Source organism: Crenothrix polyspora (assembly GCF_900163755.1).
Taxonomy (GTDB): domain Bacteria; phylum Pseudomonadota; class Gammaproteobacteria; order Methylococcales; family Methylomonadaceae; genus Crenothrix; species Crenothrix polyspora.
In genome coordinates, this window is record NZ_FUKI01000123.1 from 1 (window position 1) to 57671 (window position 57671).

48 protein-coding genes and 1 tRNA gene (1 of these 49 running past the window's edge) are annotated in these 57671 nt (G+C 43.3%); 20 read left to right on the plus strand and 29 right to left on the minus strand.

All coding sequences use genetic code 11. The features are described from left to right. Positions 1-229: 229 nt before the first annotated feature. From rfaD to CRENPOLYSF2_RS10865, 12 genes are all read right to left on the minus strand, one after another. Entirely contained in the window at positions 230-1183 is a 954-nt protein-coding gene (gene rfaD / locus CRENPOLYSF2_RS10810) for an ADP-glyceromanno-heptose 6-epimerase (RefSeq protein WP_087143961.1), read from the minus strand. Next, positions 1180-2604 carry a bifunctional D-glycero-beta-D-manno-heptose-7-phosphate kinase/D-glycero-beta-D-manno-heptose 1-phosphate adenylyltransferase HldE gene (hldE, locus tag CRENPOLYSF2_RS10815; protein WP_087143962.1) on the minus strand — a complete coding sequence of 475 codons (1425 nt, stop codon included), beginning with the start codon at positions 2602-2604 and terminating at the stop codon, positions 1180-1182. Before hldE ends, rfaD begins: the two co-directional genes overlap by 4 nt. Further along, positions 2585-3169: a D-sedoheptulose-7-phosphate isomerase gene (locus tag CRENPOLYSF2_RS10820; RefSeq protein ID WP_087143963.1), complete on the minus strand. Its 585-nt coding sequence runs from the start codon at positions 3167-3169 to the stop codon at positions 2585-2587. The genes hldE and CRENPOLYSF2_RS10820 overlap by 20 nt, the downstream gene beginning before the upstream one ends. Further along, complete coding sequence (gene msbA / locus CRENPOLYSF2_RS10825; protein ID WP_087143964.1) at positions 3147-4949, minus strand: lipid A export permease/ATP-binding protein MsbA; 1803 nt, start codon at positions 4947-4949, stop codon at positions 3147-3149. Before msbA ends, CRENPOLYSF2_RS10820 begins: the two co-directional genes overlap by 23 nt. A 45-nt stretch (positions 4950-4994) precedes the next feature. After that, the gene (locus CRENPOLYSF2_RS10830; protein ID WP_087143965.1) at positions 4995-5810 is read right to left on the minus strand and encodes a glycosyltransferase family 2 protein; all 816 of its coding nucleotides are present in this window, start codon (positions 5808-5810) and stop codon (positions 4995-4997) included. A gap of 4 nt (positions 5811-5814) precedes the next feature. Next, complete coding sequence (locus tag CRENPOLYSF2_RS10835) at positions 5815-7101, minus strand: O-antigen ligase family protein (RefSeq protein WP_140396848.1); 1287 nt, start codon at positions 7099-7101, stop codon at positions 5815-5817. Between the two features lie 44 nt (positions 7102-7145). Beyond that, complete coding sequence (gene rfaQ, locus CRENPOLYSF2_RS10840; protein ID WP_087143967.1) at positions 7146-8237, minus strand: putative lipopolysaccharide heptosyltransferase III; 1092 nt, start codon at positions 8235-8237, stop codon at positions 7146-7148. 76 nt (positions 8238-8313) lie between these two features. Next, positions 8314-8739, minus strand: a complete 426-nt coding sequence (locus tag CRENPOLYSF2_RS10845; protein WP_087143968.1) for a desulfoferrodoxin family protein — start codon at positions 8737-8739, stop codon at positions 8314-8316. Positions 8740-8894: 155 nt separating this feature from the next. Then, positions 8895-9674, minus strand: a complete 780-nt coding sequence (locus CRENPOLYSF2_RS10850) for a hypothetical protein (RefSeq protein WP_087143969.1) — start codon at positions 9672-9674, stop codon at positions 8895-8897. A gap of 37 nt (positions 9675-9711) precedes the next feature. After that, positions 9712-10137 (minus strand): YqaA family protein, encoded by a 426-nt coding sequence (locus CRENPOLYSF2_RS10855; protein WP_087143970.1) that lies wholly within the window; start codon positions 10135-10137, stop codon positions 9712-9714. Between the two features lie 62 nt (positions 10138-10199). After that, entirely contained in the window at positions 10200-11132 is a 933-nt protein-coding gene (locus CRENPOLYSF2_RS10860; protein WP_087143971.1) for a cupredoxin domain-containing protein, read from the minus strand. A 194-nt stretch (positions 11133-11326) separates the two neighbouring features. Then, positions 11327-11917: a hypothetical protein gene (locus tag CRENPOLYSF2_RS10865; protein WP_087144009.1), complete on the minus strand. Its 591-nt coding sequence runs from the start codon at positions 11915-11917 to the stop codon at positions 11327-11329. A 265-nt stretch (positions 11918-12182) separates the two neighbouring features. Here CRENPOLYSF2_RS10865 and pgi point away from each other — a divergent pair, with 265 nt between their 5' ends. From pgi to tadA, 5 genes are all read left to right on the plus strand, one after another. Then, on the plus strand, positions 12183-13820 hold the full coding sequence (gene pgi, locus CRENPOLYSF2_RS10870) for a glucose-6-phosphate isomerase (protein WP_087143972.1): 1638 nt from the start codon (positions 12183-12185) through the stop codon (positions 13818-13820). Further along, positions 13817-15274 (plus strand): membrane-bound lytic murein transglycosylase MltF, encoded by a 1458-nt coding sequence (mltF, locus tag CRENPOLYSF2_RS10875; RefSeq protein WP_087143973.1) that lies wholly within the window; start codon positions 13817-13819, stop codon positions 15272-15274. The genes pgi and mltF overlap by 4 nt, the downstream gene beginning before the upstream one ends. Positions 15275-15515: 241 nt before the next feature. Beyond that, the gene (gene guaB, locus CRENPOLYSF2_RS10880) at positions 15516-16982 is read left to right on the plus strand and encodes an IMP dehydrogenase (RefSeq protein ID WP_087143974.1); all 1467 of its coding nucleotides are present in this window, start codon (positions 15516-15518) and stop codon (positions 16980-16982) included. Between the two features lie 58 nt (positions 16983-17040). Continuing rightward, on the plus strand, positions 17041-18627 hold the full coding sequence (gene guaA, locus CRENPOLYSF2_RS10885) for a glutamine-hydrolyzing GMP synthase (RefSeq protein WP_087143975.1): 1587 nt from the start codon (positions 17041-17043) through the stop codon (positions 18625-18627). Beyond that, positions 18618-19079 carry a tRNA adenosine(34) deaminase TadA gene (gene tadA, locus CRENPOLYSF2_RS10890; RefSeq protein ID WP_087143976.1) on the plus strand — a complete coding sequence of 154 codons (462 nt, stop codon included), beginning with the start codon at positions 18618-18620 and terminating at the stop codon, positions 19077-19079. Before guaA ends, tadA begins: the two co-directional genes overlap by 10 nt. 138 nt (positions 19080-19217) lie before the next feature. On the opposite strand, the gene CRENPOLYSF2_RS10895 is transcribed toward tadA, so the two are convergent. Then, positions 19218-19430, minus strand: a complete 213-nt coding sequence (locus tag CRENPOLYSF2_RS10895; protein WP_087143977.1) for a hypothetical protein — start codon at positions 19428-19430, stop codon at positions 19218-19220. Positions 19431-19644: 214 nt separating this feature from the next. On the opposite strand from CRENPOLYSF2_RS10895, the gene cmoA reads away from it, so the two are divergent. Beyond that, positions 19645-20385, plus strand: a complete 741-nt coding sequence (cmoA, locus tag CRENPOLYSF2_RS10900; protein WP_087143978.1) for a carboxy-S-adenosyl-L-methionine synthase CmoA — start codon at positions 19645-19647, stop codon at positions 20383-20385. Between the two features lie 13 nt (positions 20386-20398). On the opposite strand, the gene CRENPOLYSF2_RS10905 is transcribed toward cmoA, so the two are convergent. The 6 genes from CRENPOLYSF2_RS10905 to yiaA all read right to left on the minus strand — a co-directional run bounded on the left by CRENPOLYSF2_RS10905 (position 20399) and on the right by yiaA (position 25397). Beyond that, a tRNA-Arg gene (locus CRENPOLYSF2_RS10905) sits at positions 20399-20475 on the minus strand. An 87-nt stretch (positions 20476-20562) separates the two neighbouring features. Further along, on the minus strand, positions 20563-20787 hold the full coding sequence (locus tag CRENPOLYSF2_RS10910; protein ID WP_087143979.1) for a PA3496 family putative envelope integrity protein: 225 nt from the start codon (positions 20785-20787) through the stop codon (positions 20563-20565). Between the two features lie 103 nt (positions 20788-20890). Further along, positions 20891-21838: a prolyl aminopeptidase gene (gene pip / locus CRENPOLYSF2_RS10915; RefSeq protein ID WP_087143980.1), complete on the minus strand. Its 948-nt coding sequence runs from the start codon at positions 21836-21838 to the stop codon at positions 20891-20893. 653 nt (positions 21839-22491) lie between these two features. Beyond that, positions 22492-23433, minus strand: a complete 942-nt coding sequence (locus CRENPOLYSF2_RS10920) for a C-type lectin domain-containing protein (RefSeq protein ID WP_087143981.1) — start codon at positions 23431-23433, stop codon at positions 22492-22494. Between the two features lie 456 nt (positions 23434-23889). After that, a complete protein-coding gene (gene rpoH, locus CRENPOLYSF2_RS10925) occupies positions 23890-24747 on the minus strand; it encodes an RNA polymerase sigma factor RpoH (RefSeq protein ID WP_087144010.1) in 858 nt (285 codons plus the stop codon). 191 nt (positions 24748-24938) lie between these two features. Then, positions 24939-25397 (minus strand): inner membrane protein YiaA, encoded by a 459-nt coding sequence (yiaA, locus tag CRENPOLYSF2_RS10930; protein ID WP_087143982.1) that lies wholly within the window; start codon positions 25395-25397, stop codon positions 24939-24941. Between the two features lie 262 nt (positions 25398-25659). Here yiaA and CRENPOLYSF2_RS10935 point away from each other — a divergent pair, with 262 nt between their 5' ends. Continuing rightward, positions 25660-26241, plus strand: a complete 582-nt coding sequence (locus CRENPOLYSF2_RS10935) for a pyridoxamine 5'-phosphate oxidase family protein (RefSeq protein WP_087143983.1) — start codon at positions 25660-25662, stop codon at positions 26239-26241. 111 nt (positions 26242-26352) lie between these two features. On the opposite strand, the gene lolD is transcribed toward CRENPOLYSF2_RS10935, so the two are convergent. From lolD to fur, 3 genes are read right to left on the minus strand one after another with little or no spacing between them, the layout of a single operon-like run. Then, on the minus strand, positions 26353-27033 hold the full coding sequence (gene lolD / locus CRENPOLYSF2_RS10940; RefSeq protein ID WP_087143984.1) for a lipoprotein-releasing ABC transporter ATP-binding protein LolD: 681 nt from the start codon (positions 27031-27033) through the stop codon (positions 26353-26355). Further along, positions 27026-28273: a lipoprotein-releasing ABC transporter permease subunit gene (locus tag CRENPOLYSF2_RS10945; RefSeq protein WP_087143985.1), complete on the minus strand. Its 1248-nt coding sequence runs from the start codon at positions 28271-28273 to the stop codon at positions 27026-27028. Before CRENPOLYSF2_RS10945 ends, lolD begins: the two co-directional genes overlap by 8 nt. Before the next feature lie 24 nt (positions 28274-28297). Beyond that, positions 28298-28714, minus strand: coding sequence for a ferric iron uptake transcriptional regulator (fur, locus tag CRENPOLYSF2_RS10950; protein WP_087143986.1), 417 nt, complete (start codon positions 28712-28714; stop codon positions 28298-28300). 303 nt (positions 28715-29017) lie between these two features. Here fur and CRENPOLYSF2_RS10955 point away from each other — a divergent pair, with 303 nt between their 5' ends. Beyond that, positions 29018-29524 (plus strand): outer membrane protein assembly factor BamE, encoded by a 507-nt coding sequence (locus CRENPOLYSF2_RS10955; protein ID WP_087143987.1) that lies wholly within the window; start codon positions 29018-29020, stop codon positions 29522-29524. Positions 29525-29803: 279 nt separating this feature from the next. Beyond that, positions 29804-31957 (plus strand): zeta toxin family protein, encoded by a 2154-nt coding sequence (locus tag CRENPOLYSF2_RS10960; RefSeq protein WP_087143988.1) that lies wholly within the window; start codon positions 29804-29806, stop codon positions 31955-31957. Between the two features lie 32 nt (positions 31958-31989). On the opposite strand, the gene CRENPOLYSF2_RS18845 is transcribed toward CRENPOLYSF2_RS10960, so the two are convergent. Further along, positions 31990-32613: a hypothetical protein gene (locus CRENPOLYSF2_RS18845; protein WP_176371105.1), complete on the minus strand. Its 624-nt coding sequence runs from the start codon at positions 32611-32613 to the stop codon at positions 31990-31992. Positions 32614-32933: 320 nt separating this feature from the next. Further along, the gene (locus tag CRENPOLYSF2_RS10970) at positions 32934-33926 is read right to left on the minus strand and encodes a hydrolase (RefSeq protein WP_087143989.1); all 993 of its coding nucleotides are present in this window, start codon (positions 33924-33926) and stop codon (positions 32934-32936) included. Positions 33927-34235: 309 nt separating this feature from the next. On the opposite strand from CRENPOLYSF2_RS10970, the gene CRENPOLYSF2_RS10975 reads away from it, so the two are divergent. The 4 genes from CRENPOLYSF2_RS10975 to CRENPOLYSF2_RS10990 all read left to right on the plus strand — a co-directional run bounded on the left by CRENPOLYSF2_RS10975 (position 34236) and on the right by CRENPOLYSF2_RS10990 (position 39284). After that, positions 34236-35996, plus strand: coding sequence for a cytochrome c oxidase subunit II (locus tag CRENPOLYSF2_RS10975; RefSeq protein ID WP_087143990.1), 1761 nt, complete (start codon positions 34236-34238; stop codon positions 35994-35996). A 47-nt stretch (positions 35997-36043) separates the two neighbouring features. Further along, a complete protein-coding gene (gene ctaD, locus CRENPOLYSF2_RS10980) occupies positions 36044-37726 on the plus strand; it encodes a cytochrome c oxidase subunit I (protein WP_087143991.1) in 1683 nt (560 codons plus the stop codon). An 89-nt stretch (positions 37727-37815) separates the two neighbouring features. After that, positions 37816-38379, plus strand: a complete 564-nt coding sequence (locus CRENPOLYSF2_RS10985; protein WP_087143992.1) for a cytochrome c oxidase assembly protein — start codon at positions 37816-37818, stop codon at positions 38377-38379. An 8-nt stretch (positions 38380-38387) separates the two neighbouring features. Further along, a complete protein-coding gene (locus CRENPOLYSF2_RS10990) occupies positions 38388-39284 on the plus strand; it encodes a cytochrome c oxidase subunit 3 (protein WP_087143993.1) in 897 nt (298 codons plus the stop codon). A gap of 247 nt (positions 39285-39531) precedes the next feature. Here CRENPOLYSF2_RS10990 and CRENPOLYSF2_RS10995 read toward each other — a convergent pair whose 3' ends face one another. Continuing rightward, positions 39532-39783: a DUF2909 family protein gene (locus CRENPOLYSF2_RS10995; RefSeq protein WP_087143994.1), complete on the minus strand. Its 252-nt coding sequence runs from the start codon at positions 39781-39783 to the stop codon at positions 39532-39534. 150 nt (positions 39784-39933) lie between these two features. Between CRENPOLYSF2_RS10995 and CRENPOLYSF2_RS11005 the strand changes: the two genes are divergently transcribed. The 5 genes from CRENPOLYSF2_RS11005 to ftsX are packed head-to-tail and all read left to right on the plus strand — an operon-like array spanning position 39934 to position 44979. Then, positions 39934-40641, plus strand: a complete 708-nt coding sequence (locus CRENPOLYSF2_RS11005) for an SURF1 family protein (RefSeq protein ID WP_336469728.1) — start codon at positions 39934-39936, stop codon at positions 40639-40641. Further along, positions 40641-41402, plus strand: coding sequence for a hypothetical protein (locus tag CRENPOLYSF2_RS11010; protein WP_087143996.1), 762 nt, complete (start codon positions 40641-40643; stop codon positions 41400-41402). Before CRENPOLYSF2_RS11005 ends, CRENPOLYSF2_RS11010 begins: the two co-directional genes overlap by 1 nt. 9 nt (positions 41403-41411) lie before the next feature. Then, positions 41412-43310: a signal recognition particle-docking protein FtsY gene (gene ftsY / locus CRENPOLYSF2_RS11015; protein ID WP_087143997.1), complete on the plus strand. Its 1899-nt coding sequence runs from the start codon at positions 41412-41414 to the stop codon at positions 43308-43310. A 4-nt stretch (positions 43311-43314) separates the two neighbouring features. Beyond that, on the plus strand, positions 43315-43971 hold the full coding sequence (ftsE, locus tag CRENPOLYSF2_RS11020; protein WP_087143998.1) for a cell division ATP-binding protein FtsE: 657 nt from the start codon (positions 43315-43317) through the stop codon (positions 43969-43971). 3 nt (positions 43972-43974) lie between these two features. Further along, complete coding sequence (gene ftsX / locus CRENPOLYSF2_RS11025; protein WP_087143999.1) at positions 43975-44979, plus strand: permease-like cell division protein FtsX; 1005 nt, start codon at positions 43975-43977, stop codon at positions 44977-44979. Positions 44980-45148: 169 nt separating this feature from the next. Here the strand turns inward: ftsX and CRENPOLYSF2_RS11030 are convergent, their stop codons facing one another. Next, a complete protein-coding gene (locus CRENPOLYSF2_RS11030; protein WP_087144000.1) occupies positions 45149-49444 on the minus strand; it encodes a hypothetical protein in 4296 nt (1431 codons plus the stop codon). 190 nt (positions 49445-49634) lie between these two features. On the opposite strand from CRENPOLYSF2_RS11030, the gene CRENPOLYSF2_RS11035 reads away from it, so the two are divergent. Beyond that, positions 49635-50756, plus strand: a complete 1122-nt coding sequence (locus CRENPOLYSF2_RS11035) for an inorganic phosphate transporter (protein ID WP_087144001.1) — start codon at positions 49635-49637, stop codon at positions 50754-50756. Positions 50757-50773: 17 nt separating this feature from the next. Here the strand turns inward: CRENPOLYSF2_RS11035 and CRENPOLYSF2_RS11040 are convergent, their stop codons facing one another. Further along, positions 50774-53608: a bifunctional diguanylate cyclase/phosphodiesterase gene (locus CRENPOLYSF2_RS11040; RefSeq protein ID WP_245807977.1), complete on the minus strand. Its 2835-nt coding sequence runs from the start codon at positions 53606-53608 to the stop codon at positions 50774-50776. A 543-nt stretch (positions 53609-54151) separates the two neighbouring features. Here CRENPOLYSF2_RS11040 and CRENPOLYSF2_RS11045 point away from each other — a divergent pair. Then, positions 54152-55867: a proline--tRNA ligase gene (locus CRENPOLYSF2_RS11045; RefSeq protein WP_087144002.1), complete on the plus strand. Its 1716-nt coding sequence runs from the start codon at positions 54152-54154 to the stop codon at positions 55865-55867. A gap of 466 nt (positions 55868-56333) precedes the next feature. Here CRENPOLYSF2_RS11045 and CRENPOLYSF2_RS11050 read toward each other — a convergent pair whose 3' ends face one another. After that, on the minus strand, positions 56334-57605 hold the full coding sequence (locus CRENPOLYSF2_RS11050; RefSeq protein WP_087144003.1) for a hypothetical protein: 1272 nt from the start codon (positions 57603-57605) through the stop codon (positions 56334-56336). Between the two features lie 18 nt (positions 57606-57623). Next, positions 57624-57671, minus strand: partial view of a polysaccharide biosynthesis tyrosine autokinase gene (locus tag CRENPOLYSF2_RS11055; RefSeq protein ID WP_087144004.1) — the 3' end only. 2223 nt of this gene lie beyond the right edge of the window; 48 of the gene's 2271 nt are visible here — the last part of the coding sequence; its start codon lies off the right edge, out of view; the stop codon is at positions 57624-57626.

Consider the following 57671-nt stretch of genomic DNA (forward strand, 5'->3'; position numbering starts at 1 on the left):
TCGACAGATACAACAAATGAATTAACATGAGTTGATCTTGTGTCGAATGTAATATAACATCACTGACATTCATCACAAGTACCCACACACATTATTTTGATCTAGGTTTTTAAAGAGCTTAACAAGACATCTAATCCGCCTTATTGTTTTGCAGTGAAGATGTTATGTCGTCGCTGCAAAGAAGGTCTATTATAACCAGCCCACAGATTAAGTCAACACTATTTTAAATTTATTTAACACCTTCATTTAAATGATCCAAATAACGACTTACACCATCCTTCACATCTGAGAACTTTTTCTCATAACCAACGTGCCTTAGCCTAGATATATCAGCCTGCGTATAGCTTTGATAGCTGCCTTTAAGATGCTCTGGAAAAGGAATGTATTGAATGCTACCATGTCCGTGCCAATCAATCACAGCTTGCGCAACAACGTTGAACGTTTCAGCCTTACCAGTACCTACATTGTAAATACCACATTGTTCAGGATGCTCTAAAAACCACAAATTAACATCAACCACGTCATCCACATAGACAAAATCACGTTGCTGCTCACCATCGCCGAAGCCATCACAACCCTCAAACAACCTAACTTGCCCACTGTTTATAATTTGTTGATTGAAATGAAAGATAGTACTGCTCATAGCGCCTTTATGCTGCTCTCTAGCGCCATAAACATTGAAATAGCGAAGACCTACAACGGGACTTTTAATCTCACCACCCACTCGGCGAACATATTGATCGAACTGAAATTTTGAATACGCATACATATTTATAGGTTGCTCACAGCCCCGATCGACTTGAAAACCAGATTGGCCTGCCCCATAAACCGATGCCGACGAAGCATACAAAAATGCACTGTTATTTGCCACGCACGCATGTAATAATCGCTTGGAATAGTCATAATTATTTATCATGACATAATGACCGTTCCATTCTGTCGTTGCCGAACACGCGCCTTGATGCAACACGGCACGAACATCCTTAAAAAAACCTGGCGCTTCAATTTTAGCGATAAACTCGGCTTTATCCATGTAATCGGCAATGTCAAGATCAGCCAAATTATGCATTTTTTGGCCATTGGTCAAATTATCCACCACCAATATATTGGTTTCGCCACGTTGATTTAAGCCACGAATCAGATTACTGCCAATAAAACCAGCCCCGCCTGTCACAATAATCATACTCGCTCCTTTGCGCGATTAATCATCGCTGTGGTTGATTGCCCATCGACAAACGACAAAATACGCACTTCTCCACCTGCTTTTATCACACAATCGCCTCCCGCTACTTGTTCTGGCGTATAATCGCCGCCTTTTACCAAAATATTCGGCAGCATTCGACAATACAGTCGTTCTGGAGTTTCTTCCTCAAAAGCGACCACCCAATCCACACATGCTAGCGCCGCCAAAACCGCCATACGTTCGGGTAATTTATTGATAGGTCGCGACTCACCTTTAAGCCGCTTCACCGACGCATCCGCATTGACCGCTACAATCAAGCGATCGCCCAGCGCTTTAGCTTGCTCTAAATAAGTGACATGACCTGCATGTAATAAATCAAAACAGCCATTGGTCATCACGATACGCTCGCCATTAGCTTTAGAGCTGACAAGCAAGCTGAGCAATTCATCCTCAGAAACTACACCATACAGAAAATCACGATCACCGTGCATAGCGCGGGTTAATTCATGAATAGACACAGTAGACGTACCCAACTTACCTACAACGATACCGCCGGCCAAATTTGCCAAATACATAGCATCGTATAAAGACATGCCCAATGCGATGCTCAATGCCATCACCGCTATGACTGTATCGCCGGCACCGGTAACATCAAACACATCTTTGGCTTGTGCGGGTAATGAATGCGTATCATACGCTTGAATCAAGGTCATGCCCGCTTCACCGCGTGTTAGTAATAATGATTCAATATGATGACGCTGAAGCAGACTCCGGCCTTTTTCGATCAATTCGGCCGCATCTTTACAGCACCCAACAACTGCCTCCAGTTCAACCACATTCGGTGTCAGGATGCTAGCGTTTAAATATCGTGTGTAATCATGTCCTTTAGGATCGACCAGCACCTTAAGTCCTGCCTGTTTTGCTGCGTTTATATACCGCGCCACATCTACCAACGTGCCTTTACCGTAATCTGAAAATACGATAGCTGTATTACTGGTCAAATGCGTTTGTAATGTGGTAAACAACAGCTCTTGATCAAATAGCAACGGTATTGTTTCAAAATCAACGCGAATAAGCTGCTGATGTTGCGCCATAATCCGCAATTTACAAATACTGCCGGTATTTTTAGCAACCACAAAGTCACACACCACACCTGCCGCTTCTAGCAATTTCTTAATGCTATCGCCCTCAGGATCATCACCAATGACCGCTAACAAAGTGACTTTACCGCCTAATTTAGCAATATTAAGTGCAACATTACCCGCGCCGCCCACACGGTCTTCTATGTTATTAACCTGAACCACAGGTACCGGTGCTTCTGGGGAAATGCGTGCGGCCTTGCCAGACCAATAACGATCCAACATCACATCGCCCACCACTATTATATGGGCAGCGCTAAACTCAGGCGTGGTTGCTAACATTAAACACCTCCTCTACCGCACCGCACCACCAATGGGCTATCACAATATGCGCTTCCTGAATTCTTGCCGTTACCGCTGAAGGCACAACAATTGACACAGTCGCTTGTTTTTTCAACTCACCACCTTCACACCCCGTTAAGGCGATGACAGACAAACCCTGTAATCGCGCAGTCTGCACGGCTTTCACTATATTCTTGCTGTTCCCAGACGTGGAAATAGCAATCAAGCAATCTTTCTCATTGCCGAGCGCTTCAATCTGCCGAGCAAATACGGTATCAAAATCATAATCATTGGCATGCGCTGTTAAAATAGAACTGTCTGTCGTTAAAGCGATAGCCGCCAAAGCGCGGCGTTTTTTTTCATAGCGCACCACAAACTCAGCAGCAATATGCTGGCAATCTGCCGCGCTACCGCCATTACCGCATAATAATATTTTTCCGCCTTGATTTAAGGTGCTAATTAACAATTGCACCGCCGCATTAATGTCATCAAGACAGCTTGTTAGCTGCGCCATCACAGCATTATGCTCTGTTAATACCGCTTCAAAAGTCTTCAATTTTTTCATCCCTAATCTGTATCGACTCGTTTACATCAGCCAATTTTTGCGATTTATCTTTAAATTGCAATGTGTGTAATCTGGCATACGTACCGTTTTTAGCCAGCAATACCTCATGAGAACCTTGCTCAACAATACGCCCTTGCTCCATCACTAAAATAACATCCGCATTTTCAATAGTCGATAAGCGATGGGCAATAACCAAGGTTGTCCGATTACTCATCACATTTTGCAAGGCAGCCTGTATGTAACGCTCAGATTCGGTATCAAGTGCCGAAGTGGCCTCATCTAAGACCAGTATCGGCGCATTTTTTAATAGTGCTCTGGCCAATGCCAAGCGCTGTCGTTGGCCACCGGATAATTTAACACCATTCTCACCAATTTCAGTATCCAGACCTTGATCCAATTTACTGATAAATTCCATAGCATAGGCATCGGTAGCGGCCTGAGTGATTTTATCTCGACTGGCGGTACTTAGCACCCCATAAGCAATATTATTGGCAATCGTGTCATTAAACAAGGTAACCTGCTGACTGACTAAAGCTATTTGTTGGCGCAAGTTAGCTAATTTATAGGCATCAATCTTAATATCATCCAGTAAAATTTCGCCTATTTCATAGTTATAAAACCGTGATACCAAACCCGCCAAGGTGCTTTTACCACCACCGGATGCACCGACCAAAGCCACTGTTTGCCCCGCTGCCACTTTAAAACTAATATCTTGCAGAGCATAGTCTTGCGAGCCTGGATAACGAAAAGACAAATTTTTAAATTCCAATGTCCCCAAACATCGCTCGGTGCAATACACACCATCATCTAATTCTTCTTCTTCATCCAAAATATCAAATAACGATTCCGCTGCTGCAATACCCTTTTGAATATCGCCATTAGCATCACTTAATTGCCGAATGGGTTTAGGCAACAAAAACGCCGCCGTAAGATAACCCACAAATTCACCAACACTGGCTTGTTTCATAAAAAACAACGCCATATACATTAATATGGATAAGGTTATCCCAATAATAAATTGCATAACCGGGTTATGTATCGCCATTGTGGTGGCCAGCTTTAATGATTGCCGACGGTTATATAAACTGCTCGCTAAAAAACGCTGCTGCTCATAATCTTCGCCACCGTAGCTACGCACTACCCTAAAACCACTGACCAGCTCTGAGGTAATATGGGTAATATCCCCCATAGAATCTTGTATACGCTTACTGAGCATACGTAACCGCTTGCTCACATAAACTACAAGAACTACAATAATCGGCGCTACGCCAATAAAAACTAAAGACAGTACCCAGTTACTGTAAAATAAATAGATTAATAAACCTATTGCAGTAAAACCTTCCCGTATAAATGTTCTCACTGCATCAGTAGTGGCTTTGGTTACTTCGCCAACATTATTAGTAATTCTAGATATTAAATAACCACTGTTATTAGAATCGAAATAGGCAACGGGCAAACGCGTATACTTGTCAAATATCTCGCATCTTAACGTATGTACCACATTTGAAGATACTTTCGCCAAAAAATAATTGCCTAAATACGCACCAATTCCATGTACCATAATCAAACAACTGAATAATACCGGTAAATAATACATACCTGCGCGAGATTCTGTTTGTAAGGTATCGACAATATGCTTGAGCATGGCTGCAAATAAGGTTTGCGTGCCCGAATAGAGTAAAAAACCTAAGATTGAAATCATAAAGAGTCCAATATGCGGCTTTACATAAACAAGTAAGCGCTTATATATTTCAATGCTTACTTTGGCTGGTTTTGACATAAGGTATAAAGTAGATTAAGCGTGATGAGCTATTTCATCTTGCTGTTAATGACCAAGGTACTGAGAAATACCTTTTTTTGCAACGATGAAATCGTGTTGATTAAGACGCTCCAATAAGCGTTGATAATTTGAATCATGCTGGCTTCTGTCATTTTGCGGATGCCATAGATGTAACACGGGTACAGCAAATCGCCCTTCTTTACGAGTAACGCCTGCATGTATCAAGCGAATAACCAAATCAGAGTCCTCATAGCCCCAACCTTCAAATAATTCGTCAAAACCATTCACGCGCAAAAAATCATTGCGCCAGATGGCTAAATTACAAGTCATGGCTTTCTGCCATTTTTTAGGCTCTATTAACCGAAGCGCACCCAGTGGCAACTTAACCAATGGTAATAAACGATTAATTTTATTTTTGAGGCGTAAGCCCAAAAAATACTGCCAATCTTTATGAGACAACGACAACTTATTTTGAAGCACCTGCTGAGTAAAATCTTGACTTATTAATACTCGGTTACCAGGAACAAAATGTCCAGAAACCGCAAGTTGACGATGTCTACTTACAAAATCAGGGCGTACAATACAATCACCATCCAGAAAAACTAAATACTCCCCTGAACTTTGTGCAACCGCTTTATTTCTAATAGCACTGGCGCGAAAACCCTTGTCGTCATGATAAATATATTTAATAGTTACACAAGAAGGAACACAAACAAATTTATTGATTGCCAAATTCTCTGTACTTGAGCCGTCATCTGCAATAATAATTTCAAAATCATTATCTGTTTGTATAAACAAAGCTTCCAAACATAATTGCAATGCAGCAGGCCAGTTATAGGTTGTTACAATAACAGAGATCATTGCATTATGGTTTGCACATTTTGCTGGCTGTTTTTACATAACCATCAGATATATTACCTGCCATGAAAATTGAGATAAATATAATAAATCCCATAACTGTCATGCGCCGATCAAAAATACAATCTGTTAATGCAAAAAAAGCCATTAAGAAAACACACCAAAAACCGCACCTTGCCCATACATTTTCGTAATAATTTTTCTTAAACTCTGTCAGGGGCATAAATAATAAAGAACAAGTAATAATAAAACCTACAATTCCACCACTTGCAAGTGAGCAAAAATACTCATTATGTGCATGAGAATACACAATTATCCATTTCGAAATAATATGTTCTTTATAAAGCAGCAACAAAGCATCATCAAAATTATTTAAACCCACACCCAACATGGGATGCTGACTAAATATTATTAAAGCGGCGCGCCACATTTGTAAACGAGCACCCATTGAAGTATTATAATTATCATTATTAAATGAGGACAGCTCAGCCAAGGTTTCTGATATTCTACTGCTAATATGATTAGCTGTTAGTATATTGAGTATAAAAAACACTATAACGACAAAGCTAAGTGCCACTAATATAGGCTTCATAGTTATTTTTTTTATCTTAAAAGCAACGCTCCAAACCACCCAACATAGAAATAATGCCACCACGCCGCCACGCACACCGGCATATAAACAAATGACGATGCCCAAAAAAACACCTAAAAAACCTAAGCGCCGATATTTTTTTCCCGAGAATAAAATATACGCCATAACACCAATTAAAAGCGATATATCGGCAAATTTTATTGCACCAGAACCTGGAAATCCTGTGCCATATAACCCATAGGGTCTGTCAATATTAAGAAAATGAAATTGAATAATGGCTATAAAAAATGCAATTATGGCAGCAGCAACACAACCAAAACCCAACATGTAGCTGTTAGGTTTTAATAGCACCATAATAGGCGATACCAGCAACCACATTAAAAATATTAATGCATTATCTATTGATTTTAAAGGGCTATTAAAAAAAACAATAGATATAGCACTCAAAACAAAATAAGCACTATAACCGTAAAATACATACCTAAAATACCCAAATTTATAATAGTTTTTTAACGCATTAAAATAAGTATTTCTATTAAAATGTCTATTATATAAAATAAGTATACAAAAAAAACATACCCACAAGCCAGGCAACCAAGCAACCAGAAAAATAGGCAAGCTGAATACTATGAGATTAAAAAGCCATTGACATGTTTCAGGCGATCGATCAAAAAAACCAACCCGCTGCGTATTTTTTATCATAATCCCTTTAAATGGCGCACTAAGGTTAATTAACAATCACCACGCTAGGCAAGCAATAGTTCATCAATAACTGACTTAATCGTCTTAATGGATAAAGTATCCAAACACTGGCTGTAACTTTGCCTATGCTGTTCACAACCTTCTTTATGGCAAGGTACGCACGCCGCTTTACCCTGAATAAAATTAATATTGTTAACTTTTTGACAACCAACCTTGTTAAAAGGATTGTTATTTTCTGCAAAACCATATGGCCACGGCGCCCATTTTACCGGATTAGTTGGCCCATAAAGTGCAATCACAGGGACAGCCGTTGCTGCGGCTAAATGGGTAATACCGGTATCAGGGCCTATAAATAATTTGGCACCAGCAATAATTGTCGTCAGCTCAGCTAACGACAACTGCCCCGACAAATTGACCGTATTTTCTGGCAATTGCTGAGCAATATTAGCTATATAATCTAACTCTTCTTGAGCGCCGCCCCCTGAAAGCACTACCCTAAAACCCAGTTGATTTAGGTAAGAAGCAATCGCCAGCCACCCCTCTAAAGTCCAGCGTTTGTAAGTCCATTGCGGAAACAAGTGCAAGACAACATAAGCGTCCGGCAAAAAAGCAAATGGTATCACGCTAGCACTGTTATCTATCTGCGGCGGTACAACGGTAAAATTTTTGGCAATACCCAGCAAATCGGCTAATTTTAAATTTTGTAATACCGTATGGGTGTCATCATTATCAAACTCAATCCAGCGCTGTATAAAAAATCGCTTCCACCACCCTGTCAAACCTTTGGCGGGCACTACCGATACCCTGGTTGATGCCGCCAATAAACCATACACAAACGGTCTATCACCTGTTTGTGTCACCACCACTAAATCATAACGCCTAAAAATACGCTTTATTAAAACACCATATTGCTTACAATTTACACGTAACGGTGTGCTGATAATAGCGTCAATATCTTTATTACCTGCCAACATCGCCGCCGTATTGTCATACAGCAAAACATCTAGCTGCGCATCAGGATAGGCAAGTCGCAAAGAACGTATCAAAGGTGTCGCCAACAAAACATCACCCAAATAGCGCATGACAATTACCAAAACTCGCGCCGGCTTTGGGGTTAATATTTGGTAATTGGCCATAAACAATACTACGCTATCAACACTATCAACATTAAGTCGCTTGCTAAACCTGTCATCGTATACTAAAAAATAACGGTTATACTTTTGCCGAATTCAACCAAAGGTCATGTTTATTACACATACTCAATACATGAAGATCACCCGTGTAAGCGTCTAAAGTAAAGGTTGAAATAGCGGTTTTGTCTTTAGTGGGGTTAAATAAGTACTCATTTAAAAATTTGTAATCCTTATCTAACAAAACATGTTTGACAATATAATGTTCATAATCCTTCATTTCGTGCGCAGTAACTACTTTTACAATTACTTTACCGTCTTTTTTTTCTATGCCTATACTGGGTAAATGTCCTGCTATTTTTTCACGCCAACGCCCTGGAGATTCTTGGGTATAATAAATATCACTGATAACAAGCTGCTTCGACTTTTCTGCCAACACAGTCGCAGGCGCTACTATACCGACACCCACACCAGCTACACTTAATTTAATAAAATCACGACGTTCCACACTGCCTCCCTACGATTAATAATCACATACCAATCAATTTAAACAACGCTGAGCGCTGTAAATTTAAACCCTAAACAAACACCTATAGCGTAGCGATTATTCGAGGTTCACCACTAAAAGTCAATCAAAGTTACTTATCAAAATAGAATCACTACTCATTCGTCATTTCCACTTTGATACGCGTATTTTCTAATTTTAACACTTGCCCATAGCTTAATATCTTTCAATGCATTCATTACTGGCTCAGATCCACCCATCGCAACTGCATCGACCAAACAATACCAGGCAGCAACACCACTAGGTGGATTGCCTTGCGTCCATCCCAACACCGGATCGATAGCCGCCCACTGCCAAGTGCCGACAGCCGTACCAATTAACTCCAACCATGTGGTGATAAAAAACGCCGCCAGGTAAACCATCGGCGATTTACCTTTAAAAAGATAGATCAAAAACACACAAAACAGCAGCATACCAACCGCATCGCCCTGCCCTAAGCCGCTAACACCCCACAGTGACCACAAGCCACACACACTCACCACCAGCACGGTAATTTTTCTGGCATATTTTAAAAACAAGCCCGATCGCGCTAACGCCACTGCGGTTAAATATACCATACCATGACCTGGCGGCACATAAGCTGGCACATTATGAAAACGATAGGTATATCCGCCCATAAACGGTGAGGCAAAATGCTCACCAAGAGTTGCAAAACACACAGCAATAGCAACTTGCACCCGAATTTCTTTGGTCTCACCCAACAAAAAAATAGCTAAAAAAACCCAAGCACAACTACCTAATACTTTTTGTTCGGCAAGTGTGGCATCGGCATCATTTATCAAAGCAAAAGCGACACAAAAAAACGTAACCGCCGCAATAATATAATCTCTTTTGTGATGCACACAGATAATATCAACGCTTGGAAAATGACGTAACACGATAACCTCGTAAAATTTTGTTTCTAAAAATATTGCCTTAATTAAACAGCCATGTCACTACCGCGTACCGCGCACATTTACCGACCAAAATAGCCACAAAAGCCGGTAATAACGGCAACCCTAACCAACCACCGGCAAAACAAAAACCATCCCCTACCACAGGTAACCATGAAAAAAGCAAGATCCACACACCTTTTTGTTTAACGGTACGCAAGGCGCGCTGTTTTTTTTCTGACAGTTGTGTCGCCACCGGTATTTTTTTTGCCAGCATCCAGCCTAGCCACCACGTCGTCATCGCCCCTAAGGTATTGGCTAATGTCGCCACGGTCAATAACTGCCAATTTGGGTAATCGCCTTGTGTCACCATAAAAGCCAACACCGCCTCAGAAGCCCCAGGTGCAATCGTTGCCGATATGAACGCACTGACAAACAGTGCCCACAAGCCTGTTATTGTATCGTGCATTATTTCTCTCAAAAAAAAACCTGTGGCCTATTCAGCGCACAGGATTTTTAATATTAAAACCTTTATTTTTTATCGGGTAATGACTTAGCCTTTTTTGCCAGCAGCTTGTTAATAAAACCAGATAAACTGTTAACAACAAACGTAACACCCACTCGCAGCGCATCCAAACTGTAGGCTACGGCTTCAGCACTACTCATGCCTTTAAACTTTTTTGCTAAGAAAGGCGCAACCAATAAACCGAGCGCGATACCCAGCACTGTCATACCCGAAAACACCGAATCATCTTGCGCAGCCGTCGCTACTGCACTGGCTTTTTTGGCAGCTGCCGCAACCACAGCATCTTCTTCTGCTTTTTTAACATCAGCCGCCGCCACATCTAATGCCGCTGCAATTTCTTTTAAGCCACCGGTATAATCATCGGATACTGCATTAGCGGTTACTCCTGGAATACTGGGTAAATCGCCATCACCTTTGCCAACTTTAAGCTGGGCTTTCATGCCTTTTTCCATATGCTGGGCAATATCGCAATGCACCAGATAGGTTTTATCGCCCGGTGGTAAAATCAACGTACCGGACACTTTGGCAGGCCCTGACACTTCCAAATGAAACATGCCTTTGTTATATAAATACTTAGGCAAGCCATGCATCATCCATTGATGCCTGATACTGTCTTCATTAATAAAATGCACTGTTAATTTGGTACACGGTTCAAACTGAAACTCTTGAGTGTCGAAAGCATACATTCGACCTGGAAATTTCTCCGCGTATTTATGGCCTGCATGAACAGTAATTTCCCGTTCTTCAGAAATACTGTCACACCCGCCTGGCAAAGTGCTGGTATTTTGCCCCATCACCATACCACCTGCCATGTCCATTAAATGGCCATCGCCGTGATCCATCAGCATACTGTTATGATCTTCAATCGCTTGTTCAGCCGCCCATGCTGGTATAGAAAAAACCGCAACAAGCGCACCTGCTGATAACAACTTCACCATGATTTTTTTCCCTCTTTCGTTTAATAAGCGCTATCAGTGTCATACAGCCAGCGCTGGCATTACAACCAATAGCACTCATAACAAACTTTAGTCGCCCATGTAAGACTGTATAAAAGTACCCACGTCCACTGAGCAAATAAGCCGCTCAATAGACATTTTACTTTACATGGTCACCAAAATTACAAAAGTATCACCTAACTTATAATTTTCGCAACAGTCTCATCGACTTTACGCTTAAAGCCAGCGCTTGATAAATAGCCCATGAAGAAAGCACCAAAGATGCCTAGTGCATATAAGGCATAAGTGGTTTTAGCGGTTGCTGCGCCACCGCCTGCGCTAAAGCTCATGTGTGCGTCCAGTTTCTCACCTTTATCGGGTACTAAAGAAATATGAATTAAATATTTACCGGCTTCTTTAACGCCGTTTGGCAAAACCAGTTCAACGGTTCCGCTTTTGTGTTTGGCGGCTGGCAAAAAGAATACCCGTGTACCTTCAGGCTCTTTGGTCACTTCAAACTCAACTGCATGGCCTCTGTAACGTTGGTCTTGGTAATCAAAAACCAATAGAATTTTTTCATCTAACTTAGGGATGCTGGCACAAAATTCTTCCGAAGGGAATGAACCTGGTTCGTAAGCCGTGTAATGCAGCCAGTGGTCTTTTTCTAATTCGAACTTACATTGATCGGTATCGGTACCTGCCGCGCCACCGTGTGCCCATAACGAAGCAGAAAACAACAATGCACTCAGTCCTAAGAAAGTTTTTTTTGCCTTATTTGATTTGATCATAATCATGCCCTCAGATTCTCTCTTTTTATAGTATATATCGACGTTATTTACATGTCTTTTAAGCCATCAGCTTCGAAATAACCCACTATTCGCTCACGTAACGACAGGAAGGCACTCTAGCACATCAGTCCAGACAAATAAAGGACAGCAAATATCGCTTAACGTTCAAAGTGAATCTTCTGTATCTTCTAAAGCCACACTATTGATATCCGCGTCCAGTTTTCGTAGACTTAGACACACAACCCTCACCTCAATGGAGTAACACATGTCATCACTGACGGCGTCAAACGCTTGGAAGGCATTACAGAATCACTATCAGCAAATACAAAACAGCTCAATGCGTGAGGCTTTTAATCACGACACCCAGCGCCACAGCAAATACGCTGTGCAGTTGAATGATATTTTGTTTGATTATTCAAAAAACCGAATCAACGATCAAACCATGCCTTTATTAAGGGATCTGGCTCACTACGCTGAGCTGCCTGCCAAAATTGAAGCCATGTTTACCGGTGTCGCTATCAATACGACGGAAAAAAGAGCGGTTTTACATACCGCACTGCGTAACCGTGGCAATCAGCCTATTTATGTCGATGGCCAAGATGTCATGCCTGATGTTAATGCCGTATTAGAAAAAATGCGCCATTTTTGCCACGCGGTACGTTCCGGCGAATGGACAGGTTATACTGGTAAAAAAATTACTAATGTTGTCAACATAGGCATTGGCGGCTCTGGCCTTGGACCTAAAATGGTCTCCATGACTCTCACGCCTTACAGTTCGGATACTCTTAAAGTTCACTACGTTTCTAATGTCGACCAGACCAATATCATCGAAGAATTAAAAGGTCTATCGCCCGAAACCACACTGTTTATTGTGGCATCAAAACTGTTTTCTACCCAAGAAACCATGATTAACGCTAATTCAGCGCGACGCTGGTTTTTAGACAGCGCCCAAGATACCAGTGCCATTGCCAAACATTTCGTGGCTATCTCAACCCATAGCGAAAACGTGGCTAAATTTGGTATTGATACCGATAATATGTTTGAATTTTGGGATTGGGTAGGTGGGCGTTATTCACTGTGGTCAGCGGTAGGCTTATCGATTGCATTGTATATCGGCATGGATAACTTTGAGGAACTGCTGCAAGGTGCTTACGAAGCTGATTTGCATTTTCGCAACACGCCGTTAGAAAAAAACATTCCTGTTATTATGGGTTTACTCGGTGTATGGTATAACAACTTTTTTGACGCTCGCTCTTATGTACTATTGCCTTATGATCAATCCATGCGTTATTTTGCCGATTATTTTCAGCAAGGCGACATGGAAAGCAACGGTAAAAGCGTCGATCTAAACGGCGATAAAGTCGATTACAGTACCGGCCAGATTGTCTGGGGACAACCTGGCACTAATGGCCAACACGCTTTTTTTCAGCTCATGCACCAAGGTACGCAATTAGTACCGTGCGATTTTTTAGCAGCCGCCAACAGCCATTACCATTTACCAGAACATCATGATGTGTTGATCTCTAATTTTTTAGCACAACCCGAAGCGCTGATGCGCGGCAAAACTGTTGAAGAAGTCAAACAATCCCTGACAGCGGAGCAACAACACGATGTTGAGTTGGTCGCATCCAAAGTATTCGAGGGCAATAAACCATCTAATTCTTTTTTGTTTGAAAAAATGACCCCGAAAACCTTAGGCACCTTATTGGCGTTTTACGAACATAAAATTTTCGTCCAAGGTGTTATTTGGAATATTAATTCGTTTGACCAAATGGGAGTTGAATTGGGTAAAATACTCGCCAATGCCATATTACCGGAACTTAAAAACCAAGATGTTATCCAAAGCCACGATTGCTCAACAAACGCGCTCATTAACGCCTACAAAAAACTACGACAATCTTGATTAAACTACCCAGATTAATTATCAGCTTCCTTGTTGCATTTCTACTCGTAGCATGCAGCAAAGAAGATTCTGTGCTACCGGCATTGCAAGCAACCAATCAGTTAGAAAAAATTAAATCTGCCGGTGTTTTAAAAGTTTTGACACGCATCGACCCAACCACGTATTACAAAAATGCCGATGTTTATACTGGGTTAGAACACGATTTAGTGGAATTATTTGCCAAACAGCTTGGCGTAAAAGCTGAATTCATCATCCCCGATAACTTCGGTACTATCCTAAATGATATCGCAGCAAATAAAGCCGATATTGCCGCTGCCGGTATTACCGTAACCCAGCAACGCGCACAAAAAATGCGTTTTTCTCCCAGCTATTACCAAGCCACAGAACAAGTCATTTATCGCTCAGGCAATCCACGCCCCAAAAATGTCAGCCAATTAACTGACAGCATTATAGAGATCACCGAAGGTACCAGTCACGTTGATACCTTAACAGTTCTCAAAAAAAAGTTCTCCACGCTAAACTGGACGGTCAATAGTGAGCTCGACACCAACGGCTTAATGTATTTAGTTAATGAAGGTCTGATAGATTACACCGTCGCTGACTCCAATCAAGCCCTACTGATACGGCGCTTTTACCCTGAACTGAACATCGCATTCGATCTTACCAAACCTCGCCAGCTTGCTTGGGCAATGAGTCCGTCAGCAGATAACAGCTTATTTAATGAAGTCACCCATTTCTTTGAGCGCATTAAAAAAGACAAAACACTGGCACAGCTGATCGAAAAACATTACAGCCATGCCGATACTCTAAACTATGTTGATAACTGCACTTTCCGTCAACACCGAAAAAGTCGCTTACCGCTATATCAAAAACACTTTGCCGCCGCTGCAAAACAATACCAGATTGACTGGCGCTTACTGGCCGCCATCGGCTATCAAGAATCCCACTGGCAAGACAACGCCATCTCACCCACCGGTGTAGAAGGTATTATGATGCTCACTAACGATACCGCCGAATTGTTAAAAATAAAAAACCGCAAGGACCCAATCCAAAGCATTGAAGGTGGAGCGCGTTATTTTCAACAACGAATCAAGCTACTCGACGACACCATCCACGAACCTGACCGCACCTGGCTTGCACTTGCTTCATACAATGTTGGCATGGGGCATATTTACGATGCACAATTGTTAACCAAACAACAAGGCGGCGACCCCAACAAATGGCTGGATGTTAAACAGCGCCTACCCCTACTCGCCGATGAAAAATGGCATAGTAAAACAAAATACGGCTTTGCCCGTGGCAACGAACCGGTGCAATACGTCGAAAATATTCGTGGTTATTATGATTTGTTAGTGTGGCTGACAGAGGAAAACCAAATAAAAAAGCAAGTAATGGAAGTCAAAACCTATGCACCTAACAGTGCGGCGGCCAACAACAGCCCATCTACGCTTTAAAAAAGCTATCAAATTAACTTTGACAAGACCAAACCAAATTTCAACAAAAAGTCACACACAGGTAATACTGTCGTCACATACTGAAGATATACTGCCGCATTTCCCACGACTACACACTGTAATACACAGCTTGTCAGTACACAAACGCAATAACCCGTGTGTTTAACTATTTTGTGTAATGTCTAACTCAAACAAAAGTAGTACAATAGCCGGTTAAATTAACGATTCCCAGGTATAGATTATGCAAATTATTCAAGAAGCACTGACGTTTGACGACGTGTTATTAGTGCCAGCATACTCGAATGTGTTACCGCGTGACGTGGAAATGATAACGCAGCTAACCCGTACCATTAGTCTTAACATTCCACTGGTTGCAGCGGCAATGGATACCGTAACCGAAGCCAGATTAGCGATTGCTATCGCCCAAGAAGGCGGCATCGGCATTATCCACAAAAATATGACCATAGAACAGCAGGCGCGTGAAGTCTCCAGCGTCAAAAAATACGAAAGCGGTGTCATCAAAGATCCCATCAGCGTGTCACCTGACATCAGCATCCGCGAAGTTATTGCCTTAACCCAAGCCAAGAACATCTCTGGTGTACCAGTGGTTAATGGCGACGAATTGGTGGGCATTATTACCAGCCGCGACTTACGTTTTGAAACCCGTCTTGACGAACCCGTTTCCAAACTAATGACCCCGAAAGCACGGTTAATCACCGTCAATGAACACGCAGACCGCAAGGAAGCCATTGCTTTATTGCATAAACACCGCATCGAAAAAATCCTGGTCGTCAATGACGACTTTCATTTGCGCGGCATGATTACTGTCAAAGACATCCAAAAAGCCAAAGACTACCCACAAGCCTGCAAAGATGAGCAAGAGCGCTTGCGGGTTGGTGCCGCTGTCGGCACCGGCCAAGGCACAGAAGATCGCGTAGCGGCGCTGGTTGCCGCCGGTGTTGATGTCATCATCGTCGATACCGCACACGGCCATTCACAAGGTGTTTTAGACCGCGTGCGCTGGATTAAGCAAAACTACCCCGATGTACAAGTGATTGGTGGCAATATCGCCACCGCCGATGCGGCACTGGCATTGGTCGAAGCCGGTGCAGACGGCGTTAAAGTCGGCATAGGCCCAGGTTCTATTTGTACCACGCGCATTGTTGCAGGCGTTGGCGTACCGCAAATCAGCGCCATCAGCAATGTAGCGGACGCGCTAAAGGGCACAGGTGTACCGTTAGTTGCTGATGGCGGTATCCGCTACTCCGGTGATGTCGCTAAAGCTTTGGCAGCAGGCGCTCATGCCGTCATGTTGGGTGGCTTGTTTGCCGGCACCGAAGAAGCCCCCGGCGAAGTCGAATTATTTCAAGGCCGCTCGTATAAGTCTTACCGTGGCATGGGCTCATTAGGGGCAATGTCGCAACGCCAAGGTTCCAGCGACCGCTACTTTCAGGAAAGTACCGATTCGGTTGAGAAACTAGTACCCGAAGGCATTGAAGGCCGTGTACCTTACCGAGGCAGCTTGCTGGCAGTGATCCATCAATTACTGGGCGGGGTTCGCGCCAGCATGGGCTATACTGGCAACCGCTCAATCACCGAATTTCATGACAAAGCCCAGTTCGTGCGTGTCACTTCAGCAGGTATGCGCGAAAGCCATGTGCATGATGTGACCATTACCAAAGAAGCGCCAAATTATCGTACTGAATAAATGACTACACCAGCCCTGAATCGTTATTTTTCGCCTTTCCCTTGCTAACAAAGTTATCGTGAACCAACACAACCTAAATATCCATGAGCATAAAATCCTGATCCTGGATTTTGGCTCACAATACACCCAGTTAATCGCCCGCCGTATCCGAGAAATCGGTGTGTACTGCGAAATCTATTCTTACGATGCCAACGCCGAAGATATCAACAACTTCGCGCCCAAAGGCATTATCTTATCCGGCGGCCCAGATTCTGTGACCGGTGATGACACACCCCGCGCCCCGCAAAACGTCTTTGAGCTGGGTATTCCCGTGTTAGGCATTTGTTACGGCATGCAAACCATGACCGAACAACTGGGCGGCAAAGTTGAAACATCCCATCATCGAGAATTTGGTTACGCACAAATTAGGGCGCGTGGACATTCCAAATTACTTACCGGCATAGAAGACCATTTATCACCCGAAGGCTTTGGCCTACTGGATGTATGGATGAGCCACGGCGACCGGGTAACTCAGTTGCCCGACGGTTTTAAGCTGATAGCAAGCTCCGATGGCGCACCGATTGCTGGCATCGCCTACGAGGAACGCAATTTTTATGGGCTGCAATTCCACCCTGAAGTCACCCACACCCATCAGGGTACGCGCATCTTGTCGCGTTTTGTACTGGATATTTGTGGCTGCGATGCCCTGTGGACCACCAACCACATTGCTGAAGACAGCATTAAAGCCGTGCAAGCCAAAGTTGGTACAGATCACGTCATTTTGGGATTATCTGGTGGTGTAGATTCTTCCGTCGTGGCAGCTTTACTGCATAAAGCCATCGGCGAGCAACTCACTTGCGTATTTGTCGATACCGGTTTGCTGCGTTTGCACGAAGGCGACCAAGTCATGGCCACTTTTGCCCAGCACATGGGGGTTAAAGTAATTCGCGTGGATGCCGAACAACGCTACTTACACGCTTTGCAAGGCGTTACCGATCCCGAACAAAAACGCAAGATCATCGGCGGTTTGTTCATTGATATTTTTGACGAGGAAGCCGGTAAACTCAACAATGCCAAATGGCTGGCACAAGGCACCATTTACCCAGACGTAATTGAATCGGCAGGCTCTAAAAGCGGCAAGGCGCATTTAATTAAATCGCATCATAATGTCGGCGGTTTACCGGAAAATATGACTTTAAAACTGGTCGAACCGTTGCGCGATTTGTTTAAGGATGAAGTTCGCAAGCTAGGATTGGAATTAGGCTTACCGGCTGATATGGTGTTCCGTCATCCGTTTCCAGGCCCTGGTTTGGGCGTGCGCATCTTGGGTGAAGTAAAAAAAGACTTTGCCGATTTATTACGCAAAGCCGATGCCATTTTCATAGAAGAACTGTATCGCCACGATTTATACGATAAAGTCAGCCAGGCGTTTGCGGTATTTTTGCCGGTTAAGTCGGTTGGCGTGATGGGCGATGGCCGCCGCTACGATTATGTGATTGCCATCCGTGCCGTGGAAACCATTGATTTTATGACCGCTCGCTGGGCGCATTTGCCTTATGAATTTCTGGATTTGATTTCCAGACGTATTATCAACGAAGTGGCAGGTATATCCCGCGTTACCTATGATATTTCCGGTAAACCACCTGCTACTATTGAATGGGAGTAAACGTCACCGGCGATGAAGCCTGGATGCGTTATGCGATACGCCTGGCGCAACATGCTGAGCAACAAGGCGAAGTGCCGGTAGGAGCAGTTTTAGTCAAGGAAAACAGGTGTATTGCGGAGGGCTGGAACGCATCGATTAGCCTACATGACCCCAGCGCCCATGCAGAAATTGTTGCCTTACGTAGTGCAGGTGTAGCGCTGGGCAATTATCGTTTGATCGATACCACGCTGTATGTAACGTTAGAGCCGTGCGTGATGTGCATGGGGGCGCTAAGCCAAGCACGGGTTAATCGCCTGGTGTTTGGTGCAACAGACCCTAAACGCGGCGCTGTTTGTAGCGCCCTAGCACTTGCTGATGCCCGTTTTTTAAATCATCAGATTACATGGCAGGGTGGTATTTTAGCTGACGAATGTGCGGCTTTACTGAAGGATTTTTTTCGTGCTAAGCGTTAGTGCCATTATATTTGCAGCGATAATTGTTAACGGTCAATTGCTGGCTTCTCTCTCAGAATATTAGCGTACTTTGTCTTTTAACTACTCATAATGCGTCCACATCATATAATTTTTATGGCTTGCTCGCGTTCTATTACCTCACCAATCCAATTGGTCAGAGCATTCATTAAGCGGTGTATTTAAGCCATCAATAATTGCCTGCTTAATATCTGGATTTTTTGATAGATAATCGCTATCAGTTTCTGTGTTGACTGATTTCTTAAGAAACATTACAAAATCAAGCACTTCTTTTTGTGAATTTAAAGGTAATGCATTAATTTCTTGATTTATTTTTTCCTGCAAGCTATTCATTGAAGATCCCGTTGATTTACAAGTTAATAATATAAATTTATTTTAAGTCCCTATGATTTTTTGGAGAATCTTTCGCTTAAATTAAGGTACTGTTGGCATTTCTATATCATTCGCTTTGACGCATAATTTGGCTGACTAAACCAAACAGACATCAATAACCTTACACTACTGGGTTTTCGCTAGCCGATTAACCCCACAAATCATTCCATCTTGCATGACCGACCACGACACTCTATTTCAAAAAACACAACACGCTGAAGACTTTACCTTTGACGAACGTGTCGCCAACGTTTTTGATGACATGGTATCGCGCAGCGTGCCATTTTATAACGAAATTCAACGGCTCCAATCGGATTTGATTGTCGATTTTTTACCGGAAAATTCAGCTGTGGTGTGCGATTTTGGTTGCTCGACCGGCACGACCTTAGAACACATTACACAACACCCTAAATGCCCAAGTGATATTAAACTCATCGGCTACGATAATTCTGAAGCCATGCTCGATAAGGCACGGGCTAAACTCGACAAGTTGATAAGTGCCCAAACAGTATCGCTGTGTATTGCCGATCTTAATAATCTGCAAGACTTACCCACCTGTAACGTCGCTATTCTGAATTGGACATTACAATTCGTCCGCCCTATCGACCGCGAAAGCGTATTGAAAACCATTTTCAATGCACTAAAACCTGGGGGCATATTACTGCTGTCGGAAAAAATACTCAGTAGCGATGCGGTATTAAATCGCCTGTATATAGAACACTACTTGCAGTATAAAACAGAGCGCGGCGGCTACAGCGATACTGAGAATCAACGTAAACGCGAAGCATTGGAAAATATACTCATTCCCTACCGTCTGGATGAAAACTATACGTTGCTGGAACGTGCCGGCTTTGGTCGTATCGACACGTATTTTAGGTGGTTTAACTTTGCTAATATGATAGCCGTTAAGCTATAACGACTTAACTAAATGGCGTCCCGAGGCGGAATCGAACCACCGGCCTGTCCCTTAGGAGGGGACCGCTCTATCCTACTGAGCTATCGGGACTGTAAAACAGGTAAATACAATGACAGTGCTGCTGTTTCTATTCACCTTAAAAAGCACTGGCTTTATAATTTAATACAAAACCATTGTCTAAAAACCAAACTCCGACTCATCAAAATCATCAAACTGATCTTTTAATTGTTTCTTTTCCCAGTATATCTCAATCCTTCTACGCGCATCGGTCTTTAACGCTTCTTTTTCAATAACCTCTGACACAGCATATTCACCGTCTTCAAAAATATCATCTATGTCCTGATCGGGTTCTGCATTTTGGGTGCTGGTATTATCACTTAATTTTGATGTTTCTTTTGCCATTTTAAACTCATGTTAATTTCTCTTAAATCCCACCAATGCCGGTAAAACAGGCAACATTATCGCTATAATCCAGCGTAATTCAACAACAACCGTCAAAACACCGTTAATTAATTTTAACGTAATTATCCGTTGCGTCAACCAACGCATTAATCATATCGTCGCCTTGAGCAATATGCCCCGCATTAGGCAATACAACATAGCCAGCGTGGGGCATGGCTTGATGCAGCGCTAAGCCCGCTTCTATGGGGCACACTAAATCTTGTCGCCCATGAATGATGATAGTTGAAACAGTAGACAATTTATAGCTCTGCTCTAATATTCGATTGTCTTTAATAAAATAGTGATTTTTAGCATAATGCAATTCCATACGCACTTGCTGCACCATTTTATCTGTCACATGACTATCATGAGCACTGTCTTGGTAAGCATTGCCTAACGCCACCTGACCACCCCAGGCCATCCATTCTCGTGCCGCCCGTCTTACGGCAATTTCATCATCGCCCCATAATACATCACACAAACCTTGCAAGGGATTAGCCCGTGCCACCTCAGGTATACAAGATATCAGTCGCTGCCATTGTTCGGGATAAATAAGCCGGACACCGTTTTTGATAAACCAGTCCATATCTTGCAGACGCGCTAAAAACACGGCACGAATAACCAATGCACTGACCCGATGCGTATGTTGCTGTGCATACAATAACGCTAACGCCGCGCCCCAAGAACCGCCAAATACGAGCCACTGTTCTATATTGAGCCGCTCGCGGATACGTTCCATATCATCAATTAAATCTTGGGTGGTATTAGCTTCCAGCTCACCAAATGGCACGGACTGGCCGCAGCCACGCTGGTCAAAAAGTATGATCTGATAATAATCCGGATTAAAAAACCGCCTATGATCTGGCTTAGTACCTGAACAAGGCCCGCCGTGTAAAAATATAACGGGAAAGCCATTAGGATTGCCGCTTTGTTCTACATAAACGGAATGCTTGCTGCCGGTTTCAAGAAAAAAACTATGGTAGGCTGGAATTTCAGGATAAAGACTTTTCATTAATGGGCTTGGATTAAACGGCTTACTAAAACAGCTTTACCGTTACACTCACAGGCGTAATATTAGCTATGTTTATAAGCGCTCTAAGGATTAGCGTGTATGTCGATTATAGCACCGCTTAAGACTTAGTTATTGGCCAACGCTGTGATTTTCTTGGCGACCGGAACCAGGTTCCGACATCCTCCTCGCCTAAGGGGAACGAGGATATTGCTAAGGAGCAAGCGTGTATCACTACTACTTGCTGGTTTCTGCTGCTGACAATATTACTGCACCGTTCACTTCACAGACTAACCCCGGAAAGCCTTCGAGGTATTTTACTTTTTAATCGGTTATTCAAGACTTCACACGGGGCGCTTGGTTTTCACTGAGAATGATTTTGAAGCCTTTATGTTTACTGAGTACCGTCATAGAGCGAGCCTAAGAAATGTGCATGAAATAAGTTGAACAACTTAAACTCCACTTCCGTTCGTGCTGAGCTTGTCGAAGCATAAACGTGCTCAAGTTATTTCATGCACGTTCCTAAGCGTCCTCTGCTAGCGGTTTCCATAGTAACAAAGAGAAGCCGAGGCTAAACCCTTTTGGGGTTCAGCCTATTGCCATATGGGTCGCTATCCATCCCCGACCTAAAGAGAGCGGATTTTTCGCTCATCTGGTTAAAACCGCATACTGCTCAATACAGCACCGCTTTTACTGTCACGGGTTTCTGCTCTGGGCATATTATCTGCCTTACCAATACCCAATACAGTGATTTCACTGGCGCGATTACCATTGGTATCAGGCGAGACCATCACTTCTTTTGGCGCAAAGCTTGAATTTAAAAAGCTCAATGATTTCAAATACACTTTATCATTTTTAGCATCTTTAATATTGATCGATGGCTGCCCAAATTCAGAGTATAACGCACCAATTTGAGAATACAACGCACCAATTTCTGGTACACGATTACCGTTTATATCGTCAATGACAACAAGACCGAGTGGCGCTCGTAAACCCGATTTAAACGTTAGAGTACTTAAAACCGCACCTGTTTTAGAATCACGGATCTTAACGACGTGTTTTTGAGTAATATAATCGACATACATAACCGCAATTTCTTTAGCACCATTGCCGTTAAAATCAGGGACACTGGCAATATCAACATAGTTATGATTACTCCATTCACAAACATAACTATTAATACCATCCTTTGCATTAGCGCCCCACTCATAAGTGGTAGCCCATAAATAATCCGCATTTTTAATATTGCGAAAACCAGTGGCAAAATTTTGATAACCCCATTTTTCACCGGTAACCCAATTAAATCTTCCATTTACAGCAACATCAGACGCACCAATCCAAAAGGCACTATTTTTATACATATTATTATTAATAAAATCACGCTCTGGATCAGAGGTAATTGTCACCAAATGCCCATCAGTGAGTTGGCATCTAGCTTGTGCGGCCAGCCACGTTAACGGCTGATCAAATCGTTGATAAAAGTGTTTATTGCTCTCCCATTGAAGACGATTACTGTCTGCCTGTACAGGCGTATTTAAAGACAATAATGTAATGCCACTTAAATACAAAGCGTGTGTTAACTGTTTTTTATTTATCATTGCTGAAGGTTTTCCTGTAAAAATATAAATTAAACTGTCGTTTTTCAACAGGCTTGGTTCACACTCAAACCAAAGAATTTAAAGCACCATGCGTCATCCATAAAATAACGGAACCAATAAGCCCATGTTAAACAACCAGAATTTAAGTATAATAAACACCTTAAATTTTATTATTTTTTACAGAATTTATCAAAAAAACAATAAAATAGCAATTTTTGATAAAAATTCAGACATAAATATCTCGCTTCGTTGCTGGCTTTAATAATCAATAAATTATATGCGCAATGCAATAACGTACAGCGCGGATGATATTTAAGATGGATTTACACAGATTTTATTAGGAATTAATAAAGCGCAAGCCTGTTAGATTTTTTAAACCTAACAGGCTGGTTATTTTGTTATGTGCGGAGATTGCTGTGCTGTGTGATCGTAATGCGATTGAAATATTAATAAAAACTACGCCTCAAGTACAACAGCATGGCGTAGCTTTTTCATAGCATTTTGTTCTAGCTGCCGAATTCTTTCAGCGGAAACATTGTAACGGGCAGCCAATTCATGCAACGTGGCTTTTTCATCAGCTAACCAACGGCTAGACAAAATATCCAAACTACGCTCATCCAGCTTGGCCAATGCCTTACTTAGCATAGATTGTTCATGGCCTTCCCAGTCTACAGCTTCCAGTAATTCGGCTGGGTCTGCGTTATGTTGTTGAAGAAAATTAACCGGCGCGTTATAGTTTTCATCAGAGCTGTCATCTGCTGGCATATCAAAAGACACGTCCATGCTGCCTAAGCGTTTTTCCATTTCATAGACAACGCTGACATCAACATCCAGATCATGCGCGATAGTCGTTGCTTCGTCGTGCGATAGCCAACCTAAATCATGCTTAAATTTACGTAAATTAAAAAACAGCTTGCGCTGCGCTTTAGTAGTGGCAACTTTAACAATACCCCAATTTTTAATAACGTATTCATGAATTTCGGCTTTAATCCAATGCACTGCAAACGACACTAAACGCACCCCCATGTCAGGATCAAAACGTTTAACGGCTTTCATTAAACCCACATTGCCTTCCTGAATAATATCAGGCAAAGATAAACCATAGCCACTATAGCCTCTGGCAACATGGACTACAAAACGTAAATTGGTCATTACCAATTGACGCGCAGCTTCTAAATCACCATGATCCCTGAATTTTATCGTCAATTCCCGCTCTTGTTCAGCGGTTAATTTTGGCATCTGCCTGACCAGATTTAAATACGCGTCAAACGTCCCAACCGACAAATTAACAGGTAAAGCCAATGCACTTGTCATGATCATCCTCAATGTGAAAAACGTTATTATAATACTAGCACTCCTTTGCTTGGAGTGCCAAATATTTTAAAGGTTCATTATCCATCAGTCCTTTAAAAAACAAGGTGCTACACTTACACGATGGGGTTTAATAATTTTTAATGCGTTACAAAAAATTTTTTGACAACGTGTAGATTGGGGTGAGATTACTATTACAACGTATCTGCTGGACGATCGTGATTTTCGGTAAATCTGTTTTCAGGCAATCCCTCATTCATTGGCAAACTAACATCTCTAACATTTTTTTGCACAGCAACTGCCGCAAACAAGCTGAGAATAAAAGACATAGCGTAAAAACCTTTTTCGCTTGTAGCAAGTGACGCATTCCATAAGCCTAAAGCCAATAAAAAAACCGACAACAGCAATGAAAACCAACATAAATTAAAATAAATGCGAGTGACTTGTATATCTTCTAACTGATCCCGCACTGATTTTTGTAAAGAAACCGCCGAAAACAGACCATACATTAGAATTGTGAAGTAAAAGCCTTTTTCATTAAGCAATATCTCCGCATTCCAAAGCCCAACAAGATAAGTCAGAATACCAATACACAAAGCTATCCAGGATGCGCCGATAAAGGCAGGGGTTGGGCGCTGCATGGGTAATGTCATGATTTTTCCAAAAGTATGATGTAAAAATAGTCTTCAATTAATGCAGCACTGGTGTACTTATTTGCTAAAAATAACAACTTTAATTAGGACAATTTTAATAAAAACGGTTCGAGGTAAGTATCGAACCATAAATCACAAAACCGTCGACAAATACAATGAGAACAGATATTGTTAGCTTTAAAAGCTTAGTGGAAAACGCACAGAAATATAGGAGATTGAGCATATTTTTGTCTTTTTGAATATTTTATAGGGGCATAAAAACATGAGCGATATATACCACAATGGCCATCGACAATTACAAGATCAATTCGACTCACGCAAATTAGCAGATCGCCTTGATCAAATTATTGTGCATGACGAAATAACTCAGACAGAGCGCGAGTTTATAACATCGCGTGATATGTTTTTTATCAGTACAGTAGATGATCAAGGCAGACCAACCGTATCTTACAAAGGCGGTGATAGCGGATTTATACGGGTTATTGATAGCAAAACTATCGCTTTTCCAGATTACGATGGCAATGGTATGTTTTTAACCGCCGGTAATATTGCTAAAAATCATGAAGTCGGTTTATTGTTTATGGATTTTGAAAATCCACAGCGGCTACGATTACATGGCACAGCGAGTGTGGTTATTGATGATCCGCTACTCAGCGAATATGCGGAGGCACGTTATATTATTCGTGTGAGCGTACGAAATTTATTCATCAATTGCCCAAGATACATACACCGCTATAAAAAAATTGAGCAATCCGAGTATCTACCTAAGCACGGCTGCGTAAGCCCTGTACCGGAATGGAAAAAACTGGATATTGTGCAGGATGTGTTGCCAAAAAACGTTTAATTATTGCATTTTAAATTAGGCAAATAGCACGATGTTACGCAAAGATTAGACCTGTCAGAGCTTAAAAAAGACAGGTCTGCATTCAAATTACTGTACACGGTACGCTAGTTTTCAACTAACAATAACCCCATCTTCCATACGCAATACCGTGCCTATTTTTTCTGCCAGGGCGTAATCGTGTGTTACTACCAAAAAACTGACGTTCAGCTCCTGATTTAACTCTAACATCAACTGATACACCTGTTCGGCAGTTTTACTGTCTAAATTACCAGTAGGTTCATCGGCTAACACGCATTTAGGTTTGTTAATTAACGCTCTGGCGACAGCAGCGCGTTGGCGCTCCCCACCGGACAATTCGCCTGGCTTGTGTTCAATACGATGGCCTAAACCAACCCGTTTTAATAATTCAACCGCCCGATCTTTAGCTTCTTGTATCGACAAATTAGCAATCAACAACGGCATGGCAACATTTTCTAGCACGGTAAATTCGGCCAGCAAATGGTGCGACTGATAAATAAAACCCAACGAACGGTTGCGTAACTTAGCCAATTTGCTGGCATTCACCATGTTAATGTTAACGCCATCCAGTATCACCTCTCCACTACTGGGCTTTTCTAAACCACCGAGTAAATGCAATAAGGTGCTTTTGCCAGAACCGGATGCCCCCATAATTGCCACCCGCTCACCCACGCTAATGGTTAAATTCACGCCTCTCAGTACAGAAACATCCAAGCCCCCTTGGTCGTAACGCATGGTGAGTTGTTTGCATTGCAAAATACTGGGCTTATTCATAACGCAGTACCTCAGCAGGGTTGATTTTTGCCGCTTGCCAAGCAGGGTAAATAGTCGCTATCAGTGACAATAAAAATGCCATCCCCGCAATAACATACACATCGGTCCAAATCAATTGTGAAGGCAATTCGCTAATGGTATAGATTTGTGCGTTCAAAAATTTTATGTGGAAGGTTTCTTCAATGTTGTGAACAATCGCGGGTACATTCAGCGCCAGCACTACGCCACCAATAGTGCCTAAAACCGTACCGATAACGCCGATAATAGTACCTAACACCATAAAAATTCCCATTACCGATGCCGAAGTGAGGCCTTGGGTTTTTAAAATAGCGATATCTGCGCGTTTGTCGGTGACCACCATAATTAACGTGGAAACAATATTAAAAGCCGCGACCGCCACCATCAACAACAAGATGATTGACATCACGCGTTTTTCCATTTTAATGGCTAAAAAGAAATTAGCGTTGGCTTTCGTCCAATCACCCACTTGATAGTTATCTTGTAGGGCATTGGCTAAGGCTACGGTAATTTGTGGTGCGTTTAATAAATTATCAAATTTAATGCGTAAGCCAGACACCGCATTTTCCAATCGGAATAATTTAGCCGCATCATCCATGTGGATCATCGCCATATTACGGTCGTATTCGTACACGCCAACTTTAAACACACCAACCACGGTAAAGCGACGCATGCGTGGCACAACACCTGCGGGCGTGGAATTAACCTGCGGACTGATGACCGTGAGCTTATCGCCAGTCGCTACGCCCAAATAAGTAGCAAGCTCTTCGCCCAGTACAATACCGTATTGGCCTGCGACTAAATCGGCTAATTTGCCTTGTTTCATATTGGCAGCCACTTCGGAGACTTTGCTTTCATTGTCCGGCAAAATACCACTGATGACTGTGCCGCTAACGCGTCGGTCGGCATTAATCATCACCTGCCCGTTCACGAAAGGCGCAGTACCTTCAAGGTGTGGAAACCCAACCAGTTTTTCATCTAATGCGTGCCAGTCATCCAATTGGCCATAATTGCCGGTAATGGTGGCGTGTGCGGTCATTTTTAACATGCTTTTACTGATTTCATCAACAAAGCCATTCATAACCGACAATACAGTAATCAAGGCGGTGACACTCAATGCAATACCCATAACAGAGGCCAAAGTCACAAACGAAATAAACTGTGTGCGGCGTTTGGCGCGGGTATAACGCAAGCCAATATAAAAAATAAGGGGTTTAAACATGAGATTTACGCCAGTGAGGAAGAATCAGTTTTTGTGACACTGCGGGCAAAAACCATACAAATACAAGCTGTGATCAGTGAGTTGGTAGTTTAATTTTTCAGCAATTTCTTTTTGACGATTTTCAATAATTTCATCGGTAAATTCGTCGACTTTGCCACATTTTATGCAGACGATATGGTCATGATGATGACCTTTTGCCAATTCGAAGATTGAATTACCGCCCTCAAAATGATGGCGTGTTACCAGCCCTGCCGCTTCAAATTGCGTTAACACACGGTACACGGTGGCAAGACCTATATCGCCGTCTTCTGCCAACAGGATTTTATAGATATTTTCAGCGGTTAAATGGCGGTCGGTATTGTCGTTTTCCAGAATCTGTAGAATCTTGACGCGCGGCAGCGTGACTTTTAAGCCTGCATTTTTTAAATCATGCGTTTCCAAAATCGTCTCCTGTTATAAAATGGCACTCCCCACTAAAGCGGGACAGTTTTAGGCTAAGCCGTTCGTGGTGATGTTGAGCCGTTATTGCTTAACCACCCAGCCTTCGGCAGGCTCAGGGCAAACGGTTAAGCTTTGTATCGTGTTCGGTTTTAAGCGAGTAGCCTAAAATAGCTAACGGGGCTGTTAGGGTTGTAGCATGGCTACATTGTAGCCTTTTTTGAACACTAAGGTCGTGACAGTTTTATAGGATTATCGATTAACATCCTGTATGATTTTAGTTTTTAAAATTATGCCTCGCTCCAGATGAGAAAATCGCTGTGTTTTTTAAGTGTGTCCGCCAGCTTGACGCTGACCGCGTGTTCAACGGTCTTAAGTTATCTGCCGGTCTACACTATTGATATTCAACAAGGTAATATTATCGACCAAGCTATGGTTGATCAATTACAGCCTAGAATGACTAAACGGCAAGTGCTGTATATTTTAGGATCGCCTATGTTAATAGATACTTTCCATCAAAATCGCTGGGATTATGTGTATTCAGAGCAGCGTAACGGCGAAGATCGTCAACAAAAAAAAATCACTTTACTGTTTGATGATGAAGAAAAAATAACCAGCATCCAAGGTGATTTTAAACCCGGCAAAGCACCGGCCTTTAAAACCACGGTAGAAACCACAGTGGATGTGCCTAGGCGTGATATTGAAAAAACCGTGTGGGAAAAAATCATCGGGGTGTTTGGTTTTGATGGCAATGATGACGCGCCTAAAGCCGCTAAGCAAGACAAAACCACAGAAAACAATTTGCCGCTTTAAGCGCTTATCACCCTTCAATACAACACGGATGACACGCAGTAGATGGATTTGATAACTGCATTAATAAACCTACCAAAAGCATTGTCCACAAAAGACACAGAGGATACAAAATATAAAACTCTTTTTCGTGTTTTTTGTGGCCGCACAGGTTTTATGCGGGATATTTTTTCGTGAAAATCGCCTAATCAGTATCTACGTGCCACCGGCGTTGTATTTTTTCAGTATCGAACGAAAATCATCCGCCTATCCCCAATAACACACTGTAATACCCGCCAGGTTATGAACAAAACGAGTCATCTTATTCAAGGTTACACGCAATTAAAAAAATTGCGTATCGCATTAGCGATAGCACAAGCGACACGTTTGTCGTCTACGCTTAAGCAAGAAATTGAAGACACGGTGACGCAAGACCAAGCCAAGCGTGTCACCTATTTAACGGGGCTATTCTCTAGAATTCACCGCGATTTATTTTACGACTGGAAAGAACAAGCCACGGTAACGCACCGACCTGGCACAATGCCTAACCCTAGCAAACGCCAGCAATTTCGTGAAGCCATAGAGTGTCTGGTGTTAGACGGTGCCGCCAACGGCGATACTGCTATTTTCGATAATAACGGTTTTGCTATCTGGACGGAAAATATTGCCGAACGCCTGGCGGTGTTCTACCAAAAAATGCGTTTAGTCAGACCGTTTAATTACGGTAATCGCATCACGCTGGATTTTTTTATGACGGCGCTCGGCAGCTTGCCCGCGTTTAAAAGTGTCTACGAACAAGGCATTGACTTTAGAAGGCTCGACGCTGACGATCCGACGGTTTTGCATCATGTCAGCAGCAGCGCAGCAGCGGTTGCGCTGGCCTTTAGACATGCGCTTGATCCAACCCGCAGCAAAAGCTTGCATAACAAAGCCAATGGTTACGGGCGGTGGCCAGAAAACAAAAAATTTGTGGTGGGCATTCCATTTTTATCGCATAAAACAACCGCTGGGATAGATTGCCTGGTGTCAGTGACCGGCGGCTTGATTCCCATAAACAGTATTCAAACAGAGCTGCTTATTTTAGGCCGACATGTCGCAGACTACCCGCTCAGTGCAGTAACCCATGTGATTGGTTATTTGCCTGGCACAGAGGCATTGCGTCAAGCTGGCAAGCAAAATATTGATGGCATTAGCATTGCCCAAAATGGCGCTGCACCGCTGTTTTGTCTGGATATGAATATGTTAACGGGGCTACGAACCCCAGGCCATGCAGAATTAATTGATTTGCTCAAACAATGTGAAGGCGATGATGCACTGATTTTTGAACTGGCCAATAACGAAACGCTGAAACAAAAAATGTTGCTGGCCGCACACGATGAGCGCTTAGAACGCGCGGTTGAAATTGCCTACGAACGTCTGGGTAAGATCACCCAAAAACTGCTCGCCTCTAAACACGCTATTTTTGAAGGCAAAAGCGCCGATGCAAAGCCTAAATTATTTATGTCGATGGGCGGCGCGGGATCGGGGAAAACAGCAGTTGAAGAAATTGCCGTGGCGCAATGTAGCGATAATTTTGTCATTGCCTCTCTGGATGAATTTCGTAAAATCAGTGATTTCTATCAAATATTAACGGCGGCCAATCATCACAGTGATGATTATATGTACGTAGAACCGTTTGCCACACGTTTACGCAGTGTGGTCGCCGATTATGCCAGGGAAAAGCGTATTAATATTTTGTATGATGGTACAGGCATCCCTTACAAACCACGTTATGCCCATATTGTTGAGCAATTTAAAGCGGCGGGCTTTCATACCCAAGTAACAGCAGTCGATGCGTTTTTAGTTAAGCCGGAAGGCCGTGAAGATGAATTACCACGCTCGGCGGTGATCAGCAGTGTTAAAAAGCGTTTTAAAGAAACGGGTCGGGCATTACCGTGGGTAGTGACGGTAGATAAACATTTGCGTGCGCCCACTACTTTTTTAAGTGCATTGCAGCATCGCGCGTTAGATAAAATCTCACTGTTTGCTAATGACAGCCATAAAAATTGGCATTATCTGGTGGCCGAAAGTTTTATTTTTTCAAATGAAGAAATTCGTGTTTTGCAAGCGCATCAATTAGCCGGTTCGCTGGCGGCTTATATGAAATTTTTTATAGAATACCGCGATGATTCGATATTTAAAATGATGGCCAAAGGTAATCTGGATCTGTTAGTGACGCTACGGGAGAGAAATCCAGCCTTCAATGAAGCTAATGTGGCCTATCAGGTATACAGCAGTAATTACGGTAATCGGGTGTTGCTGATTTATAACACCCGCCGGTTAGTAGATTTTGTAGAAAAGCGCCAGTTAAATCCAAATGCTTCCGGTGAAGAAAGTTTATTGCATAAGCCGGAAGCGCTGGCATTTTATATTGATCCGGTATGTAAAGAGCCTTGGATGACGCGCTTGCAGGATTAGTGCCTCGCGCGTAAGCATGACAATACTTTGATCTATTTCTTTTTAGCTGTTGGGCACGGTGCAAATTTGCACGACGGCCCTGTTCTACCAACAACTGAACCATCTGGGCATAATTGAGCTTCTTTAGTGCATGCTGTAGGGATTACCTGGCTGGGCTTTATTTCTGGACAGGGTGCAAACTGACAGGATGCGCCAGTTCTGCCAACAGATGAACCATCTGGACATAGCTTAACTTCCATAGTACACATAATGGGATCAACGACGACAGGCTCGTTTACCGAGCATCTGACAACGGGCGCAACCGTATAAACCGTACCTACTTTGGGCTTAATGGTGCGTAAATCTTGAATAAACGCGTTAAATTTTGAACTATTCGCATTAAAACCGGCTTCTGCACAGGCGATAACCCCACCCTCTTTTGGCACAGAGCCAGGCTTCGGGCTGGTTATTGTAAAAGTATCCACCGCGCCACTGGCAATACCGTAGCCTACAATCTGACGAACGGCACGCAACGCAGCGGCATCCAATTTACCACCAATACTGGCAACACTGATATTAACAGCCCGATTTTCTGGCGTTGTTGATACCGCCAACACCGGCAAGGCTAAAGATAACAAGCCTCCTATGAAAAGACCACGTAATATATTCTTCTTCATTATCGTCTCCTTAAAATAAACAAAAATTAAATTCGCGTGTAGAATTCATCTTGAAGTATAGATAATTAAAGCAATTTAACCAGTAATTGATAAATAAACTGTGCCTGTCAAGATGCTGATATAAAACAAAAAACTCAGCTAAGCCAATTTGTAGGCCGGATAAACAACGCCTACCCAAACAACCTACTTAAACAATAAAATACTCAAGCAAGGTAAATATTCAGCCCCCCAAAAAAATATTCATAATGCGAGAGAAACCAAAAACTTTCTCACGCTAAAAAATCACAGACTATCAATCATAACGGATTTAAACATGTCATTCACACCTTGAGTGCCAGTAAAAATTCCGGAATGCGCTGATCCAACCAATAAATCGGCTTAAAAGGATTATTACCGCTGATAAAACCTACATGACCACCCGCATCAGTCACCTCTAAATGTACACTGGCGGATAACTCGTCTACATCGGGTATAACCTCTGAAGTCATAAAGGGATCATCTACTGCGTGAATAACCAACGTAGGTATACGGATAGATTTAAGAAACTGCCTGGCACTGGAACGTTGGTAATAATCGTTTACATCTTTAAAGCCGTGTAACGGTGCAACCACACAGTCATCATACTGCCAGAATGACTGTATTTTTGATAAATCACCGAGTTGTTTAATTTTATGAGCTTCGGCCATTTGGCCAATGCGCTCTAAATGCTGCTGTTTATTACGGACATAGTGTTTTAATTCATCCAATAGTTTAAAACAGTACACTTTAGAAAAACCGTTATCAAGTTTGCTGGCACATACATTTAATAATAGCGGTACAGATACCGCCACAGCAGCAAATAAATTCAACTTATCACCTTGTTCGCCCAGCCATTTTAATAATACATTACCTCCTAAAGAAAAACCAACCGCACCAATGACTGTATCAGGTTCGCGTGTACGCAAGGTTTGATAGAGAAAATGAATGTCCTCAGTTTCACCGGAATGGTAGCAACGTGCTGTATTATTGGCTACGCCACTGCAACCGCGAAAATTTATCGCAACAGTACGGAAACCTTGCAGTGACAACACATGCTGCAAACCCATAATATAAGTTGATTGTGCGCTGCCAGCCAAACCGTGTATTAAAATGATTAGCGGCTGGTGATTTTCGCCATACCAGTCGATGTCGATAAAATCATTATCCACTGTCATGAGACGCTCTCTTCTGAGAGGAGAAAGTTTGGGTGTTTTTCGCAATAGCCCAGCATAAAGGGTTTGTAAGTGCGCGTTGCGGCACCACCAGGCAGGCTTGAAAGCGGATTGATATAACATGATGTTGATTTTATTGAAATAGACGATACACAGTAATTATTATAGCCAGCATATAATGCTTTTACTTACAACTTTAGATTATTGTTACTATTATTTCCGTAGCTATTTATCAGATTTAGCCGCTTTTCATTAATTTTGGTATGGGCTTCGACTGGTATAGATTGCTGTAATGAGTTAAAATATAAAGTTTAATTTACGATATTTGTTGAGAGACTTGCCTTCCTTCCCGTGTTCTGCTGTGCGTTTTACAGCCCAACAACAATAGCATCGTCATCAAAAGTTTCTAACTACTAACGAGGGGTTTGCTCCGTGAACAAAACAAAGCAACTGTTTGCAAGTCTGGTCTTGACGTTTTTAAGTCTTGGCACAGCGCAAGCATCTGATTACGCGCTCAATATGATGAAAGGCACGACATGGCTTAGTCGCGCTGTATACGATTTGCACATGCAGATTTTATGGATTTGTGTCGTCATAGGCATAGCCGTATTTGGTGTTATGTTTTATTCGATTTTTCATCACCGTAAATCGAAAGGCCATAAAGCCGCACAGTTTTACCATAACACGATGGTTGAAGTCATTTGGATCAGCATACCAACGATTATTATTGTGGTGATGGGGTGGCTTGCAACCAGTCTTATGCGTGAGATGTATAACGCAGATAAAGAGGGCAATGACCGTAATGACTATGACATGACTGTGCTAGTTACGGGCTACCAGTTTTATTGGGAATATAAGATTCTTGGTAAAGACGGTGCTGACGATATCAAGATTGTCAGTAAGTTAGATAAAAAGAGTGACGATGCCAGTAGAGATGAGGACATTGAACCATTGAATGTACCCAATTACATGCTCAATGTCACTGAGCCGTTAGTCATTCCCATTAAGAAAAAAATCCGTTATGTCTTAACCTCAGCAGACGTTATACACAGCTGGTGGGTGCCGGATTTTGGTTGGAAAAAAGATGCTAATCCAGGCTATACCAACGAAGCTTGGGCTAGGGTTGAAGATGCGCCCTGGATGAACACTGATGATTCAGATATTGAAAAATGTACTACTGCCCCTAAAGAGCAATGGACTGAGGCTGATAAGCAAATTTGTTCGTCGGTAAAATCATGGGCTGATATTGATAAAAGCGCTTGGGTAAACAGTAAAAACCCAGTTGGTGAAGGTTTCTGGAAATCCGTTAAAGTGGCCGGTGTTTACCGTGGCCAATGTACTGAGCTGTGTGGTGTGGGTCATGGCTATATGCCGGTTGTAGTCGTCGCTTTAAAGCAGGCTGATTATGACAAATGGGTGCAGATCAAACAAAATGGCTCGGCCGTTCCTCCAAAACCGCCTTGTGATGCTGGCGTGAATTCTTGTGATGATCGTGAAGCATTGTTGCTGAAAGGTAATCAGGTTTACGTGGAAGAATGTTCAGCCTGTCATGGCCGTAATGGTGAAGGTGGCGGCGCTCCGGCTTTAAACGGTAGCAGTAAAGTGGCTGGCGATACGAGCGCATTGGCACAGTTTATTTTAAATAAAGTCCCCATGGCCAATATTGCTAAAAATTTGGATGATCCTGAACTGGCTGGCGTAGTGACTTACATCGCTGATCGTTTCGGCAATCAGAAACAAGCCCTTGTTTTACCCAGTGCTATCCAAGAAATACGCGCAGGTGGTGGCAGTGCGGCATCAACTTCCACTGATAAAAGCACCGATGAAAAAACTGAAATAGCAGCGGACGCAGATGTCAGTGCCACATTAACGCTGGAAGAACTGGTGTCTAAAGGTGAGGTGATTTATGGCAAAGAGTGTGCCGGCTGTCATCAAGCAACGGGTGAAGGTATGCCACCCATGTTCCCGGCTTTAACCAGCAGTGCCGTGGCAACCGGTAAAATTGATGCGCAAGTCAATTTAATGTTGAATGGCAAGAACGCTATGCCTGCGTTTGGCAAAAGCTTAAATGCGGTTGATTTTGCAGCGGTATTGGCTTACACGCGTAATAAATTAGGTAATTCAGCAGGTGATTTTAAACAGCCCGCAGACATTCAGGCGCTGATCGCCGCGCTGCCAGCTGACGCAGAGTGATAACGCGCTTGCTTATTTATCAATTAAACATTTTAAAGGTATAAACTATGTCCGCTTTTTCAGCTAAAGGTTATGAGGTTAAAGATCATAACACCCCGCAACACCACCACGATGATCATCATGACGATCATCACGGTGATGACCATCATGGCCCTGCCAAAGGCTGGCTGAGATGGGTTGTTACCACTAACCATAAAGATATTGGTACCTTGTATTTATTGTTTTCGCTGGTGATGTTTTTTGTCGGCGGTGCGATGGCGATGATTATTCGTGCCGAATTGTTTCAACCGGGCTTGCAGTTAGTGCAACCGGCGTTTTTTAATAATATGACCACCATGCACGCCTTGGTAATGATCTTCGGTGCGGTAATGCCAGCGTTTGTAGGTCTTGCTAACTGGCTGATTCCCATGATGATTGGTGCGCCCGACATGGCGTTACCCCGCATGAACAACATGAGTTTTTGGATGTTGGTTGCCGGCATTACCTTGTTGTTCAGCACCTTGTTTATGGGTGATGGCTTAGGTGCGGGTTGGACAATGTACCCACCACTGGTATTGCAAACCAAAGAAGCCCTGCCATTCGGTATCTTTTCGGTGCATTTGCTGGGTATTTCGTCAATTATGGGTGCCATTAATATTATTGCTACCATTACTAATTTACGTGCGCCTGGCATGTCTTTGTGGCAAATGCCTATTTTTGTGTGGACGTGGTTAATTACTGCCTTCTTACTGATTGCTGTTATGCCGGTATTTGCGGGTGCGGTGACCATGTTGTTAACCGACAAATTTTTTGGTACCAGCTTTTTCAGTGCCGCAGGCGGCGGTGATCCTGTTTTGTATCAACATATTTTCTGGTTCTTTGGTCATCCAGAAGTGTATATCTTGATTTTGCCTACCTTTGGTATTGCCTCTACTATTATTCCGGTATTTTCACGTAAACCGTTGTTTGGCTATTTATCAATGGTTGGTGCAACGATAATGATTGCCCTTTTATCGTTTGTCGTATGGGCGCATCACATGTTTTCGGTGGGTATGCCGATCAGTGGTGAGCTATTCTTCATGTGGGCAACGATTGCGATTGCTATTCCAACCGCTGTAAAAGTATTTAACTGGATTGCCACTATGTGGGAGGGTGCGATGACCTTCGAAACCCCGATGCTATTTTCGGTGGGGTTTGTGGTGTTGTTCACCATCGGTGGTTTTACCGGCATGATGATGGCGTTAGCGCCGCTGGATTTCCAATATCACGATACCTATTTTATCGTAGCGCATTTCCATTACGTATTAGTGCCAGGCTCTATCTTTATGATTATTGCCGCTACGTACTTTTGGCTACCTAAATGGACTGGCTTTATGTACAACGAACGTATTGGCAAGCTGCATTTTTGGTTATCGGCGATTTCCGTTAACGTCCTGTTTTTCCCCCAACACTTTTTGGGATTAGCCGGTATGCCGCGCCGTATCCCTGATTACGCCATCCAGTTCTCTGACTGGAATATGATTTCCAGTATTGGGGCATTTGTTTTTGGTGTTAGCCAATTACTGTTTTTGTATGTTGTTATCGATTGCATACGTGGTGGTACGGGTATAAAAGCCACTAACGAAGTCTGGGATGGTGCGCGTCAATACGGTGGTGGTATCGTGGAAGGCTTGGAATGGACATTGCCATCGCCACCGCCTTACCATACCTTTACCGAAGCACCTGAAATCAAATCAACCATACCGCGTTGATAGTTGTAGATGGGGTGTGTTGTTAACACGCCCTATCTACCGATTTAAAACTAACATGGCTGAACCCATCACACTAATTAATACTGAGCATGGCTGAAAATTTGAGTAGCAAAAATACCAAGCTGGCGCGTATGTTAGTGTTGGTGGCGGTTGCCATGTTTGGTTTTGGCTATGCACTAGTGCCGTTGTATAACTGGGTATGCGTGGATTTATTGGGTCTTAAAAACAGCACCGATATTAACACCACCCTTGCTAATAAAGCTGCTTTGGCCAAGGAAACAGTTTACACGGTGGATAAAGATCGACAAGTACTGGTCGAGTTTATTACCGTGTTAAACGATAATATCCCTATGACTTTCCGCGCCCAAACCCCGCAGATGAAAGTGCATCCTGGCGAATACTATACGGTTAATTTTATCGCGCAAAATACCAGTAACAAAACAATTTTGGCACAAGCCAAACCCAGTTTATCGCCTGCGCCGGTCACACCTTTTTTTGAAAAAACCCAGTGTTTTTGTTTTATTGAGCAGACCTTTAAGCCCAAAGAAACTAAAGTCATGCCAATACGCTTTGTAGTTAAACCCGATTTATCGACAGACTATAAAACGATTACGCTGCTCTACACATTTTTTGATATAACCGATAAGAAATAGAGGATTTTATGTCTACACAAGATGCCTATTACGTCCCGCACAAAGCGACTTGGCCCGTGATTGGCACGGCGGGTTTATTTTGCATGCTGGCCGGATTTGCAAATTTTTTAAATGGCTCATCCACGGGCGTGTTTTGGATGTTCACCGGCTTGTTGATTTTTATTATCATGCTGGTGGGTTGGTTTACCTTGCAATCCAGAGAAAGTGAAGCTGGTACGTTCAATGGCCAGGTTGGCACGTCTTATCGCATAGGCATGATGTGGTTCATTTTTTCCGAAATTGCGTTTTTTTGCGTATTTTTCGGGACGTTATGGTACACACGTAATCTGTCTGTACCTTGGCTGGGTACAGGTACAACCAAAGAGTTTTTGCATCCTTTATTCGATGGTACATGGCCAACCAACGGACCAGAAAAATGGGGTCAGTTTGTTGCACCGGATGATCCTACGAAACTAGGCACACATACAGAAGCAGATTTTGAACCAATGGGTGCGTGGGGCTTGCCTTTCATTAACACCTTATTACTGTTGAGCAGTGGTATAACCTGTACTTGGGCGCATCATGCCTTGATTAAACAAAATCGTGAAAAATTAATTCAGTGGCTGATTGCTACCGTTGCATTAGGTTTTATTTTTGTGTTGTGCCAAGCGGTGGAATACCATGAAGCCTATGCAGAAGGCTTAACACTGGGTACGGGTATTTACGGGTCAACGTTTTTTATGTTAACCGGTTTCCACGGTTTTCACGTTTGTGTGGGCGCAATAATTTTATCGGTGGTGTTGTTCCGCAGTTGGAAAGGTCACTTTACGCCAGATAACCATTTCGCGTTTGAAGCAGCGGCCTGGTATTGGCATTTTGTTGACGTGGTGTGGTTGGGGTTATTTATCTTTGTGTATTTAATGTAAAATCCCTACAGCGGTCATTTAAAAAAGCGCTGCCGAAAGACAGCGCTTTTTTTTTGCCTTGTTAATAAATGCGTTACGCCTTCAGGTTATGACAATACTGTACAGTCATACAGCGGATAAATTGTAGAGTGGATTCACCACTAGGTAATCCACCGTAATACGTCTGCTTGATATTGATATTACCCGTTGATTGGCGGTTTGCTGGCGCGAAACCACCCTACGAACTTTTGATTGACGATATAAGCTGTTATTGTTTTGATTGACTCGATGCTGCGTCGGGCTTGTGCATTTGCATACCCAAACCGTGCGGCTGCACTAATCCCGATGCAACCGCGAGAAACAGCAAGACAAATAACAGGATAGAGATGCCTGAGCGCAGGGTTAAAGCCTGCATGATTTTTTCGGAATCAACACTGCTTTTGTGTTTGATCAAATAAAATAAGGCTCTGGCTAGGCTAGCAACAATAACAACAAAGGCAATAATAACGATGATTTTCATGGAATTTTCGAAGTCAGTTTTGAGTAAAATGCGGGATATTCTCGGTGATTTTACCGACTATACCAATAATTTTAAACGGTGTTGTGTGTTGATGTACCGCGTATTAAATAACTGTGCTGATCTTTTTATTAAAAAAACAGGCTGGCCAACGTGCATATACGCTGTAAATTAATACCGACCATCGCCTATCTGTGCGTATTGCCGGTATTGATAGGTTTAGGGATTTGGCAGTTAAATCGCGCGGAGCAGAAGCAGAATTTTTTTAAAATGCAAGCACACCGGTTACAATCACAGATTATTGATTTAACAACCGATAGCCAAGTGGATTTAACGCTTTTAAAATACAGTAAAGTGCGGGTGAGCGGGCATTATGATGGCACACATCAGTTTTTACTGGATAATCAAATCAGCGCCGGTGTGGCTGGCTATTTTGTGTTGACACCGTTTATATTGAACGGCAGCACGCAGGCGGTTTTGGTTAATCGAGGTTGGATAGCGTTAAAAGACCGCAGCCAATTGCCACAAGTTGATGTTGTTGCCACACCGCAAACGCTACTGGGGCGTATTAATAGTTTTCCAGGCGTAGGGATAAAATTGGCAGGGGCAGAAATCCCTGCTAAAAGCTGGCCGTCGGTGGTGGGAGTGCTAGATAGCGCCGTGTTATCGACAACCGTAGGTTATACGATTATGCCTTTTCAAATTGAACTGGCCGATACACAACCACAAGGTTACAAGCGCAAGTGGCAAGAAACCACAGTGATGCGCCCTGAACAACACACGGCTTATGCCGTACAATGGTTTGCTTTGGCGCTAACGCTAACCATTTTATTTATTCGCCACCGTGTTAAACGAGATTAATGACTAAGCAACAGAAAAAAAATCGCCTTTTGATGATTGTTATTTTTGCCATGAGCATTATTCCTTTTGGTGTCGCTTGGCACTTAAGTAAAAATGTGCAATTGCTGCATAACGATCATACCACCAATAAAGGCCAGCTAATTACGCCGCCAGTTACCACCGAACACGCTGATTTACTGGCGCTGGATGCCGACTCAACACAAAAACTGCCCGATTTGGTGGGACGCTGGTTAATTGTCAATGTCATCCCGAAAAATACCTGTGCCGCCATCTGTTTAAAGGCCATATTGGATACACGACAATTACAGTTAATGCTCAATAAAGACATGTTACGTACGCGGCGCATTGTCACCGTGTTTGAGAGTATGACGGCTGCGGCCAGTCAGCAATTATGGCTAAAAGAAGCGCTGATGTGGCGTTTGCTGGATAAGGGCGCTAAAACTGAGATCGAGCAGAACGCTGATGCCGCGCAATATAATAGCTTACTGAATCCAGTCAACAGCTTGGATGAGGCCTCGATAGCTAACATTATTGGCCAAGACGCTAAAGATGCGGCTTTGCAATCGGATTTAGTAAAAATAACACCCAGTGCTAGTCTGCGCCAAAAAATGATCGATATTAAAAAAGGTGTGATACCAGAAGGCATGCTGTTGCTAATAGATCCGTTGGGCAACATTATGATGCAATACGAACCGGGGTTTGACCCTTATAAAGTAAAAAGTGATCTCATGCACTTGCTGCGAATTTCACAAATAGGTTAGTGGACTACTATGTACAGAAAAGCGACTTTATTTAGCATTTTATTAGCATTATCCGTTATTCTAGCGGGTGCTTACGCACATTTCATACCAACAGCAATGATCGGCACATTGCCCATACTCAAGCTTCATCAACATTTAGGCACCGTCTTGATGGTGGTGATCTTAATACTTACCCAACTATCTTGGACTCAAAAGCACTGTCGTACCAGCGCAGTACTGTTGTCATTCGGTGCGTTATTTATGACGGGTGTGCAGATAGCTCTAGGTATTTGGACGCAGAAAATGCTTTCCATGCCTGTCATGATCACCGGCCATCTGCTGTTGTCGGTGCTGATTGTGGGCATGTTATTCCGGCTGTATTTACGTGTTCAAGTTAATCTCGATGTCAAAAAAGCGGCGGGTGGCTTGGCTGTGCTGGCTTGGCTTGGCCGTGGCTTGTTATTGGTGCAGATTGCTTTAGGTGCTTGGTTAACCACCAATCATGGTGGTGCCACCTGTGTGGGCTTTCCAGAATGTAACGGTTCATGGTGGCCGGAGGCCGATTATTACACTGCGCTTAATGTTGTACAGAGTTTTGTTACCGGCTATACCGGTGATATAGCGTTTACGGCGCTGGTAGCGGTTAATCATCTGCACAGATTGGGTGCATTGCTGTGCTTTGTTGTTTTTAGTGCCATTGTGTTAACAGCAACCGTCAGTCATTATAAAGCGGTTCGTCGGGCTGGTGTATTGCTCAGCGCCTTACTGTGTGTGCAGATTGCGCTGGGTGTGCTGAGTTTAAAACTGGCCATGCCACAGCTGTGGATTGCACACGCACTGGTATCGGCATTACTGATGTTACCGTTAATTGCCATCAGTTTTTATGCACGTTACGGTTTTGCAGACGCACCGGCCACGCCAGCCATTGAGGTTGAGCGCCGTAAATCGCTTGATGAAGGAGCGGCGTACCGACCTGTTGAAGATATTTATATTCCGCCCAGCGAAGAATCGCTGTATTTGCGGCTTAAATCCCAGCTTAAAAAAACCCGTTCGGGTTTGGGTGGATTTTTAGCCAACTTGCCGATTGGTGCTAAATCGCTCAGTGGCGATTTGTTGGAAGATATTGAATCCAGTTTGCTCACCGCCGATGTCGGTATTGATGTCACCAATAAGATTGTCAGCCACTTAACAGAAACCTTAGATCGCCAACAGCTTAGCGATGGCGCGGTAGTGTCGGCAGCACTCAAGCAGGAATTGTTGTCTATACTTAAACCGTGCAGCCATCCTTTACAGATTACTAAAAAAGATGGGCCTTTTGTTATTTTAGTAGTGGGGGTAAATGGTGTAGGTAAAACCACCACTATTGGTAAATTGGCCAAACGTTTGCAAGCCCAAGGCCACAGTGTCATGCTGGCAGCTGGCGATACCTTTAGAGCCGCCGCCGTTGAGCAATTGCAAGTGTGGGGGCAACGTAATAATATTCATGTGGTTGCCCAACATACCGGTGCAGACTCTGCCTCGGTTATTTATGATGCGGTGCAATCGGCGCAATCTAAAGGCGTTGATGTGCTGATTGCCGATACCGCAGGACGTTTACATACCAAAGCTAACCTCATGGAAGAGTTGAAAAAAGTAAAACGCATCATCGGCAAACACGATGCCAATGCGCCACACGAAGTATTACTGGTGTTAGACGCAGGGACAGGGCAAAATGCTTTATCTCAAGCAAGATTATTTAATGAAACAGTGGCACTCACTGGCTTAGTAGTCACAAAACTGGACGGTACCGCCAAAGGCGGCGTTATGTTTGCATTAGCCAAGCAAATAGGCATTCCTATCCGTTTTATCGGCATTGGCGAAGGTATTGATGATTTACAAGACTTCAACGCTGAAAATTTTGTAGACGCACTGTTTGTCAAAGACGAATGACGCTATGTTAAAATTTGAACATGTAACCAAACGCTACCATGAAACCGGTGATGTCCTTAAAGATGTCACTTTTCATTTACAGCGCGGCGAAATTGCTTTTCTGACCGGTCATTCCGGTGCGGGTAAAAGTACGCTATTAAAACTAATTGCTTTGATTGAGCGCCCTACACGCGGACAGATTATTTTGGATGGCCATAGTCTTAATCATATTAAAGAAAATCAGATACCTTATTTACGCCGTAAAATGGGCTTTATTTTTCAAGACTATAAGTTGCTACAAGACAGAACAGTATTTGATAATGTTGCCTTACCATTAGTAATAACCGGCCAAAGTCATCATGATATCGCCCGCAGAGTCAGAGCATCGTTGGATAAAGTCGGTTTGCTAGGTAAGGAACGCCAATACCCGTTAGCGCTGTCAGGTGGTGAGCAGCAACGTGTCGGTATTGCCAGAGCCGTGGTAAACAAACCACCATTAATTATCGCCGACGAACCGACCGGTAACTTAGACCCGGAACTGTCAGCGGAAATTATGACTTTATTTGAAAGTTTTCAGCAAGTGGGTGTAACCGTATTAATTGCATCACACGATCTTTTTTTGATTAAAAAGCTGAATCATCGTGTGTTAACGTTAGATCACGGGCAGCTGATTGCCAGTTAGGTTATGAAACAAAATAAGTCGACTAAACATAGGCCGCAAACCAAGCCGAATAACAGTAAAAATAAAATCTCCGGCAGTGGTTTTTTCAGTAAAATTGAAGGTTATCGCGATCAACATGCGCACGCGTTATTTTCTAGCCTAGGCCGTATGGTCGCCTCCCCTTTTGCTTCGATAGTAACAATTGTTGTATTGGCAATTACCATTTCGCTGGCCGGTGGTTTTTATATGCTGGTGGTGAATGTACAGCAATTAACCGGCAGCTTAGAAGACAGCAATCAAATTTCTTTATTTCTTAAAGATGACGTATCCGATGCCTACGCTGCTGAATTTGCTGACACCCTTAAACAAAATGTCAATGTTCAGTCGGTCACCATCATCAGTAAGGAAAAGGGCTTACAGGAGTTTGAAACTTACAGTGGTTTTGGTTCGGCAATTAATGCTTTAGAAGTCAATCCGTTACCTATTGTTGTTCAGGTATTACCCAAAGATACCCTGGTAGATGAACAAAGCTTAATCGCCTTGTTTGATGAGTTAAAACGCTCTGCTGAAGTAGATCAGGCACAAATGGATATGCAGTGGGTTAAACGCTTACAATCTATTGTTGCCATTGCTAAGCGCGGCACAACTTTATTAGCTTTAATGCTAGCAATTGCCGTAATATTTGTTACTGGCAACACCATTCGCTTGGAAGTACATAATCGTCGAGACGAAATTGTCATTGCAAGGTTAGTGGGTGCAACCAATAGTTTTATTCAGCGACCTTTTTTGTACAACGGTTTTTGGATAGGTTTTGTCTCTGGCGTGATGGCCTGGTTTATTATTACCATCATGATGTTGATTTTAAAACAGTCAGTAGAAAAACTTTCCGCACTTTACAATGATGCTTTCAAAATGCTGTTTTTCAGTTACTCGGAAACTTTTGTATTGCTAGGCATTTCCTGTTTACTGGCCGTGCTTGGCTCGTGTGCCGTTTTACAATTTCAACTACGTTATACAAAACTCAATTAATAAAACCAGCAATGCTTAATGTTGTCCAGTTGTTATCTGCATTTGCTTCAATCATCGACTATCCATTAAGCTGGGGCAAAATGCAATGCTGCGCTGTAGGTTGGGGTGACAGTGGGAACCCCAACCTAAAAACGTGTTCCAATTTAAATGGATAGCCCTAAAAATTCGATTATTTTGATTCCTCATCAAAACTCAAAGGCTTGGTTTTAGCAACTGCCTTATTCCACAAGCCGGTATACGAAAAACACTGCCAGCCCCATTGCAACCAGTTAAGCAACGACACCGCCAGCCAAAACGACCAGGCAAACATCAACAAGCGATACACCAGCAATGGCACGGTAATCAAGGTTGCGGTAGGCAAAGTAGACAAACTAGCGTCCTGATACCAGTTTAAATGATTCGCCGTAGACTGATTGCCGGTAATTTGCATATCTGGCGATGCGCCTAACAAGCCCTGCCCTACCGCAAACAATAACACGCCCAACGACAATAACGTCAACATAGCCAACACGGATTGCAAGGTATTAAAGTGCCGAAATTCGCTTGCTGATTGCCGAGAACGCCAGCCCAATAGCAATAACCAGACAATAACGACACCGGCAAACTCATGTGGAATCTGGCTAAGACCGATCAACAATAAAAACCAGTGCCTGGCTTTTAACGGTGTAAGCGGCACTTTACCCAAACCTACTGACAGCAGCAGCAACACAATCAACACACCCCAAAACAACACCGCAGGCCCCATGGTCGGGCCAAAAGCAAACAACAACCAGCGATTTTCAGCCAAACTGACATGCAGATTGGTGTTAACGCTGTCGCGGCCTAAATCAATTTGTGGCGTGGTCAACAGCGTCCGCATAGCAATAGGCTCTTGCCAAATCACCTGAACCTCTTGCTTGCCAGGGTTAACCGGCAAGGTCAGTTTTCTGCCTTCCTGACGGATCGGCAACGACTGGCCATTCATCGACACCGATTGCAAGGTCGCGGTTTCCGGCAACATTAAAGTATGCTGCGCACCTTGCGAACTGCGTAAGGTAAACTTTAATTGGGTATCTTGGCTACGAATGCTCGGCGTTACCTGCACATCGCTATTGTCTATGGTTAAAGTCTGGCCTTCCACTGATTGCGGGCGGGTAATCTGCAAACTGAGTTTTTCACCGGGCCAAGGATGCCATTCCGGTAGCCATTGGCCTTCACTTTGCAAGTGCATCATGGCGATACCGGTGGGTACAACATGCCAGATCGGACTGATATTGGCTTGCCAGACTTCAACCCACTGATCGGTTTGAGTGGCCAGCAGTGATAAAGTATCGGCTTTTTCTAAGCTAGATTCCCATTGCAACTCGGTTTGCTGAGCGGCCATATTAACATCAACCGCACCCGATTTAACCGTGATGCCTGGCGTGGTAATCGACTCACCGACCAACAACGGCACGCTTAAAATAATCCCAGAATCGGCTGGTGATAACCGGACAATATGGGTAATGACCCGCCAATCCAAACCCAGTTGCAACTGCCGTTCTATCCTGACAAACGGCGGCAGATTAACACTGGACAGCTGTGCCGGTGTTGTACCGTTGGCTTCTATCGGTTTGGCCACACGGGTAAATTGCAGCTGATTTTCCACTTGACCGTTATCTTGTAGACCACTGACATCCCAGTCGGTACGCTCTACAGTGACTTGATTGGGTTTGAGCGCAAACGGCAGCGTAAAGCTACCCAGCAACGGCGGTACACCGCGTAATACCACCTGATGGCCACCTTCAGGCAGATTAATCCACAGGCCATTATTGTCCCGATACAAACCTTGCGCCACCGCACCATCAACCATCACTTGATTAGGAAACCATTGTTCGTAATCCACCGGCAACGGAATCGCCACCGATTGCTGGGCATGAATTTGCAAGCTGATCGCCAGTTCTTTGTCGCTAATCACTACCGACATTTGTGGGATTTGTGCACACGTAGGCAAACAATCGGGCGCTTCCAATAAGCGGGCTTTTAACTCGTCCAGTACTGCTTGTGCGGGAAAATCCGCATGCGCTTGTTGGCTAGGCATAGCCAGCATAGGCACTACTGAAAACCACAGCAACGCAGGCAATAAAGCTTTTGGGTTAAGTTTAACTTTATCCAACAACCCAAACAACCGTAGCGCCAACGCCAATACCAAACCTACGCGGATAAAATTAAACACCATACTCATCATCGGTGACAAATACCATAAGCGCATTTGCTGGCTTGCATCTACCGAACCATTCCACGATAACATCACTTTATGCCATTGCCATTGCGGCAAACCTGGACCGGTTTGTACTTTGGCTTTGGGGTCAATGCGTTCAAAGCTGGTCATATCAGCAACACTCGAACCTACATCACTCTCACCACCACGCATAGTATGCTCAAACATTTTATCCAGCGATCTATTTTTGCATTCCACTTGAAGCTCTGCGACGGGTTCTTGACAATGTGAAACAAGTCTATTGATACACTCCGCATCTCCCTGACATACCTTTTGCAATTTACGTTCTACTTCTTGACTAGCTGTATCTATCGATTGCTTAGCTTCTGCCGATAAACCAGACTGAAGCTGAGGCTGAGTTTCAGCTATCGCCGGTGCCGCCGCTGTAACGGAATCATAGGGTTGCTGTTCAGGAATAATACTACGTGAGGCGTTATGAGATATGCCTGGCGTGCTTCTGACAAAACCATTACCGCCGCCATCAATACCAAGACCCCATGAAGAATATTCTAACTGTGGATAAAGCCCTATACGCACTTGAGTTATCATAAAAGGGATAGCAATCAAAATCAGTACTAAACCAAATATCCAGCGACAACTGTCAATCAGCTTAGAAAACCGGTTGACCGGCAATACCTTAACCAACGCAGTAGCCGCCAGAATAAGCAACCAGATATAACGTGGCGATTCCGGTTCATGCCAGATTAACGCCAGGGTGAGCAAGGCAAACACGCCCCATTGCACATCAAATAATTTGGCTATCGCCAACGCTACAATCAATACCAAAAAGAAATCCAGCAAATTCCAGCGCGACACCCAGCTATCCGGTACGTTATCCACACCAGTTGCTGCCAGCAAATGCCAACCGGGCGGCAAATTCAGTTCCGCACTGACATTACGGAAACTTTGCTCCCAACCCACCGCACTAATCGCACTGATATTACCCAACACGCGGCTATCGGCATCCAGGTTAATCGCGCCTTTGCGTACTTCCACACCTTGCTTACCAGAGTCTGCCTGCAAGGTGATCAGCTGGTTGTTACCATCCAGCATCACTTTACCCAATTGGGTTTTAGGCAAGGCATTCAAGCGCCAGTCGCGGGTCATGGTGCCAGAGATGACATCGTTAACCGTATAACCTTCACCATCAAAATTCAGCCACAGCTTTCTATTGAGATTAAGTTGATTGGGTTCAGGCTCAGGATCACCACTGCGGATAACTTTAAAACCCATCACCTGCCCCTGGCTGATTTTATAAGTGGGCAGATGCTTCCACTCATCGGGCAAATTGGTTTGACTGGCATCCACCGTCACTAACTTCTCAACTTCTACCACGCGCAAATCTGGCTTGGCATCAAACACCCACAATTCCGATTCCGGCCACTCGGCATTCACCTTATTAAAAGGGATAATTTTAACCATACTACGGCTACGGGCATTAATATCAATTTGCCACTGGCCAGGGCGCACTTGCAACAGCAACTGGCCATCCGCTTCAATACGCGCCGGTAACGGACTTTGTATACTGAGCGGAATAAAATCGTCTAGCACCGGTTTGGCCAGACGTATCTCGCGTTGCTCACCAGAGATATTGAGTACCAAACGGGTGGTCATGTTCATCGGTACGTCATCGCTAAAATGCCTAAACACCTGCACATCGAGATTATTTTGACTATTATCGGCTTGTTTTTGGCCAATATCGCTCTCGCTTAGCCATAATTGACCTTCTTTAAGCACCGGCGCAGGCAGCACTTGACCGTTGATACGCACAGTAATCAAGCCGGTATCAGAGGGGATACTTAAGTTTTCTGGTATGGTTTTCCATAAAAAAAAACCCTTAATATCATAATTACCCGACGGTAATTTAATAGACGGTACGCCATTGTGTTCCATTACCGGTGCGGTTTTGGCGTTAACCGTCACATTCAGCGGCCAGCGTTTTTGATCGCCCGGCAGACTCACCCAACTGTCTTGATACACTTTCCAGTTGATAGCAAACGTGCCACGGGTAGGGGTAAAATCTAACGCTAATTGCGTGGGCCAGCTACAGCGTTTTTGCTCGTAACTGTTGTACATAAAAGGACAACCCAAGTCAGGCGTGTCTTTTAGCACCCAATTGACCCACGGTTTCAGCAGATCTGGTACTTGCTCGGGCTTTAAGGGTGCCGCCTGTAAGCTTGATACCATCATAAAAACACTCAGCCATAACCAAAGCGTACAACGCATACTATCCTCCGGACAAGTAATGAAATCGCCAATCAACTTAATTCTAATGGCTAACGCCATGAATAGAAAGCATAGCACTAACACATTCAGTTTTTAGAGCGTTTGTATTAACGCTTTTTAAATGGCATTATCCACATAATTTGCTAATTAAAATAAAAATGCTAGGTTATTTTAAAAGGAGAAAATTCTAATGACGACTGTATTAATTATTGCCGTGTGTTTTTTGGCTTTTGCCAACGGCGCTAACGACAATTTTAAAGGCGTAGCGTCTTTGTATGGCAGTGGTGCAAGCTCTTATCGTTGTGCCTTAGCATGGACAACAGTCAGTACGCTAGCCGGTTCTGTGTGCGCTATTTATTTAGCCAATGCCTTATTGGTGAAATTTTCTGGCAAAGGTGTTGCACCCGATGCGCTGATTCAATCCATACCGTTTATGACTGCCGTAGCCACCGGCGCAGGTTTAACGGTACTGCTGGCCACCCGTTTTGGCTTTCCCATCTCTACCACGCATGCGTTGTTAGGTGCAATTGTTGGCAGTGTTTTAGCTGCCGCACCCGAAACTATCAATTTTGTCGCCTTGCAAAAGAATTTTTTCTTACCGTTATTATTAAGCCCATTAATCGCGGTGCTGCTGTCTATTGCAGTTTATTCCAGCTTAAAACAACTGCGACTAGCGCTTAATATTGGCCAGGATTTATGCCTGTGTACGGAAAGCATTGCTTCCAGTACTCCGAATTTTACAGCGGCTCCAGTGTCATCCGTTGTCATGCTAGAAAATACACGCGCAGTACTGAGTGTGGATAATGCGGTTGCTTGCCAGCAACGTCAAACGGCGCAATTATTAGGCTTTAATGTACAGCGTGTGTTGAACGGCCTGCATTTTTTAAGTGCGGGTACGGTATGTTTTGCACGCGGTTTAAATGATACGCCCAAGATTGCAGGGCTGTTGTGGCTAGCGCCACCTATTGCCGTGCAATGGGTTATCGTATTAATTGCTGCGCTTATGGCGCTAGGCGGCGTGTTAAATTCGCGACGCATTGCTGAGACCATGAGCCATAAAATCACCGCCATCAGTCCAAGCCAAGGTTTAGCTGCCAACTTAAGTACAGCATGTTTGGTTATCTTAGCCAGTAAATTTGGCTTGCCCGTATCAACCACCCATGTTTCGGTTGGGGCGTTATTTGGTATTGGTCTACGCAATCAGTCTGTCAATGGGCGTATGATGGCTGGCATTTTATTGGCCTGGATAACCACTTTACCGTGTGCAGCGTTATGCGCAGCTGCCATGTATAGCTTAGTTAGTATGGCTTGAAAAAGCATCATCCAATTTTATTCAGACTTAGCACTGCGTAGATATTTTTGGGCAAAATTTACCGAAGGCAGTGGGCGACTAAAATAATAACCCTGAAACAATAAGCAACCCAGCTTTTTTAAAAGCTCAAATTGCTCTTCTGTTTCCACGCCTTCGGCGACAACACGTAATCTTAAATGTCTCGCCATACTGATAATGGTTTCAATAATAATTGCATCATTGGAATCTAATAAAATATCGCCAACAAAGCTACGATCTATTTTTAACACATCCAATGGCAAGCTTTTAAGATAAGCCAACGACGAATAGCCGGTACCAAAATCATCAACCGCAATCGAAACTCCCAGACTTTTTAAAGCTTTCATTTTCGCAACCGTGTCAGCAATATCAATAATCATGACACTTTCTGTCAACTCAATACCTAATAAATGCGGCGGAATTTGCGTTTCACTGATTGCATTTTTAATCTGATCGACAAACTCACGCTGTCTAAACTGCCGTGAACTCACATTAAAAGACAAACGCGGCACAGTAATTCCCATCGCCAACCAAGTTCTAATTTGTTGACAAGTATTTTTTAAGACCCATAAGCCAATGTCTAAAATAAGACTACTTTCTTCGGCAACTAAAATAAAATCTGCCGGTGACACAATACCCTGCTCAGGGTGATCCCAACGAATCAACACTTCTGCCCCTATCATCACACCTGTATGGTCAACTTGTGGCTGATAAAAAAGCATAAAACCCTCTTTCTCAATTGCCATGCGTAAATCTTGTTCTATTTTTAAGCGTTGATCGGCCGCCTCTTGCATAAATGGCTGAAAAAAGCTGATCGCATTACGGCCACCGGATTTAGATCGATACATTGCAGTATCCGCTTGCTGCAAAATCATATCAGGCCGCTCGTCACCTTCAGGAAACAAAGTAATACCAATACTGGTAGAAATTTGATGTTGATAATGATGCAGTAAAAAAGGGGTATTCAGTTGCTTGCGAATTTTTTCCGCAACCGTACGCGCATGATCACTGACTTCAATTAAATTTTCTGAATTAGCATGCAACAAAACCACAAACTCGTCGCCCCCTAAACGTGCCGGCGTATCTTCTTCGCGTAATACCGAAGACAATCGATTAGCTACCTGAATCAACAACTCATCACCCACTAAATGCCCTTGAGAGTCATTTAGCAATTTAAAGTGATCTAAATCCAGAAAAATAACCGCACCAAATTGTTTATGGCGTCTGGCAATAGCAATTTCTTGCTCAAACCTATCCAATAACAAACGTCGGTTGGGTAAGCCCGTCAGTGCATCGTAAAATGCCAAGTTATGAATTTTATCTTCAGCTTCTTTTTTATGAGTAATATCTGAAAAAACCGATACATAATGAGTGACTTCTCTGTTATTTTCTACCGCTGTGACAATCTGCCATTCCGGATAGATTTCACCATTTTTACGCCGATTCCACACCTCACCCTCAAATTTTCCGACATCTGCTAGCTCTTGCCAAAAATGCTTATAAAAACTTTTATCATGTCGACCTGATTTAAGTATTTTGGGATCTTTGCCAATCACTTCCCTGGGTAAAAAGCCGGTAATTTCAGTAAATGCTTTATTCACACGAATAATTTTGCCAAGTCTGTCGGTAATCAAAATACCTTGCTGACTTTCAAAAGTAATCGCTGCCACTCGAAACTCTTCTTCGGCCAGTTTTTGCTTGGTAATATCCAGCATCAAACCGTATAACTCACTCACCACACCGTCTTTGATTACTTTGGTATGGCTGTCTCGAAACCAAACAATAGTGCCCTCCGCACTTATCATGCGGTATTCTAAATCGACATTACCCGCTGCTTGTTCTTCGGCACAAAAAGCTTGTACACGATCTTTGTCATCGTCATGTAAACGCTGCCACCAAAAATCACTTTCATCACGCCACTGCGTTACGGGGTAACCCAAGATACTTTCGGCTTCTTCATTGACATATAAAAACCGGTAAGACACCGGGTCAGCGCGCCAAATAATAACCGATTGCGTTTGTAATAATTTTTTAAACTGTTTATCCCGCTTACTGAGCTTATGATTTTTTTTAACCAGTTGCTCGGTACGCTGCTCAACCTGTATTTTAATCCATTCATGCCGCCCCGTTAAAATCAACAATACAATACTGACAAAACCCGGTAGAAAAACCCCCTGAAATTGTAAGTACTGCGTAGCCTGCTGCTGAAAAAACAGCGCCAATGCAATAGTCGCTAAAAAACAAATGACTAACGGTAATCCTAGCGTAATAATGCGTTCTTCCCAAATACGCTGCTGTCTATCAAAAATAATAAAAAATAACGGTACAAAGACAATCACCCCGGTACAATCAGCTATCCAGGCTTTGATAAATGCGTAATAAATATCCTGAGTTACTATCACACCAGAGATATGCAAAGCGAAGACAGTTAAAGCGGTAGGAATAAAAGCTGCCACACCCCCCGTCAAAGTAAAAAATAAAGCAATTTTTCGGATAGCAATTAAGGTATAGGGAAATTGTGCAAAGCGTTTAATAAGAATAGTCGCCAGCCAAACCCTTAACACGCCACATGATGCGACACTGCATAAAGCCATTAATTTTTGCGGCGAATCCAGCACGCTAGCAAGGTCAAAAACCTTGAGATACAATAAAATATTGGCCAGAAATATAAACGGTATAACCCGATAGCCCCACAATAAAACCGCTGCCAAACCAATACCCGCAGGCGGCCAGATACTACTAATATACGCGGGTGGTGGAGCAATCATCATAGCAAGCCACCCTGTTGCATAAAACAACAAGCCCGCAAGCGCATATTGCCAGGCATTTTTCAAAAAAATAGTTTGTCCTGTCACCTTAACCAACTCACGCTTATTCCATGTTTATTATTTTTAAAATCATCCAGAAAACTTAGCTCGTTAGACAACACCTATCTTCAATACACGTTAGTCTGCGATAAAGCGTGTGAAACTTACGTGATCGACATGCTTTTAAAGAGGCGTTCTATTTTCACACTGACACCTGCAATCATCCTGTGTCAACTATAGACCATATCTTAGTGTTATATGTTTTTTAAAGATCGGTAAAAGCGCATTGCTGCGCCTGTAGCCAAACCAACTATCAATTTTGGGCTACTAACTGAAAACGGGATAAAAAATAATGCTACTGAAATAAGTTGGGATGCCTGCTGTTTGGCAACCCAACATTGACAACTATTGAATCATGTTAGGTTGAAAAAAGCATTCAACTCAACCTACATTTTGTCTCATCTTAGTTGGTAGCCCAATTTTTTATAAATAAATAGCGTCATCCTGATAACCAAAAACAGATTAACCCTGTAAAATGGAAGTTAATTTTCACTTTTCCTGTTACAACTCATGCGCACCTCTCACAACTTACTCAATACCGTTAAAGAAATCCCCGCCGATGCGGTTGTTATCAGCCACCAGTTGATGCTGCGTGCCGGACTTATTCGTAAATTGGCCGCAGGTCTGTATACCTGGTTGCCACTGGGTTTACGGGTATTGCGTAAAGTGGAAAAAATCACCCGCGAGGAAATGGAAAAAGTGGGTGGCTTAGAGGTATTAATGCCTGCTTTGCAACCTGCTGAACTGTGGCAAGAAACCGGGCGCTGGGAAAAATACGGTCCCGAATTAGCCCGCTTAAAAGATCGCCATGACCGAGATTTTTGTTTAGGCCCAACCCACGAAGAAATTATTACCGATCTTGCGCGTAATGAGCTGAAAAGTTACAAGCAATTGCCGATAATCTATTATCAAATACAAACCAAATTTCGTGATGAAATTCGCCCGCGCTTTGGGGTAATGCGCTCACGCGAATTCATTATGAAAGACGCGTATTCGTTTCATTTGGATCAAGCCTCGTTACAAGACACTTACGATGCTATGCACGAAGCATACACCACGATATTCAACCGTTTTGGCTTAAAGTTTCGTGCCGTCGTCGCTGATTCCGGCTCTATTGGTGGCGCTATTTCGCATGAATTCCACGTACTGGCCGACTCTGGCGAAGATGCCATCGCCTTTTCCTCCGCCAGTACTTATGCCGCTAATATCGAAAAAGCCGAAGCGCTCATGCCAACAGGCGAACGCCCATCTGCCATACACGCATTGACATTAATCGACACACCACAACAACACAGTATTGAAGAACTGAGTGCCTTTTTATCAATAGCGCCCAAACAATGCCTGAAAACCTTGATTGTTAAAGGCGAACAAGACGGCAGCGTGGTGGCACTGTTATTGCGCGGCGACCATGAGCTCAATACCATTAAAGCGGAAAAAATAGCCGGTGTTGCATCGCCCCTCACGTTTGCCAATGATGGCGAAGTGATGCGTGCTTGCCAGTGCAAACCAGGCTCTATTGGTCCTGTGGGTTTAGCTATTACAATTATTGCCGACCGTAGCGTACTATTAATGTCTGATTTTGTGTGCGGCGCTAATCAAGACGGCCAGCATTATCAAAACGTCAATTGGGGACGAGATTTACCTGTGCCGTTACACACAGAAGATTTGCGCACAGTGGTAACGGGTGACCCTAGCCCCGATGGTCAAGGCTCACTGACTATTGCCCGTGGCATAGAAGTAGGCCATATTTTCCAACTGGGCAGTAAATACAGTGGGGCAATGAAGGCTGGTATTGTTAATGAAGCGGGTAAGTACCAAACCATGCTCATGGGTTGCTACGGCATTGGTGTTTCGCGGGTTGTTGCTGCGGCTATTGAACAAAATCATGACGAACGCGGAATCATCTGGCCTACGGCACTGGCACCTTTTCAAGTGGCATTGTGCCCGATGAATATGCATAAATCCGATCGTTTAAAAGACAGCGCCGAGCAGCTGTATCACACCTTGCTCGCAGCGGGCATTGAGGTATTATTTGACGATCGAAAAGTCCGTGCGGGGTTTATGTTTGCGGATATGGAACTGATCGGTATTCCGCACTGCATTATTATGGGCGACCGCGGTCTTGATGCTAATACGGTTGAATATAAAGCCAGAACATCCAAAGAGGCGATAGACATACCGTTGACGGATATTGTGCGCTTTTTACAAGAAAAACTGGCTATCTGATTTTTGGTACGTGCTTTAAAGTGTAGCGTGGGCGAGATAAAGACCCACGACAGAATAAAATTGGTACAGCGTTTTCACAGTTCAATAGTTACAGCGTAACCGTTCGCACTGAGCTTGTCGAAGTGNNGTGCTGAGCCTGTCGAAGCATGAACTTGCTCAAGTTATTTCGTGCGCGTTCCTAAGTTGAAAACGCTGTATGTGTTCACTTCCCTTTAAAAAGGAGGGAAAGAGGGGGATTGAATAATTACCAAAATTGTAGGATGGATTAGCCGCAGGCAATCCGCCACAATACGTCTATTGGACATTCACTGAGTTGATTGGCGGTTTTGGCGTGAAACCGCCCTACAAGCGCTTTGCAACACCTAACAAAATAAAGCTAAAAGGCACTAGCGCCAGAGATGAGACGCAAGATTTTACGTCTTTGTACATAGGTTAATACTGTCAATTACTCAGACGGGCGACTTTGTTAACTGTGTTCTTCTTTTTCAAAACGTGTACGATTATGCAGCAATTCTAATTTTGTACTTACGCGTCTCTCTGTTCTGCGCTTATCGGCAAAAATAATCGGCATATTACAGACACGCCGATCAGTGTTTCTACGATTAATAATGACTACGGTATTATCCGCTAAATCAGCGTTACGCCGATCCGCGTGTCTTCGATCTGTCATAACAGTAGACGATGACAACGATGGTTTGCGTCTTTCTTTTTTGGCTCGCTCATTAATTTTACCCATCGCCACATAATGGCCGGCAAAAAGCAGCATAAACAAAAACAGTAATATACCATCGGGTACATGCAATACCTGACTTGCAGTAATGCCTATAATAGACAACGCCAGCGAACTGGCTAAAATAACCAACAAGGTCTGATGATTGTTAAGCCCTGTTAACGGCAAAATATGATGAAAATGTTCACGGTCAGGAAAAAAAGGCGAGCGCCCATTGGCCATCCGACGCATCATGGTTGACACCGAATCAATCAGTGGAATAGCCAGTATCCACAATACCGTTACCGGTGTAATAAGACGATGCTCACCTTGCGAGATATAAATTAATAATAGCGAAACAATAAAACCAAACAAGGTGCTGCCGGTATCACCCAAAAATATTTTGGTGCTTGCCTGGCCAAAAACCCGTAAATTGAAGAGCAAGAAAACAATAATTGCGGCAATAAAAATCACACAATAATTTAATAGCTCTATTTCATCATAAGCCCACGCTAGTACTGCCACCGAACTGATGGCAATCAGCGTTAACCCGCCTACCAAGCCATCAATACCATCCGCCATATTAAAGGCGTTAATCCCCCCTGCTAACGCAAAAATAGTAAATGCGCTGGCAAAAACACCCAATTCAAAATTACCAAAATGCCATAAATCACCTAAATCAATAATTTTAATATCGGCAATTTGCGTCATTAACAAGCCTACTGCTATCTGGGCTAGCATTCTGACTTTAAAGCTTAACGGTTTAAAATCATCAACCAAGCCAATGCACACCAATATCGTCGCAGCAAAAATATAAGCCGCTTTGTTAGGCAAGGAAATATCATGAATAAACAAAGTGATTAATATGGCAACATACACCGCAAGTCCACCAGTCAATGGTGTCGAATCTTGATGATGCTTTCGATGACCAGGGTGATCCATCAAACCGGCTTTAAATGCCAGTGGATTTAACACCATAATCGACATAAAGGTTGCAATAAAAGCAGTTAAAAAGAAATTGATGTGCATAATTTAAACCAGACTAGTTTAGTGTTTACTGCTTTTGTAGTCATACTGATAAACATAACGGTATGC

Excerpts from the sequence above, each read along its gene's own strand:
- rfaD (WP_087143961.1), bottom strand. The coding sequence starts at position 1,183 with ATGATTATTGTGACAGGCGGGGCTGGTTTTATTGGCAGTAATCTGATT.
- hldE (WP_087143962.1), bottom strand. The coding sequence starts at position 2,604 with ATGTTAGCAACCACGCCTGAGTTTAGCGCTGCCCATATAATAGTGGTG.
- CRENPOLYSF2_RS10820 (WP_087143963.1), bottom strand. The coding sequence starts at position 3,169 with ATGAAAAAATTGAAGACTTTTGAAGCGGTATTAACAGAGCATAATGCT.
- msbA (WP_087143964.1), bottom strand. The coding sequence starts at position 4,949 with ATGTCAAAACCAGCCAAAGTAAGCATTGAAATATATAAGCGCTTACTT.
- CRENPOLYSF2_RS10830 (WP_087143965.1), bottom strand. The coding sequence starts at position 5,810 with ATGATCTCTGTTATTGTAACAACCTATAACTGGCCTGCTGCATTGCAA.
- CRENPOLYSF2_RS10835 (WP_140396848.1), bottom strand. The coding sequence starts at position 7,101 with ATGATAAAAAATACGCAGCGGGTTGGTTTTTTTGATCGATCGCCTGAA.
- rfaQ (WP_087143967.1), bottom strand. The coding sequence starts at position 8,237 with ATGGCCAATTACCAAATATTAACCCCAAAGCCGGCGCGAGTTTTGGTA.
- CRENPOLYSF2_RS10855 (WP_087143970.1), bottom strand. The coding sequence starts at position 10,137 with ATGCACGATACAATAACAGGCTTGTGGGCACTGTTTGTCAGTGCGTTC.
- CRENPOLYSF2_RS10860 (WP_087143971.1), bottom strand. The coding sequence starts at position 11,132 with ATGGTGAAGTTGTTATCAGCAGGTGCGCTTGTTGCGGTTTTTTCTATA.
- CRENPOLYSF2_RS10865 (WP_087144009.1), bottom strand. The coding sequence starts at position 11,917 with ATGATCAAATCAAATAAGGCAAAAAAAACTTTCTTAGGACTGAGTGCA.
- pgi (WP_087143972.1), top strand. The coding sequence starts at position 12,183 with ATGTCATCACTGACGGCGTCAAACGCTTGGAAGGCATTACAGAATCAC.
- guaB (WP_087143974.1), top strand. The coding sequence starts at position 15,516 with ATGCAAATTATTCAAGAAGCACTGACGTTTGACGACGTGTTATTAGTG.
- tadA (WP_087143976.1), top strand. The coding sequence starts at position 18,618 with ATGGGAGTAAACGTCACCGGCGATGAAGCCTGGATGCGTTATGCGATA.
- CRENPOLYSF2_RS10895 (WP_087143977.1), bottom strand. The coding sequence starts at position 19,430 with ATGAATAGCTTGCAGGAAAAAATAAATCAAGAAATTAATGCATTACCT.
- cmoA (WP_087143978.1), top strand. The coding sequence starts at position 19,645 with ATGACCGACCACGACACTCTATTTCAAAAAACACAACACGCTGAAGAC.
- CRENPOLYSF2_RS10910 (WP_087143979.1), bottom strand. The coding sequence starts at position 20,787 with ATGGCAAAAGAAACATCAAAATTAAGTGATAATACCAGCACCCAAAAT.
- pip (WP_087143980.1), bottom strand. The coding sequence starts at position 21,838 with ATGAAAAGTCTTTATCCTGAAATTCCAGCCTACCATAGTTTTTTTCTT.
- CRENPOLYSF2_RS10920 (WP_087143981.1), bottom strand. The coding sequence starts at position 23,433 with ATGATAAATAAAAAACAGTTAACACACGCTTTGTATTTAAGTGGCATT.
- rpoH (WP_087144010.1), bottom strand. The coding sequence starts at position 24,747 with ATGACAAGTGCATTGGCTTTACCTGTTAATTTGTCGGTTGGGACGTTT.
- yiaA (WP_087143982.1), bottom strand. The coding sequence starts at position 25,397 with ATGACATTACCCATGCAGCGCCCAACCCCTGCCTTTATCGGCGCATCC.
- CRENPOLYSF2_RS10935 (WP_087143983.1), top strand. The coding sequence starts at position 25,660 with ATGAGCGATATATACCACAATGGCCATCGACAATTACAAGATCAATTC.
- lolD (WP_087143984.1), bottom strand. The coding sequence starts at position 27,033 with ATGAATAAGCCCAGTATTTTGCAATGCAAACAACTCACCATGCGTTAC.
- CRENPOLYSF2_RS10945 (WP_087143985.1), bottom strand. The coding sequence starts at position 28,273 with ATGTTTAAACCCCTTATTTTTTATATTGGCTTGCGTTATACCCGCGCC.
- CRENPOLYSF2_RS10955 (WP_087143987.1), top strand. The coding sequence starts at position 29,018 with ATGAGAAAATCGCTGTGTTTTTTAAGTGTGTCCGCCAGCTTGACGCTG.
- CRENPOLYSF2_RS10960 (WP_087143988.1), top strand. The coding sequence starts at position 29,804 with ATGAACAAAACGAGTCATCTTATTCAAGGTTACACGCAATTAAAAAAA.
- CRENPOLYSF2_RS18845 (WP_176371105.1), bottom strand. The coding sequence starts at position 32,613 with ATGAAGAAGAATATATTACGTGGTCTTTTCATAGGAGGCTTGTTATCT.
- CRENPOLYSF2_RS10970 (WP_087143989.1), bottom strand. The coding sequence starts at position 33,926 with ATGTTATATCAATCCGCTTTCAAGCCTGCCTGGTGGTGCCGCAACGCG.
- ctaD (WP_087143991.1), top strand. The coding sequence starts at position 36,044 with ATGTCCGCTTTTTCAGCTAAAGGTTATGAGGTTAAAGATCATAACACC.
- CRENPOLYSF2_RS10985 (WP_087143992.1), top strand. The coding sequence starts at position 37,816 with ATGGCTGAAAATTTGAGTAGCAAAAATACCAAGCTGGCGCGTATGTTA.
- CRENPOLYSF2_RS10990 (WP_087143993.1), top strand. The coding sequence starts at position 38,388 with ATGTCTACACAAGATGCCTATTACGTCCCGCACAAAGCGACTTGGCCC.
- CRENPOLYSF2_RS10995 (WP_087143994.1), bottom strand. The coding sequence starts at position 39,783 with ATGAAAATCATCGTTATTATTGCCTTTGTTGTTATTGTTGCTAGCCTA.
- CRENPOLYSF2_RS11010 (WP_087143996.1), top strand. The coding sequence starts at position 40,641 with ATGACTAAGCAACAGAAAAAAAATCGCCTTTTGATGATTGTTATTTTT.
- ftsY (WP_087143997.1), top strand. The coding sequence starts at position 41,412 with ATGTACAGAAAAGCGACTTTATTTAGCATTTTATTAGCATTATCCGTT.
- ftsE (WP_087143998.1), top strand. The coding sequence starts at position 43,315 with ATGTTAAAATTTGAACATGTAACCAAACGCTACCATGAAACCGGTGAT.
- ftsX (WP_087143999.1), top strand. The coding sequence starts at position 43,975 with ATGAAACAAAATAAGTCGACTAAACATAGGCCGCAAACCAAGCCGAAT.
- CRENPOLYSF2_RS11030 (WP_087144000.1), bottom strand. The coding sequence starts at position 49,444 with ATGCGTTGTACGCTTTGGTTATGGCTGAGTGTTTTTATGATGGTATCA.
- CRENPOLYSF2_RS11035 (WP_087144001.1), top strand. The coding sequence starts at position 49,635 with ATGACGACTGTATTAATTATTGCCGTGTGTTTTTTGGCTTTTGCCAAC.
- CRENPOLYSF2_RS11045 (WP_087144002.1), top strand. The coding sequence starts at position 54,152 with ATGCGCACCTCTCACAACTTACTCAATACCGTTAAAGAAATCCCCGCC.
- CRENPOLYSF2_RS11050 (WP_087144003.1), bottom strand. The coding sequence starts at position 57,605 with ATGCACATCAATTTCTTTTTAACTGCTTTTATTGCAACCTTTATGTCG.